Source organism: Streptomyces lusitanus, from assembly GCF_042647945.1.
Taxonomy (GTDB): Bacteria; Actinomycetota; Actinomycetes; order Streptomycetales; family Streptomycetaceae; genus Streptomyces; species Streptomyces pseudogriseolus.
Map to the genome: position 1 here is coordinate 1 of NZ_JBHRWL010000008.1, position 54,315 is coordinate 54,315.

At 70.5% G+C, this 54,315-nt stretch carries 64 protein-coding genes; 23 read left to right on the forward strand and 41 right to left on the reverse strand.

Features of this window, described 5'->3' with window-relative positions; translation table 11 throughout:
• Window positions 1-446 precede the first annotated feature (446 nt).
• The gene (locus tag ACFOSY_RS15295; RefSeq protein WP_394307370.1) at window positions 447-1,004 is read left to right on the forward strand and encodes a hypothetical protein; all 558 of its coding nucleotides are present in this window, start codon (window positions 447-449) and stop codon (window positions 1,002-1,004) included.
• A 43-nt stretch (window positions 1,005-1,047) separates the two neighbouring features.
• A complete protein-coding gene (locus ACFOSY_RS15300; protein WP_394307371.1) occupies window positions 1,048-3,705 on the forward strand; it encodes a DEAD/DEAH box helicase in 2,658 nt (885 codons plus the stop codon).
• A 102-nt stretch (window positions 3,706-3,807) separates the two neighbouring features.
• Here the strand turns inward: ACFOSY_RS15300 and ACFOSY_RS15305 are convergent, their stop codons facing one another.
• The 5 genes from ACFOSY_RS15305 to ACFOSY_RS15325 all read right to left on the reverse strand — a co-directional run bounded on the left by ACFOSY_RS15305 (window position 3,808) and on the right by ACFOSY_RS15325 (window position 8,494).
• Window positions 3,808-4,305 (reverse strand): Pycsar system effector family protein, encoded by a 498-nt coding sequence (locus ACFOSY_RS15305; RefSeq protein ID WP_394307372.1) that lies wholly within the window; start codon window positions 4,303-4,305, stop codon window positions 3,808-3,810.
• A gap of 22 nt (window positions 4,306-4,327) precedes the next feature.
• Window positions 4,328-4,966 (reverse strand): adenylate/guanylate cyclase domain-containing protein, encoded by a 639-nt coding sequence (locus ACFOSY_RS15310; protein WP_394307373.1) that lies wholly within the window; start codon window positions 4,964-4,966, stop codon window positions 4,328-4,330.
• A 388-nt stretch (window positions 4,967-5,354) separates the two neighbouring features.
• Entirely contained in the window at window positions 5,355-5,900 is a 546-nt protein-coding gene (locus ACFOSY_RS15315) for a hypothetical protein (RefSeq protein ID WP_394307374.1), read from the reverse strand.
• 31 nt (window positions 5,901-5,931) lie between these two features.
• Window positions 5,932-6,816 (reverse strand): PIN domain-containing protein, encoded by an 885-nt coding sequence (locus ACFOSY_RS15320; RefSeq protein WP_394307375.1) that lies wholly within the window; start codon window positions 6,814-6,816, stop codon window positions 5,932-5,934.
• A gap of 412 nt (window positions 6,817-7,228) precedes the next feature.
• Window positions 7,229-8,494 carry an AlbA family DNA-binding domain-containing protein gene (locus tag ACFOSY_RS15325; RefSeq protein WP_394307376.1) on the reverse strand — a complete coding sequence of 422 codons (1,266 nt, stop codon included), beginning with the start codon at window positions 8,492-8,494 and terminating at the stop codon, window positions 7,229-7,231.
• A gap of 213 nt (window positions 8,495-8,707) precedes the next feature.
• Between ACFOSY_RS15325 and ACFOSY_RS15330 the strand changes: the two genes are divergently transcribed.
• Both ACFOSY_RS15330 and ACFOSY_RS15335 read left to right on the forward strand, forming a co-directional pair.
• Window positions 8,708-9,415 (forward strand): hypothetical protein, encoded by a 708-nt coding sequence (locus ACFOSY_RS15330; RefSeq protein ID WP_254585041.1) that lies wholly within the window; start codon window positions 8,708-8,710, stop codon window positions 9,413-9,415.
• Window positions 9,416-9,452: 37 nt separating this feature from the next.
• A complete protein-coding gene (locus ACFOSY_RS15335) occupies window positions 9,453-9,740 on the forward strand; it encodes a DUF6207 family protein (protein WP_394307377.1) in 288 nt (95 codons plus the stop codon).
• Between the two features lie 59 nt (window positions 9,741-9,799).
• On the opposite strand, the gene ACFOSY_RS15340 is transcribed toward ACFOSY_RS15335, so the two are convergent.
• On the reverse strand, window positions 9,800-10,105 hold the full coding sequence (locus ACFOSY_RS15340; RefSeq protein ID WP_394307378.1) for a hypothetical protein: 306 nt from the start codon (window positions 10,103-10,105) through the stop codon (window positions 9,800-9,802).
• Window positions 10,106-10,341: 236 nt separating this feature from the next.
• Here ACFOSY_RS15340 and ACFOSY_RS15345 point away from each other — a divergent pair, with 236 nt between their 5' ends.
• The 4 genes from ACFOSY_RS15345 to ACFOSY_RS15360 all read left to right on the forward strand — a co-directional run bounded on the left by ACFOSY_RS15345 (window position 10,342) and on the right by ACFOSY_RS15360 (window position 14,228).
• Window positions 10,342-10,566, forward strand: coding sequence for a hypothetical protein (locus ACFOSY_RS15345; protein ID WP_394307379.1), 225 nt, complete (start codon window positions 10,342-10,344; stop codon window positions 10,564-10,566).
• 35 nt (window positions 10,567-10,601) lie between these two features.
• Complete coding sequence (locus ACFOSY_RS15350; RefSeq protein WP_394307380.1) at window positions 10,602-11,624, forward strand: ATP-dependent DNA ligase; 1,023 nt, start codon at window positions 10,602-10,604, stop codon at window positions 11,622-11,624.
• Window positions 11,625-11,889: 265 nt separating this feature from the next.
• Window positions 11,890-13,047: a ParA family protein gene (locus tag ACFOSY_RS15355; RefSeq protein ID WP_254585045.1), complete on the forward strand. Its 1,158-nt coding sequence runs from the start codon at window positions 11,890-11,892 to the stop codon at window positions 13,045-13,047.
• Window positions 13,044-14,228, forward strand: a complete 1,185-nt coding sequence (locus ACFOSY_RS15360) for a ParB/RepB/Spo0J family partition protein (protein WP_394307381.1) — start codon at window positions 13,044-13,046, stop codon at window positions 14,226-14,228. The genes ACFOSY_RS15355 and ACFOSY_RS15360 overlap by 4 nt, the downstream gene beginning before the upstream one ends.
• Here the strand turns inward: ACFOSY_RS15360 and ACFOSY_RS15365 are convergent.
• The 18 genes from ACFOSY_RS15365 to ACFOSY_RS15450 form a co-directional block, all read right to left on the reverse strand.
• The gene (locus ACFOSY_RS15365) at window positions 14,118-14,897 is read right to left on the reverse strand and encodes a hypothetical protein (RefSeq protein ID WP_394307382.1); all 780 of its coding nucleotides are present in this window, start codon (window positions 14,895-14,897) and stop codon (window positions 14,118-14,120) included. The two genes, ACFOSY_RS15360 and ACFOSY_RS15365, sit on opposite strands and share 111 nt — an antisense overlap.
• Entirely contained in the window at window positions 14,894-15,583 is a 690-nt protein-coding gene (locus ACFOSY_RS15370; protein ID WP_394307383.1) for a hypothetical protein, read from the reverse strand. The genes ACFOSY_RS15365 and ACFOSY_RS15370 overlap by 4 nt, the downstream gene beginning before the upstream one ends.
• Window positions 15,580-16,017: a RapZ C-terminal domain-containing protein gene (locus tag ACFOSY_RS15375; RefSeq protein WP_394307384.1), complete on the reverse strand. Its 438-nt coding sequence runs from the start codon at window positions 16,015-16,017 to the stop codon at window positions 15,580-15,582. Before ACFOSY_RS15375 ends, ACFOSY_RS15370 begins: the two co-directional genes overlap by 4 nt.
• A gap of 92 nt (window positions 16,018-16,109) precedes the next feature.
• Window positions 16,110-16,292, reverse strand: a complete 183-nt coding sequence (locus tag ACFOSY_RS15380; protein WP_266478547.1) for a hypothetical protein — start codon at window positions 16,290-16,292, stop codon at window positions 16,110-16,112.
• Between the two features lie 29 nt (window positions 16,293-16,321).
• A complete protein-coding gene (locus ACFOSY_RS15385) occupies window positions 16,322-17,071 on the reverse strand; it encodes a hypothetical protein (protein WP_266478401.1) in 750 nt (249 codons plus the stop codon).
• Entirely contained in the window at window positions 17,071-17,937 is an 867-nt protein-coding gene (locus ACFOSY_RS15390) for an Lsr2 family DNA-binding protein (RefSeq protein ID WP_394307385.1), read from the reverse strand. The genes ACFOSY_RS15385 and ACFOSY_RS15390 overlap by 1 nt, the downstream gene beginning before the upstream one ends.
• A gap of 11 nt (window positions 17,938-17,948) precedes the next feature.
• The gene (locus ACFOSY_RS15395) at window positions 17,949-18,122 is read right to left on the reverse strand and encodes a hypothetical protein (protein WP_266478406.1); all 174 of its coding nucleotides are present in this window, start codon (window positions 18,120-18,122) and stop codon (window positions 17,949-17,951) included.
• A 21-nt stretch (window positions 18,123-18,143) separates the two neighbouring features.
• Window positions 18,144-18,422 (reverse strand): hypothetical protein, encoded by a 279-nt coding sequence (locus tag ACFOSY_RS15400; RefSeq protein ID WP_031066268.1) that lies wholly within the window; start codon window positions 18,420-18,422, stop codon window positions 18,144-18,146.
• On the reverse strand, window positions 18,419-18,862 hold the full coding sequence (locus tag ACFOSY_RS15405; RefSeq protein WP_331741010.1) for a hypothetical protein: 444 nt from the start codon (window positions 18,860-18,862) through the stop codon (window positions 18,419-18,421). Before ACFOSY_RS15405 ends, ACFOSY_RS15400 begins: the two co-directional genes overlap by 4 nt.
• On the reverse strand, window positions 18,859-19,536 hold the full coding sequence (locus ACFOSY_RS15410) for a GGDEF domain-containing protein (RefSeq protein WP_394307386.1): 678 nt from the start codon (window positions 19,534-19,536) through the stop codon (window positions 18,859-18,861). The genes ACFOSY_RS15405 and ACFOSY_RS15410 overlap by 4 nt, the downstream gene beginning before the upstream one ends.
• Window positions 19,537-19,625: 89 nt before the next feature.
• A complete protein-coding gene (locus ACFOSY_RS15415; protein ID WP_394307387.1) occupies window positions 19,626-19,928 on the reverse strand; it encodes a hypothetical protein in 303 nt (100 codons plus the stop codon).
• A gap of 115 nt (window positions 19,929-20,043) precedes the next feature.
• Window positions 20,044-20,244 (reverse strand): hypothetical protein, encoded by a 201-nt coding sequence (locus tag ACFOSY_RS15420; protein ID WP_254585053.1) that lies wholly within the window; start codon window positions 20,242-20,244, stop codon window positions 20,044-20,046.
• Complete coding sequence (locus ACFOSY_RS15425; RefSeq protein ID WP_394307388.1) at window positions 20,241-21,206, reverse strand: AAA family ATPase; 966 nt, start codon at window positions 21,204-21,206, stop codon at window positions 20,241-20,243. The genes ACFOSY_RS15420 and ACFOSY_RS15425 overlap by 4 nt, the downstream gene beginning before the upstream one ends.
• Window positions 21,203-21,544 carry a hypothetical protein gene (locus ACFOSY_RS15430; protein ID WP_394307389.1) on the reverse strand — a complete coding sequence of 114 codons (342 nt, stop codon included), beginning with the start codon at window positions 21,542-21,544 and terminating at the stop codon, window positions 21,203-21,205. The genes ACFOSY_RS15425 and ACFOSY_RS15430 overlap by 4 nt, the downstream gene beginning before the upstream one ends.
• 11 nt (window positions 21,545-21,555) lie before the next feature.
• Window positions 21,556-22,020, reverse strand: a complete 465-nt coding sequence (locus ACFOSY_RS15435; protein ID WP_254585056.1) for a Pycsar system effector family protein — start codon at window positions 22,018-22,020, stop codon at window positions 21,556-21,558.
• A gap of 27 nt (window positions 22,021-22,047) precedes the next feature.
• A complete protein-coding gene (locus ACFOSY_RS15440) occupies window positions 22,048-22,518 on the reverse strand; it encodes an RRQRL motif-containing zinc-binding protein (protein WP_394307390.1) in 471 nt (156 codons plus the stop codon).
• A 299-nt stretch (window positions 22,519-22,817) separates the two neighbouring features.
• Complete coding sequence (locus ACFOSY_RS15445; RefSeq protein WP_394307391.1) at window positions 22,818-23,582, reverse strand: hypothetical protein; 765 nt, start codon at window positions 23,580-23,582, stop codon at window positions 22,818-22,820.
• 128 nt (window positions 23,583-23,710) lie between these two features.
• Window positions 23,711-24,265 carry a DUF6197 family protein gene (locus ACFOSY_RS15450; protein ID WP_394307392.1) on the reverse strand — a complete coding sequence of 185 codons (555 nt, stop codon included), beginning with the start codon at window positions 24,263-24,265 and terminating at the stop codon, window positions 23,711-23,713.
• Window positions 24,266-24,416: 151 nt separating this feature from the next.
• Here ACFOSY_RS15450 and ACFOSY_RS15455 point away from each other — a divergent pair, with 151 nt between their 5' ends.
• Window positions 24,417-24,578 (forward strand): hypothetical protein, encoded by a 162-nt coding sequence (locus tag ACFOSY_RS15455; RefSeq protein ID WP_254585060.1) that lies wholly within the window; start codon window positions 24,417-24,419, stop codon window positions 24,576-24,578.
• On the opposite strand, the gene ACFOSY_RS15460 is transcribed toward ACFOSY_RS15455, so the two are convergent.
• The 11 genes from ACFOSY_RS15460 to ACFOSY_RS15510 form a co-directional block, all read right to left on the reverse strand.
• Entirely contained in the window at window positions 24,579-24,767 is a 189-nt protein-coding gene (locus ACFOSY_RS15460; RefSeq protein ID WP_254585061.1) for a hypothetical protein, read from the reverse strand.
• Window positions 24,768-24,846: 79 nt separating this feature from the next.
• Window positions 24,847-26,979: a chromosome segregation protein ParM gene (locus tag ACFOSY_RS15465; protein ID WP_394307393.1), complete on the reverse strand. Its 2,133-nt coding sequence runs from the start codon at window positions 26,977-26,979 to the stop codon at window positions 24,847-24,849.
• 88 nt (window positions 26,980-27,067) lie between these two features.
• Window positions 27,068-27,487, reverse strand: coding sequence for a conjugal transfer protein TraB (locus ACFOSY_RS15470; protein ID WP_394307394.1), 420 nt, complete (start codon window positions 27,485-27,487; stop codon window positions 27,068-27,070).
• A 19-nt stretch (window positions 27,488-27,506) separates the two neighbouring features.
• On the reverse strand, window positions 27,507-29,696 hold the full coding sequence (locus ACFOSY_RS15475; protein WP_394307395.1) for an ATP/GTP-binding protein: 2,190 nt from the start codon (window positions 29,694-29,696) through the stop codon (window positions 27,507-27,509).
• Window positions 29,697-29,823: 127 nt separating this feature from the next.
• A complete protein-coding gene (locus tag ACFOSY_RS15480) occupies window positions 29,824-30,132 on the reverse strand; it encodes a hypothetical protein (protein ID WP_254585065.1) in 309 nt (102 codons plus the stop codon).
• On the reverse strand, window positions 30,129-30,605 hold the full coding sequence (locus ACFOSY_RS15485) for a hypothetical protein (protein WP_394307396.1): 477 nt from the start codon (window positions 30,603-30,605) through the stop codon (window positions 30,129-30,131). The genes ACFOSY_RS15480 and ACFOSY_RS15485 overlap by 4 nt, the downstream gene beginning before the upstream one ends.
• 115 nt (window positions 30,606-30,720) lie before the next feature.
• Entirely contained in the window at window positions 30,721-32,445 is a 1,725-nt protein-coding gene (locus ACFOSY_RS15490) for a DUF2637 domain-containing protein (RefSeq protein WP_394307397.1), read from the reverse strand.
• Between the two features lie 240 nt (window positions 32,446-32,685).
• Entirely contained in the window at window positions 32,686-33,045 is a 360-nt protein-coding gene (locus ACFOSY_RS15495; protein ID WP_258039707.1) for a hypothetical protein, read from the reverse strand.
• Window positions 33,046-33,156: 111 nt separating this feature from the next.
• Window positions 33,157-33,468: a WhiB family transcriptional regulator gene (locus tag ACFOSY_RS15500; RefSeq protein WP_103543095.1), complete on the reverse strand. Its 312-nt coding sequence runs from the start codon at window positions 33,466-33,468 to the stop codon at window positions 33,157-33,159.
• A gap of 273 nt (window positions 33,469-33,741) precedes the next feature.
• Window positions 33,742-33,909, reverse strand: a complete 168-nt coding sequence (locus tag ACFOSY_RS15505; RefSeq protein ID WP_258039706.1) for a hypothetical protein — start codon at window positions 33,907-33,909, stop codon at window positions 33,742-33,744.
• Window positions 33,910-34,080: 171 nt separating this feature from the next.
• On the reverse strand, window positions 34,081-34,689 hold the full coding sequence (locus tag ACFOSY_RS15510; protein WP_394307398.1) for a hypothetical protein: 609 nt from the start codon (window positions 34,687-34,689) through the stop codon (window positions 34,081-34,083).
• 401 nt (window positions 34,690-35,090) lie between these two features.
• Here ACFOSY_RS15510 and ACFOSY_RS15515 point away from each other — a divergent pair, with 401 nt between their 5' ends.
• The 3 genes from ACFOSY_RS15515 to ACFOSY_RS15525 all read left to right on the forward strand — a co-directional run bounded on the left by ACFOSY_RS15515 (window position 35,091) and on the right by ACFOSY_RS15525 (window position 37,651).
• Entirely contained in the window at window positions 35,091-35,882 is a 792-nt protein-coding gene (locus ACFOSY_RS15515; RefSeq protein ID WP_103543089.1) for a GntR family transcriptional regulator, read from the forward strand.
• A 165-nt stretch (window positions 35,883-36,047) separates the two neighbouring features.
• On the forward strand, window positions 36,048-37,085 hold the full coding sequence (locus ACFOSY_RS15520; protein ID WP_181007407.1) for an AAA family ATPase: 1,038 nt from the start codon (window positions 36,048-36,050) through the stop codon (window positions 37,083-37,085).
• Window positions 37,082-37,651: a phosphotransferase-like protein gene (locus tag ACFOSY_RS15525; protein ID WP_394307399.1), complete on the forward strand. Its 570-nt coding sequence runs from the start codon at window positions 37,082-37,084 to the stop codon at window positions 37,649-37,651. The genes ACFOSY_RS15520 and ACFOSY_RS15525 overlap by 4 nt, the downstream gene beginning before the upstream one ends.
• Window positions 37,652-37,658: 7 nt before the next feature.
• Here the strand turns inward: ACFOSY_RS15525 and ACFOSY_RS15530 are convergent, their stop codons facing one another.
• On the reverse strand, window positions 37,659-38,495 hold the full coding sequence (locus tag ACFOSY_RS15530; protein WP_394307400.1) for a DUF1932 domain-containing protein: 837 nt from the start codon (window positions 38,493-38,495) through the stop codon (window positions 37,659-37,661).
• 4 nt (window positions 38,496-38,499) lie between these two features.
• Complete coding sequence (locus tag ACFOSY_RS15535; RefSeq protein WP_333744038.1) at window positions 38,500-39,147, reverse strand: HAD family hydrolase; 648 nt, start codon at window positions 39,145-39,147, stop codon at window positions 38,500-38,502.
• Between the two features lie 114 nt (window positions 39,148-39,261).
• Here ACFOSY_RS15535 and ACFOSY_RS15540 point away from each other — a divergent pair, with 114 nt between their 5' ends.
• From ACFOSY_RS15540 to ACFOSY_RS15555, 4 genes are all read left to right on the forward strand, one after another.
• Entirely contained in the window at window positions 39,262-39,561 is a 300-nt protein-coding gene (locus ACFOSY_RS15540) for a helix-turn-helix domain-containing protein (RefSeq protein WP_103543085.1), read from the forward strand.
• A gap of 870 nt (window positions 39,562-40,431) precedes the next feature.
• Window positions 40,432-41,925 (forward strand): transcriptional regulator, encoded by a 1,494-nt coding sequence (locus ACFOSY_RS15545; protein ID WP_394307401.1) that lies wholly within the window; start codon window positions 40,432-40,434, stop codon window positions 41,923-41,925.
• Between the two features lie 9 nt (window positions 41,926-41,934).
• Window positions 41,935-42,813, forward strand: coding sequence for a DciA family protein (locus tag ACFOSY_RS15550; protein ID WP_394307402.1), 879 nt, complete (start codon window positions 41,935-41,937; stop codon window positions 42,811-42,813).
• 142 nt (window positions 42,814-42,955) lie between these two features.
• Window positions 42,956-43,390 (forward strand): hypothetical protein, encoded by a 435-nt coding sequence (locus ACFOSY_RS15555; protein WP_394307403.1) that lies wholly within the window; start codon window positions 42,956-42,958, stop codon window positions 43,388-43,390.
• 217 nt (window positions 43,391-43,607) lie between these two features.
• Here ACFOSY_RS15555 and ACFOSY_RS15560 read toward each other — a convergent pair whose 3' ends face one another.
• Window positions 43,608-44,570 carry a hypothetical protein gene (locus tag ACFOSY_RS15560; RefSeq protein ID WP_394307404.1) on the reverse strand — a complete coding sequence of 321 codons (963 nt, stop codon included), beginning with the start codon at window positions 44,568-44,570 and terminating at the stop codon, window positions 43,608-43,610.
• 194 nt (window positions 44,571-44,764) lie between these two features.
• Between ACFOSY_RS15560 and tap the strand changes: the two genes are divergently transcribed.
• Both tap and tpg (ACFOSY_RS15570) read left to right on the forward strand, forming a co-directional pair.
• A complete protein-coding gene (gene tap / locus ACFOSY_RS15565) occupies window positions 44,765-47,113 on the forward strand; it encodes a telomere-associated protein Tap (protein ID WP_394307405.1) in 2,349 nt (782 codons plus the stop codon).
• A gap of 9 nt (window positions 47,114-47,122) precedes the next feature.
• A complete protein-coding gene (gene tpg / locus ACFOSY_RS15570; protein WP_394307406.1) occupies window positions 47,123-47,680 on the forward strand; it encodes a telomere-protecting terminal protein Tpg in 558 nt (185 codons plus the stop codon).
• A 119-nt stretch (window positions 47,681-47,799) separates the two neighbouring features.
• Here tpg (ACFOSY_RS15570) and ACFOSY_RS15575 read toward each other — a convergent pair whose 3' ends face one another.
• Entirely contained in the window at window positions 47,800-48,327 is a 528-nt protein-coding gene (locus tag ACFOSY_RS15575; RefSeq protein ID WP_394307407.1) for a DUF6233 domain-containing protein, read from the reverse strand.
• Window positions 48,328-48,426: 99 nt separating this feature from the next.
• On the opposite strand from ACFOSY_RS15575, the gene tpg (ACFOSY_RS15580) reads away from it, so the two are divergent.
• The 5 genes from tpg (ACFOSY_RS15580) to ACFOSY_RS15600 all read left to right on the forward strand — a co-directional run bounded on the left by tpg (ACFOSY_RS15580) (window position 48,427) and on the right by ACFOSY_RS15600 (window position 51,328).
• The gene (tpg, locus tag ACFOSY_RS15580) at window positions 48,427-49,017 is read left to right on the forward strand and encodes a telomere-protecting terminal protein Tpg (RefSeq protein ID WP_394307408.1); all 591 of its coding nucleotides are present in this window, start codon (window positions 48,427-48,429) and stop codon (window positions 49,015-49,017) included.
• Window positions 49,018-49,121: 104 nt separating this feature from the next.
• Window positions 49,122-49,892, forward strand: coding sequence for a hypothetical protein (locus tag ACFOSY_RS15585; protein WP_394307413.1), 771 nt, complete (start codon window positions 49,122-49,124; stop codon window positions 49,890-49,892).
• On the forward strand, window positions 49,889-50,539 hold the full coding sequence (locus ACFOSY_RS15590) for a hypothetical protein (RefSeq protein ID WP_394307409.1): 651 nt from the start codon (window positions 49,889-49,891) through the stop codon (window positions 50,537-50,539). The genes ACFOSY_RS15585 and ACFOSY_RS15590 overlap by 4 nt, the downstream gene beginning before the upstream one ends.
• 280 nt (window positions 50,540-50,819) lie before the next feature.
• Window positions 50,820-51,056, forward strand: a complete 237-nt coding sequence (locus tag ACFOSY_RS15595) for a hypothetical protein (RefSeq protein WP_394307410.1) — start codon at window positions 50,820-50,822, stop codon at window positions 51,054-51,056.
• Window positions 51,056-51,328, forward strand: coding sequence for a hypothetical protein (locus tag ACFOSY_RS15600; protein WP_266478536.1), 273 nt, complete (start codon window positions 51,056-51,058; stop codon window positions 51,326-51,328). Before ACFOSY_RS15595 ends, ACFOSY_RS15600 begins: the two co-directional genes overlap by 1 nt.
• A gap of 883 nt (window positions 51,329-52,211) precedes the next feature.
• Here ACFOSY_RS15600 and ACFOSY_RS15605 read toward each other — a convergent pair.
• Together ACFOSY_RS15605 and ACFOSY_RS15610 are read right to left on the reverse strand one after the other, a co-directional pair.
• Window positions 52,212-52,697, reverse strand: a complete 486-nt coding sequence (locus tag ACFOSY_RS15605) for a hypothetical protein (RefSeq protein WP_394307411.1) — start codon at window positions 52,695-52,697, stop codon at window positions 52,212-52,214.
• Window positions 52,694-53,341 (reverse strand): helix-turn-helix domain-containing protein, encoded by a 648-nt coding sequence (locus ACFOSY_RS15610; RefSeq protein ID WP_394307412.1) that lies wholly within the window; start codon window positions 53,339-53,341, stop codon window positions 52,694-52,696. The genes ACFOSY_RS15605 and ACFOSY_RS15610 overlap by 4 nt, the downstream gene beginning before the upstream one ends.
• Window positions 53,342-54,315: the final 974 nt, after the last annotated feature.

Sequence of the window (54,315 nt, forward strand, 5' to 3'; positions counted from 1 at the left end):
GGGCCGCGCATCGCGCGGCCGGGCCGCTCGGGGCCTGACGGTGCGGCTAGTTTAGCCTCCAGTACGGGAGTTGAGGGGAGCGCAGGCGCTCCCGGCGGGTCCGCTGCGCTCCCCCGCCTGACGGTCCTTCCGGCTGCGCCTCCAGAACCGTTGGGGCCCGCTGGCGCGGGCCGGGCTGGCTACGAGGGTGGGGGGCGCTCGTTCGTCTCCGGGTTCCAGTGTAGCGCGTGCATCCGTGAGATGCAGCATGTACCGTTGGCGGAAACACAGGACACCCCCCGACCGTCTGGGAACCTCCCCGGAATTCCGAGAGGAACGACCGCAGATGACCGGTCACCAGGAATCTACCGGACCCGATCCCGCTCTGAGCAGCGATTCTGTGCGCCGGGTGACGCAGTACCAGACAGCAGGCCTCAACGCCCGGCTCCGGCTGTTCGCGCCAGGGCGTGCCCGCGAGCGAGGCGGACGACCTGGTGGCCGCACTGGAGGCCGGGGCAGTCGCCGGGGCACAGTGCCAGGTGGTGGAGCTGGACGGGATGGCGCCGGCCTCTCGAGGCGAGCTGTTCGAGGACGGCTGGGACGAGGGCGTCAGGACCGTGAGCGAGGCCCTGGTAGGCATCGCGGACCGGGAGTGGTCCCGGCGCGGCGGCCGGTCGGCGGGGGCCGCTGAACTGGCCGTACATATCGCGTACGTGAGGCAGCGTGAGCGGGCCGACCTGGTGCGGCTGGAGAGGTTCATCCGGGAGGCCGTGCTGCCGGGCACTCACCCGCACACCACGGCGCGGCGCCGGGTGCTGGAGGCGCTGGGCGAGGCCGGCGGTCTGTGCACCGCGCGGACGCGGAGCGCGGACGGGGACGTCATCGTCTGCACGCTCGATGCCGGGCACTACGACCCGGACGACAAGCCGCCCTTCAAGGACGGGAAGCCGGGCGGCTGGCACAAGGCGGATGCGTCGATCTGGAACGACATCGGTGCGGCCTGCATTCCGCACGCGGCCATCTGAAAGACCACGGGAATTCAGGCTCAGGCTCAGGGGAGGCATGGAAATGTCAGCGATTCAGCTCAAGGAACACCAGGTCGATCAGCGGTCCGCGTTTCGCAGGTGGGTGGGATTCCCTGCAAGGTCATCTGTGCCCCCGCAGGGTGCCCGTGCCACGATCGTGTCAGCGACCGGCTCGGGCAAGACGATCATGGCCGCCGCGTGCGCGCTGGAGTCGTTCGCGGACGGCCGGATCCTCGTGACCGTGCCGACCCTGGACCTGCTCGTGCAGACCGCCCAGGCGTGGCGCGCGGTGGGCCACCGGGCCCCGATGGTCGCGGTGTGCTCGCTGGAGAACGACCCCGTGCTCAACTCGCTGGGGGTGCGGACCACCACCAACCCCATCCAGCTCGCCCTGTGGGCCGGGCACGGGCCGGTGGTCGTGTTCGCCACGTACGCCTCTCTCGTGGACCGTGAGGACGTCGACGCTCCCGACGGCCAGCGGAAGGTTCGCGGGCCGCTGGAGGCCGCTCTGGCGGGCGGGGAGCGGCTCTACGGCCAGCGCATGGACGGCTTCGACCTCGCCATCGTGGACGAGGCCCACGGAACCGCCGGTGATCTCGGTCGGCCGTGGGCGGCGATCCACGACAACCAACGGATCCCCGCCGCCTTCCGGCTCTACCTGACCGCGACACCGCGCATCCTCGCCGCTCCCCGGCCGCAGAAGGGCACCGGCGGCCAGGAAGCGGAGATCGCGACCATGGCCGACGACCCCAACGGCACCTACGGCGCGTGGATCGCGGAGCTCGGGCTCTCGGAGGCGATCGAACGCGAGATCCTTGCCGGGTTCGAGATCGACGTGCTGGAGATCCGCGACCCCTCCCCCGTTCTGGGGGAGTCGGAGGAGGCGCGGCGCGGCCGGCGCCTGGCGCTGCTGCAGACCGCGCTCCTGGAGCACGCCGCCGCGTACAACCTGCGTACGGTCATGACGTTCCACCAGAAGGTGGAGGAGGCCGCGGCGTTCGCGGAGAAGATGCCGGAGACGGCCGCGCACCTGTACGTCAACGACGCCTCGGACGAGGACCTGGCGCAGGCGGAGAAGCTCCCGGCGTCGTCGATCGACGCGGAGTTCTACGAGCTGGAGGCCGGCCGCCATGTCCCGCCGGACCGGGTGTGGTCGGCGTGGCTGTGCGGCGACCACCTCGTCAGCGAGCGGCGCGAGGTCCTGCGCCAGTTCGCCAACGGCATCGACGCGGCCGGGCGGCGGGTGCACCGTGCGTTCCTCGCCAGCGTTCGCGTTCTCGGTGAAGGCGTGGACATCACCGGCGAGCGGGGGGTCGACTCGATCTGTTTCGCCGACACCCGCGGCTCCCAGGTCGAGATCGTCCAGAACATCGGCCGGGCCCTCCGACTCAACCGCGACGGCTCCACGAAGGTCGCCAGGATCATCGTGCCGGTGTTCCTGGAGCCCGGCGAGGACCCGCAGGACATGGTCGCCTCCGCCTCGTTCCGTCCCCTTGTAGCGGTCCTCCAGGGCCTGCGCTCGCATGACGAACGTCTGGTCGAGCAGCTCGCTTCCCGCGCGCTCACGAGCGGGAAGCGCAAGGTCCATGTCCGGCGTGACGAAGAGGGGCGGATCGTCGGGGCCGGCGGCGAGGGCGACGGCGAGGACCAGGAGGACGACGACACCCAGGCCGCCGCCGAAGCGGCCCTGCTCCACTTCTCCAGCCCGCGCGACGCCGCGACCATCGCCGCGTTCCTGCGCACCCGGGTCTACCGGCCGGAGTCGCTGGTGTGGCTGGAGGGCTACCAGGCCCTGCTCCGGTGGCGGAAAGAGAACGAGATCACCGGCCTCTACGCCGTCCCCTACGACGTCGAGGTCGAAGTCGGAGCGACGAAGGCGTTTCCGCTTGGCCGATGGGTCCACCAGCAGCGGAAGGCCCTGCGGGCCGGGGAACTGGAGGAACGGCGCAAGACGCTGCTCGACTTGCCGGAGGCCGGGATGGTGTGGGAGCCGGGCGAGGAAGCCTGGGAGAACAAGCTCGCCGCGCTGCGGTCCTACCGGCGGGCCATGGGGCACCTCGCGCCGCGTCAGGACGCGGTGTGGGGCGAGGGCGAGGCGATGGTCCCGGTCGGGCAGCACATGGCGAACCTGCGCCGGAAGGGCGGCCTGGGCAAGGACGCGGAGCGGGCCGCCGTACGCGCGCAGCAGCTGGCCGCGGTCGATGAGGACTGGAACTGCCCGTGGCCGCTGGACTGGCAGCGGCACTACCGGGTCCTGGCGGACCTGGTCGACGCCGACGGCAGCCTGCCCGAGATCCAGCCCGGGGTGCTGTTCGAGGGCGATGACATCGGGCGGTGGCTTCAGCGGCAGAAGAACCCGGGCACCTGGTCGCAGCTCCTCCCCGAGCAGCAGGAGCGGCTGTCGAAGCTGGGCGTGCAGCCCGCTGAGACGCCGTCTCCCGCCCCGGTGGCCGCGCGCACGACGAAGGGCCCGAGCAAGGCGCAGGCGGCGTTCCAGCGGGGCCTGGCGGCGCTCGCGCAATGGGTGGAACGCGAGGGTGACCGTCCTGTGCCGAGGGGGCACAGCGAACAGATCACGGTCAACGGCGAGCCGGTGACCGTGAAGCTGGGCGTATGGGTCTCGAACACGAAATCGAGGAGCAACCGGCTTACGGCGGAACAGTTGGAGGCGTTGCGCGAGCTGGGAGTGCAGTGGGCGTGACTCTGGCGCTGCGCGGCTGTTGAGCCGGGCAGTATGAGACCCCGGGCGGATTGTCCGGGGTCTCATGTTGTGCTGCTTGTCGGGCTTGTTCGCGCTTGGACGTCAGGCGATAACGCCGGCGAGGAACACCAAGGTGGCTCCTGTCGCGAAAAGCGCGAAAGACCATTGGACGTGACGGTGCTTCGCCCAGATGATTTTGCTGGTGTTGACCAGCTGTCTGCTGAGAATGGGAAGCGGATCGGTTTCCTTGAGGGCAGTCGCCAGTTCGTCGGGGTCTCGGTGCATGAGGTGACCGAAGTAGACGAAGTTTGTCGGGGCCTCGGTGCGGGCCTTGCGGGCCCGCAGTCGCGGTGTGACGACCAGCATCGCGTTCAGACCGCCGAGAAGGATCCCGATGGTGCCCGTCCAGAGGAAGAACCGTGCCCAGCCGTCAAGGTGGGCGAGGGCGTGATCTTTGGCGGACAGGGCGATGATGCCCGCGATCGCCGCCGATGCCAGCGTGAGCGCGAAGGACGCCTTCGCGTCAACGCGCGAAGTCCAGCTGCCGAGTTCCGCGTGAATCTTCCAGGCCGTTTCTCTCGCCTGACTGTCATCGTTCACTGCTGTAGGCCCCCTCTCCTGGCTAGAAGGACCACCAGTACGTGGATCGGTAGATGACCATGCTTTCGCCGCCCACCTCACGGGTGACCTGTTGCCACATGTCGGTGCCCTTTGAGTACTTCGACTTCTCGTTGAGCATCTTGTAGACGTCGGCGGTGATGTAGGAGCGGTAGTTGCCGGCCTCCCGGATGTCGCTGAGCTTGGCAGCGACGTTGGGCGCGCGGCCGATGGAAACAAGGTCGCTGCTGTCCCGGACGCCGGCTCGGGCGATGAACGCCGAGCCGGACGCGATTCCGACGCACATGCGCGGCTCGTACCCGTCTCGCTTCAGGTTCGGCAGCTGGGCGTACAGGGAGGGCTGGACGAGGTGGGTCATCGCCCAGTTGATCTGAAGGGCCGCTTTGGCTGCGGAGGAGTTCTTGGAGTCACCGATGAAGATGCCCATGGCACGGTCGCCGTCGTAGCTTCGGATTTCCCCACCCTGCGCCTTGATGATCTTCGAAGCGGCGCGGAGTGAGGCCCGGATCACCTTGCCGGTCGTCTCGGGGCGGAAGTTGCGGGCGAGCTTCGTCGATCCGAGCAGATCGGCGTAGAGATAGACAGCGTCGAGCTTCACCGCGTCGTTGGAGAACAGCTTGACGTCGTCCGTTCCAGGAACCACCCGACCCTCCCGGATGCTCCAGGGCGTTCCCACGAGTTTGTCCAGGTCAGATCGAATCTCGTCGCCGAGGGACATCGGCTCTCCTCACTCCAGTCGCTGAACTGGCGGGACCTTAGCAGCGCCCTCTGACAACGCTGGAGGGACAGTCGGCCGGATCGGATGCGACGTGGCTGCTCCACGCTGAACGGCGAGCTTGGACACGCCAGTGTGCAGAGACCCCGGGCGGTAGTTGCTCGGGGTCTCGTGCTGTCCCCACGTGGCGAGGGGCCGCCTTCTCGCGGTAGATCAGCGGCGTTCGATGGTCTGTCCCCTAGTGGCCATCTTGTGGCGCGGAGGCTTGCCTTCGTTCCTCTTCTCCGTGCCCACGAGAGCTGGATTGGCGAGGGAGTCAGTAAGGCTGGGCGGAGGGGGTGGCGGAGGAGGAGGTGGGGGTGGGTTCCCCTGGTTCTGTGTGTCTGTCATGGCCGCCAATGTGCAGCACGAGACTGACAGTGGAGAGGACGATCCCGGCAGCGACAGCGGCGAGGGCGACCGTCCATCGCTTGGTCTTCCGCTGGTGCAGGCGAGCATTCTTCTCGAACATCCCCACACGCGTTCCGGCCAGGGCCCCCAGCGTCGCGCCCTTCTCCGAACGTGCGTAGGTGTCCAGGACGTCCCGCGGCTTGATGTCCTCGTACTCGGCGAGGTTGAAGACCGAGATGCCGAAGCCGACGGCCACCGCGTACGCCGCGAAGGCCGCGGTACCGGTGAACAGCTCGAAGCTCCGGGAGGCCAGGAACTGGGCGCCTGTGGCCGCGAAGCCGACCAGGAAGATCGCCTTCGTGTCCACCTTCGCGCCCGACTCCGACTGGCGTGCCAGACGCGCCGCGAGTTCGCTGTTGATCAGCTCCAGGGTCTCTTTCTGATCCTCAAGCTCTTGCGGCGTCATCGTCATGTCCTGAGCGTATGTAGTGCGGAGCGTCCGTTCAGGGTGCCTCGATGAACGGCAGTCCGACTGCGGCGAGCTTCGTCTGAAGGTTGATGTCGTCGCTGGCCACGTAGACGGAAGAGCCGGGATGCCGGGACTGCAGCAGCAAGGTGGAGGCCACCAGGCGGTCATCAGGCACGTCTAGGTCCAGCCAGCCCGGCAGCCCGTCGCCCTTGGGTTCGATGTGCTCGAAGACGGCGTGCACGTCGCCGGCGACTCGGACGCCGCGCCGCACGTCGCCGTTGGTCCGCAGTCCCTTCAGGCGGCGGTCGGCCTTCTTCGCCGCCTCCCGGATATCGGGGTTGCGTCCGGCCCGCTTGTGGTCGTCCAGTTCCCGCAGGACAGCGGGCATCACGTGAACCATGTACCGCTTTCCCAGCACCGGCGTGTAGATCGCCACGTCGGGGTCGTCCAACAGCACGTTCGTGTCGACCACCAAGCGCACCGCCCATGGGTCAGAGGGCAGCAGCTCACCCAGTTCCCGGAGTGTGGTCACTGCGTCGCGCACGTGGTCGGTGGCCTTGTCGATGGTGGCCGGCACCGTTTTGTCACGCGGGCGCTCAAGCCAGCGCCGCAGTAGGTCAAGATTCTCCTCAAGGCGCTTGGTGACCTCGGGAGTCGGATGCGGGAAAAGCAGGCGGAACAGCGGCTCCCAGTCCCGCACGCGCCCCAGCAGTTGCATTCGTCGCGCCTCGAGTTCGGGGCTGCTGGGCACCCATCCCCATTTGGGAGCGCCAAGGTGCATCACGTAGTCGCGTCCGCGGTTGGGGTCGGTGTTTCGGATCTGTGAGTCCGCGAGGATCTGCACGAAATCCGCTTCGATCAGGTCCAGGTCCGTCCGGAGGCGATCCAGGTAGGTCGGTGGAGCTGCTTGCGTGGCCATCTGCCGATGATGTCGCACGCCACTGACAGCCCTCACCGGTCAGATGTCCCAGAGCACCTCCGTCGCCGGGCTGACAGCGGCGCGGCGGGGCGCGGCGGCCGTGGCCGACGCGCAACCGGGCTGGGCGCGCCCCGATCCCCGGCCGCGACCGCGCCGCCCATCCCGCCCGTCCCTTCCTCCTTCACTCCAGCCAAGGGACATGGGCAGAGCAGCCGCAACGGGGATGTCAGCGATCCGACCACGGCAAAACAGCGTGGTGACCTGCGCGGACGCGGGGACGGTCCTGCGGGCCGCGCAACACCTGGCGCAACCCTTGGCGCAACATCCAGCGCAACAGATAGGCGCAACCCTTGGCGCAACCTCGTGCTCCTGGTCGACCGGGGCGACCGCTCACGCGGAGCGTCCTCTTCGGCTACAGCCCGAACTGGCTCATCAGGTCCGCGCACAGTTCGTCAGCACTGCTGCGTCCTTCGTCATCCGCCGCCGCAGGGGAGAGCACGGTGTGAGCGGGCTGGAGATGGTGGGGCCTGCGGGTGTACGGCGGCTCCGTCTCCGCCCCATCTCCCCAGGTTGAGGTGAGCGGTGTCATGGCCCTGGGTCCGTCTGGAGAGATGATCAGCGAAGTCAGTTGCAGGGTGCTGTCCAGGCGCAACTTTCGCTGGTGCTCCTGCGCGGTGGCGATGAAGTCGTAGCAGCATGCCGTCACCAAGCGCTCGGATACTTGGAGGACGTCGTCCTGTCCTGGGAGCTCCTCGCCCCCCGCGCGGATGAAGGACAGATTGGCGGCCATCACCACGGTGCCGTCGTAGTGCAGCTCAGTGATGATCTCTCGGTTCATGGGTGACTGGAGGTTGTTGCACACCCAGCGGCGCAGGCCGGGGCGCGGGTTGAGTCGGGTGTCCGGCCCCATCCCGACCAGGGGGCCTGGCACCAGCTCTCTCGCGTGCAGAACGCGAGCTCGCGTCATGCCGGCCTCCAAGACCTCCCGTGCCTGATCCCGGCTCATCGTGTAGGCCCCGCGTGGCAGGGGCCTCTGGGGTCGGGAGACCGCGATGAACCAAGCTGAGGGCACGTGGGCGTGCGCGGTGACGGTCTGGGTGATGAAGTCGATGTGCCGCTGGATCTCTTCTTCTGCCCGGCCGACCCGGGCGAAGCGGTCGCGGTAGGCCCGCTCGATCTGGTGCTCTGCCATCCAGGCGGTGTGGTCGTTGTCCCGGTAGGGGACGACCGCAGCCTGCTGTTCCTTGTCGCGTGCTGCGCCGCCGTACACGAAGTGCGGTGCCATCTCGCTGGCCGGCACATCGACGACCAGGACCGTCTTCGTCCCGTCGGTCAGCTCGAATATGTCCAGGTCCGGCAGGTAGGGCTGGACGTGGTTGCGGATCCACTGGGCGTACTGCTGCCGGTTGACCCCGTCGGGGTCGATGCCCGTCAGGACGGTCGTCTTGTCCTGGACCCCGAAGATGATCAGTCCGCCACGAGTGTTGGCCATGGCGGCGACGTCCTTGGCGAACTCGTTCCACCGACCGTCCCGGGGCGGCTGAGGAAGCATCTCCTTCCAGTCCAGGTCGTCGGACTCCTCCAAGTTGTCCGCTGCGGCCTGGCGGACCATGTCGAAGGTGAGGGGACCGGGCGGGCATCCGAGGTGTTCGTGGAGTCTTGTCCATGTGCGTGCCATGCGCGGCAGCGTAGAGGGCGTATCGAACCCTGTCAGAGACGCTTTCCCCCCTGCGATATCGGTGGTGATTAACAGTCCAGGAAACTGATGGCTCACTCTGAACAAGAGAGCCCCCGTACTCACTCGGAATACATCGGGCGCCGCTGCTGTCTGGCGGCCTCCCGGACTCGGCCAGGGGCGAGAACCGTTTCCGCCGGCGTCCCGGAGGCCGTTGTGCTGTTTCATCTGCTCCACTACCTGACCGACCTGGCGGCTCACACTGCGCCCGACAGCGACGCCCTGACGCTGCGGCGCAACCTGACCGGCACCGTCTACGGGACGGCTCACCTGGTCCGGCTGCTGCGGCGTCCGGGCCAGCGCCGGGACGTCCGGGTGGTAGAACCGGGCATGACCTTCATAACGCCCGGCGTGGCTGCTGCCGGCATCAAGGCCACGGGCAGTGTGGCCAGCGCTCTGATCGGACGGTACCGGCCCACGGGTGTGCCTCGGCTGGGCAGTAACGAGGACCGTGCGGAGGCGTACCGGCGGCTGCTGGACGCCTCCGCCCGCTCGTTCGGCTACGCCTACCAGTTCGCCCATCTCCGGCGTGAGGCCGGGCGGGCGGCCGACAAGGTGTTGCTGGGCCAGGTGCCCCAGGCTTGGGAACTCAGCAGCGAACTCATCGGTGCGCTGCAGGGCGTGCGGCTGTGCGGCAGCGTGCACGTCATCGCCACCGCGGAGACCCTCGTTGCCGCGACCGGTGACCTGGACCTGAACGAGAGGAACGCCGACCGCTTCCAGCAGCAGGCCGAGGCCGTGGTGGCCGCCCGTGATGCGTTCCTGGACGTCTGCCGGGAAGACCTCGCCTACACCGCCCGTTGGTGGCAGGTACGTCGACGGATCAAGGAGCACCGCTTCCTGCGCAAGCAGGCCGAGCGTTGAAGTGCCGGCGGTGGCGCCGTGTCACCTCTGCACTGGCGTGGAGAAGCACCACGTCTGGGCGAAACGCCACGTGACGGCGAACCCTGACAGCCGTCAGCGCGTCGTGCCGGGCATGGAGCCGATCAACGAACTGCATCTGACGGAACCTGGACTGGTCGTCGTCGACGTCGCGGCCGCCGACGACCACACCGCCTTCGCCTTTCAGCAGGCGCTCGCCTCCCGGTGGGCCACCGCCACCGCCGACCGCACCACGCATGACCCAGGTCAGCCCGGTGTACGGCTGCGCTGTTACTTGGACCTGCGCCAGGACTTCGCCGTCGAATGACACTGCCGCCCGCCGTACCCGGCTGCCCTGGCGGAGAGGCCTCGGCAGCGTGGTCGGGGCTAGGAGGTGGTGTGGTTGGGGTCCGGAAGCTGGGGCGGGAAGTGCCGCTCCAGAATCTGCGCCCAGCGGTGCAGAACGACGAAGCCGGTGGTGTCGGCCTGCGCTTGGACCAGCTCGGTCAAGGCGTCGATGAACGGCTGCGCGGGCGTGCCCGGCTCGATCGCGGCGGCGGCCTGCTTCAGACGTTCGTGCGCGGCGGGGAAGATGTCCTTGGCCCACGCGTCCTGTTCCCTGATGCGCCGGGAGCCTGCTTCGAAGTCGATCTGCATGATGGTCCACTGCGGGCAGTCCGGTGTGTGCCACATCTGGATGGGCAGCCCTACCCCGACGCAGGCGTTTTCCGGACTGGGGCCCGCCTTACAGTCCGGGCACAGTTCACCTTCCGTCCGCGCGAAGCCTTCCATCGGCATACTCCCCTCGCCTGGAAAGCCACGAGACTGTCACGGGCGATCGCCGGCTGACCAGAGCTTCACTATGCGGCGTCTAACTCGATGGCCTCGCGGTATGGCCATCCTCGGCGGTGATCGTCCAAGGTGGGGCGATGAGCGTACTCCGACCCGGTGACATCACTGACAAGATGATCCAGGTCATGGACACCGCCCGGCGTCAGGGACTGCAGAAGGACCTGCGCACCCTCGCGGCTAGCATCCGAGCCGACGCGGAAGGCCGGTACGACAGCGCAGACCCCGGATGGCGTGCTGGAGTCGAGTGGGCGTTGCTGTGGATCGAGAACACCGCCAGCCAGCTGACCGAGGGCCGGTCGTAGGGAGGCAGGCCGGCGCCTGGTGGAAGGGATCCGGTGTGACATGGACGCTGCCGGAGCCGATGCTGAGCACTCTCGTGCCCGAACCTGATCTGCGGCCGGGTTGGGCGGGCGAGCCCAAGTGGGACGGGTTCCGGGCGGCTGTGTCCGTCGACGCGGGCCGGGTGGTGCTGCGCTCCAGGCGCGGCACGGAGATGGGTCCGGCGTTTCCGGAGGTCGTGTCCGGGGCCGTGCAGTTGCCGGATGCGACGGCGATGGACGGCGAGCTGGTCGTATGGGACGCCGCGGGTCGCCTTGCTTTCGAGCGGTTGCAGAACCGGCTTGCCCGGCGCGGGGCGGGCGCGGTCCGAGCTGCTGAGGAGTGGCCGGCCCACTTCGTGGCGTTCGATCTGCTCAGGCTGTCCGGGACCGTGACGACCGGGTGGCCGTACTGGCGGCGTCGGGCTGCGCTGGAGTCGGTGTTCGCCACCTGCCGGCTCTTTGCCCCGTGGGCACTGTGCCCGTCGGCCACCGACCCGGAGACCGTGCGCGAGTGGCTGTCCTGGGCGTCGGTCGGGATGGAAGGCGTGGTCTTCAAACGGCTCACCGATGCCTATAAGCCGTCGGTGAGGGGCTGGCAAAAGTACAAGGTCCGCGAGACGAGTGAGGCGATCGTCGGCGCCGTCACCGGCTCCCTGACCCAACCGCGGACGCTGCTGCTCGGCAGGTACGACGCCGAAGGCCGCCTCCAGTACGTCGGCCGCACCACGACCCTCGCCCGAGCGGCAGGCACGGCGGTCGCCGGCCTACTCAAGGCGGGACGGCGCGGGCACCCGTGGACAGGATGGTCGTTCTCCGCCGGGTGGGGCAGCCGAGAGCAACTGGACGTCACCTTGGTGGAACCCGGGCTGGTGGTGGAAGTCGGCGTCGATGTCGCCCGTGACGCCTCCGGCCGGTGGCGCCACCCCGCGCGCTGGCACCGTGCCCGCCCCGACCTCTCCCCCACCGACGCTCCCCTCCTGACGACACCGCCGCACGATAGCGGCACGCGCGGAGGCCCCGGCCGACGCGCAACCAGCTGATCGCGCCCCGATCCCCGGCCGCGTACCGCCCATCCCGCCCGTCCCTACCCTTGTCGCAACGCCGTGCTCCTGGGCGACCGAGGCACCCGGGTCACGCCGCCCGGAAGGCTCCATGGGTGCGGACCATCTGGTGCAGCTCGGTGCGCGCGGCCGGCACTCTCTACGGCTCTGCCCGGACGCCCCAGAGCCACGGCATCAGCCCTGGGAGCAGCGCGACATGCCCCTATTCCCCCACATCTGGTCGCGAGGTTAGTAAGGTACCGCCATGACTGCGCCCTACAGCTCCGATGAGCGGGAAAAGGTAGTATCCAAGCTGCCTCCCGCGCTCCGTCAGGAACTCAAGGTGCGCGCCGCTCAGTTGTCGGTGGATATCAAGGATGCTGTAACCGAGGGCATCCAGGCTTGGCGCTCCACAGCGGAGCCACTCGCCACCGTCGACACCTCCGGCGGCACGCCCTTCTCGACCTACATTCCCACCGCCGTGAACGCCGGCTTCAAGGCGGACTGCACGAGCCGTGGCCTGTCCTACACGCAGGGCATAGCTCAAGCGATCCGCCTGTGGCTCGACACCCATCCGTATTCCACGAACCTCCGGCAGAAGCGACCCACCGGCGCCCGCCGCATCATCATGGGCAACCAGAAGGGCGGCGTCGGCAAGTCCACGACGGCGGCGGGCGCCGCAGAGGCTCTGGCGGAGATGGGTTATCGGGTCTGTGTCGTTGACTTCGATGCGCAGTGCCACCTGACCCAGCAGCTCGGCTTGGAAATGATCGGCATTGACGAGCCGAGCATCGCCAAGCACATGTTGGGAGAAGCTAAGGGTGAGCTGGTCGACCTACTGGTCCCGATCGAAGCCGAAGCGTTCGGTGGTCGGCTCTTCGTCCTCCCCGGCTGCAAGGACGCCTTCTTGCTCGATGCCAAGCTCGCGACCACCCGTCACGTCCGGGTGAAGGAGACGGCGCTTGAGAAGGCGCTGGAGCCGATCGAGCAGGACTTCGACTACATCATCATCGACTGTCCTCCGAGCCTGGGCTACACGATGGACACCGCCATCTACTACGCCCGCACCCGCGACGGCGAAGAAGCAGGCACCTCCGGCATCCTGATCCCCGTGCAGGCCGAGGACTCCTCCGCGGATGCCTTCGACATGCTCTACGACCAGATCCAGGACCTGGTCAACGACCTCGACATCGACATCGCGCTGCTCGGGTTCATCGTCAACCTGTACGACGCTCGACGCGGCTACGTCGCTACCTCGTCTCTTCAGAACTGGAAGGAGATCGGCGACCCGCCTGTCGTCGCGGTCATTCCCCAGATGAAGGACCAGCTCGAGGCTGTGCGGCTCAAGCAGCCCCTGCTCGCCTATGCGCCGACCTGCGAGCAGGCTTCGGCCATGCGCACGATCGCGAGGAGCATCGCATGAGCGTCGCCGACAAGCTCGGAGCCGGTTCCTCTTTCGGTCGGATTCCCCGCAGCGGCCACCGCAGCGAACGCGGGCGCGCCAAGGCCGTTGCGCAGGGCGACATCCCGGAGTACGAGCTCGTACGCCTGTCTCTTGCCGAGGTCTCCCCCACGCCGCTGAACCCGCGGCGGAATTTCGGCAGCGAGGCTGAACTGGCGGAATTCGGAGAGAAGCTTCGAAAAGTGCAGCTCGCTGCCTGCACAGCCGTAACCCGCGCCGTGTACCTCGAGCTGTGGCCCGACCACGAGGCCCGGATCGGCTCGGCTCAGTTCGTGCTGGTCAACGGGGAGCGCCGCTACCGCGCTGCCCTGCAGGTGGGTTTGGAAGCCCTCGACTTCGTCGTCCGCGATGAGCTTGCCGTCTCGCGCGAGGAGTTCGTCGACAACCTGCTGAAGGAGAACCTGGATCGCGAGGACTTCGACGTCATCGAGCGTGCCCGCGGTGTCCAGGAGCTCGTTGCGGTCTGTCAGGGCAACCAGAGTGCGGCTGCCACCCGCCTTGGCAAGGACCGCTCGTGGGTGACCAATCAGCTCGCCCTTCTCACTCTCCCCGAGGAGATTCAGGCCCTGCTCAGCGCGGGAGAGATGGCTGAGCGCGATGGGCGGCAGCTCGCCCGGCGGCTCAAGGAGAACCCGGCTCTTGGTGCCGCCGACCTGGTCTCTCTCTGGAAAGACATCAAGGCGCAAGAGGCAGCCGAGCGAGAGGAGAAGAAGGAGCTGCTCCGCGCCGCCAGAGAAGGCCGAGTGTTGTCCGCGGACAACACGAAGACCCCGCAGGAGCCGAAGCTCGCCCGCGCCTCCGCCGACACCGTGTTGTCCGCGGACAACACTCAGCACCTCGCGCCGGCGACGCCCGAGGGCACCCCTTCGGTGTTGTCCGTGGACAACACCGACCAGTCGACGAAGGACGGGACCGACGTGTTGTCCACGGACAACACGAAGACCGGTGTGCCCTCCGCCAGCGGCACAATCCCGCATCAAAGCAGCGAGGCAGCCAGCGGCACCGGTCCGGAACACTCCAACGTGCCGCTTCTACGGCAGCTCCTGGGCGAGACCCCAGCCGATCAGGCTGCTGCTCTGGCTGATGCGTTCTCCGCTGATGAACTGGCCGCGCTCGTGAAAGCCCTCAGCGTCCACGTATAGCCGAAGCCCCGAGTGTTGTCCGCGGACAACACGGCAGGGACGGAGAACCGCTGTTCCCGCAAAACAAAAAGGCCCGTACACCCCGGCGACGCGAACAGTCGCAGGGGTGTACGGGCCTTTGCCGTGCTCGGTGGGTCGTGTCAGGCCGCCCAGGTGAGCAGGCGCGCCTTCGTCAGGGTTGGGGACGCTGGCGGCGGCCGCCGGGGCGGCGGGGTGCCGCATGGCGGTGATCGGGATGGCGCCGGGTTCGGTGGACGGCGCCCACACGACGCGCCAGGTGCCCTCCCACTCGCAGTCGCAGGGGTGGTCGGGATGCGGGTGGCGTAAGAAGACTCCGTGCGTGAGGACTGCGCGCGGGATGCGGGGGATCAGTACCGAGGGGTCGTCGCCGGGGTACAGGTGGAGGTTGCGCCAGCCGTGGACGCGGTCCATGAATGCGGCGGCGGCCTCGATGATGTCGGCCCACCTGTGGTGTCCGAGCAGGATGAACGCTCCAGGGTAGACGTCGTCGCCGTTCGGAGCGCCGATGCCGGCGACGTACAGGCCGCGGTAGTCGACGAACCCGTTGTCGGCCGCGTCCTCGCTGCTGGGGGCCCAGAGACATTCGGCGGGGACAGTGGTGCCATCGTCGGCTTCGCTGCTCTCGATGTCGTACAGGGTGGTGGTCACTTGGCGGTCACTCCTTCGACGGCTGCGGCCAGGAGCGCGACGGCGTCGGCCTCATACGGGTCGGTGAACAGGTGGTGGTCGCTGACGTCAAACGGTGCGTACCGGGCGGAGACGCGGCATCCGGGTACGAGGGTGAGCTCCCGCCCGTCCAGCGCGGCGGTGAGCCGGTCGTAGTCCTGCTGGGCGTGCCGGGTCTGGGTGTAGGGGCCGAGGCACAGCATGGTGAAGCCGTCGCGGCTGTCATCGCGTCGGCGGGCCTCGATGTAGAGGGCGTAGTGGGCGGGGTCCATGCCGACGTCGTCGGGCAGGGAAAGGTTCGCGGCGGCGTGGGTGAGCATCGCGTAGCCGGGCTGCCAGGTGCCGAGGATCGCGGTCGTCTCGCAGCGCAGCCAGCCCCGGTTGGTGTAGCCGAGCTGGCGGCCCTGGAGGTAGGCCGCGGCGAGCGGGGTGTCGGGGTGGACCAGGGCCACGGCGATCATTTCGGGGCCGTGGTCGTCGCCAGGCCGAGGGTGGGCGCGTTCCACGAAGGGGCCGATGCGCACAGCGATGTCCTGGGCGCAGCCGGGAGCCCAGGGTTGCGGGTTGCGCAGGGCGGTGAGCATCGCGCGGAACGAGTCGACGGCGGCCTGGTCTTCGGGGGTGAGGGCGCCGGGCGCGTGGCCGCAGCGTCGGAAGCGTCGGATCATCGGGGGGCCTCCTGCTCGGGGTTGGCGGTGCGGGTGCTGCCGGACGTCTTGAGGACGCGCGGTAAATGGATGTGCAGGTGCTCGACTTCGACCTCGCGGCCGCGGTCGCGGAGTTCGCGGGCCAGGAGCTCCGTGAGTCCGCTCGCGCGGTGCCGGCCTCCTGCACAGCCGATGGCGATGCGGCGGGGGCCGGCGGGAAGGTCGGCGTAGTCGGTGAGGTTGGCGAGCAACTCGCGGGCGCCGGGGGTGTTCAGGACGACGTCCTGGACGCGGGGGTGGAGGCCGTCGAAGTCGACGATGTCGCGGGCGGCGGCCGGGTCGCGGAGCCGGTCGCGGACATCTTCGATCCGGTCGGCGGCGGGCGGAATCGCTGAGCCGTCCGGGCCGGTGGGCAGGTGTAGGTAGCCGAACGAGATCAGGCGGATCGGGGGCAAGGGTGCCTCCTGTTCGGTGGTGAAAAGGGTGGGAACGCGCGGAGCGCCGCGCCCGGCCGCGAAGGCTGGACGCGGCGCTCCAGGGGGCGCTGCTACTGGGTGGTGGTGTCGGTGACCACCAGGAACTGGTCGCTGTGCAGGTCCATCACGACCCGGGCGTCCGGCCGACCTTGGGTGCGCTGGTCGGCGGCGTACTCTTCCGCCGGCCAGGAGCCGCGAGGGCCTCCGGCGGGGAACCGTTCCAGGAAGGTGCGCTGGGGCTGGGTGGGCTTCAGGGTCGCCCCCGTTCGGATGTGGCTGGCGGTCACGGGTCGGTGTCCTCGGGTGCGGGGACGTCGCCGAACATGTCGTCCATCGCGCGGGTGACGGCGGGCCGGTTTTCGGGCCGGGTGGCGTTGAGGACGGTGTTGGTGAGGTCGATCAGGTCGATGTCCTCGAACAGCTCGGTCAGGTCCGCGATGGTCTGCGGGTCCAGGGCGGCGCCGTCGGGGCGTTCGCTGTCCAGGTAGCAGCTCATGGCGTCGATGTAGTCGGCGAGCCGGTGGGCCATGGCCGGGGTGACGTCGAAGCTGTGGCAGTGCTCCAGGCCCGCACCGAGGGTGCCTGTCGGGCTGATGTGGATACGGATGCTCTGCCCGGGGCCAGGGGCGGCCTCGCCCAAGCCAGTGAGGGCTTCGGCGAGAGCCGCGATCGCACTGTTGCGGTCGGCGTCCGCGTCCGTCGCGGTCGCCGTGTCCCCTGCTTCGTCGCCCGCGTCCAGCACCGGTGCTTCCCAGAGCACCTCGAGGCTTTCGGCGTGCAGCCGGATGACCCCGTCGGCGGTGTCCGGGAGCGTGAGGTGGCCGATGACGCGCAGCAGGTCACCGGGCTGCCGCTCGGTGAGCATGGCGTGCGCGATTTCCGGCTCCATGGTGGTGCAGGGCATGACCGCTTCTTCGACCAGGTGGTCGGTCCCGGCGGAGCAGGTCAGCCGCCAGGAGACGGTGCCCTCACGGTCGCCGGGCTCAGGGTCGGCGGCCAGGTAGCCGTCCAGAGCGAGCGGGATGGCGTCCATCAGCTCACCTCCGCCAGGTTGGTGGCGGAGTGGGCGGCGTCATAGGCGTCCAGGATGGCCTTGGCCGGGTTGCCCCGGTCGGCTACCTGGTGGCCGTTGGCGCGCGCCCACGTACGGATCGCGGCCAGCTCTTCCTTGCTGCGCTTGCCGCTCTGAGCTGCCGGGGCCGGGGCGGGGGCCAAGGGCGTGGCGTCCTGGATCGCCGTGGCGGCGCGGCCGCCGGCCTTCACCGCGCGCAGCTGCGCCTGCGCGGCTTCCAGTTCGGCCTTGGCCTTGGCGACCCGCTCCTCTGCCTCCCGCTGGGCGGCGTCGGCGGCGCGGCGCTCGGTCAGCTCGGTGAGGTCGGCGCGGACGCGGGCGGCCCGGTTGCGGATGCTTGCGGCCGGGTGGTTCTCCGCCCACGCGAGCAGGGCCTCGATCCCGTCGGTGCCCGCCGTGCCGTCAGGCGCCTGGGCAGCCGCCTCCGGGGTGCTGGGGCTGTCGTCCGGGGCCGGGGCCGGGACGGTGATGGCGGGCAGGTCGGCGTGCTTCACGGCTTCGGCGAGCTCGCCATCGGACAGTCCGAGCGTGCTGCGGACATGCTCGGGGCTGTCGCCGTTCTTGAGCATGGAGGCGGCAGTGGCGGTGAAGGCGTTGACAGTCATGGAATCTCCGGTGGGGGTGTCAGGGCTGGCCAGGTGCACAAGCAGCCGCACCAGGTCGTCTTCGGCGCAGGGCAGTCCGAGCGCGCCCAGCAGGTCGGCCAGGTCGTCCTTGTCACGGGCGTGATGGGCGACCACCAGGGAGGCGGCGGCGCTCTGGTCGCTGCCGACCGGGGTGAGTTCGAGGTCCTCGGCTGCGAGGGCCTCTTTCATGTCGGTGAACACAGCCCGGCCTCCTACGCGGCCCTAGTGCGGGGCTTGCGCTGCGCGAGGTCCAGGAGCTCGCGGTTGCGCTTTTGTTGGGCGGAGGTCAGCGGCCGGGCCTTCGCGCCGTGGCGGTGCCACAGCGGGGAGGCGGGCGGCTCGGGGTAGGCGAGGGCGTGGTCGACGTCGCGTTGGGTGTTGCTCACGAGGGCCTCCAAGTGGAGGGTTCAGGCGTGGTCGTCGTCGCGTCGGCGTTTGGACTGGACGTCGGAGGCGAACCGGCCGAGACGGGCCTCAACCGGATTCGCAGCGATCCAGTCCTCAGCGCACGCCTTGTGCACGGGCTCCCCGGAGTGGGAGCACATGGGCGTGGGCTTGTCGCACAGCACGCAGGGGCGGTCCTGCCAGCGGTCGAAGTGCCGGCTGTCGCGCCAGTCGAGGAGAGCGCCGGGAGCCGGGACCAAGCCCGGCTCGAACAGCGGCTTCTTGCCTCGCGTGCGGGTCACGGCCGGAAGTCGGGCAGCTGCTGGAACACCTGCGCCACCAGGTCCGGCTTCGGCTTCCAGGCCGGGAGCGCGCCCGTGGCAGGCACGGGCAGGGCGAGCTCCTGGACGTCGTCGAGGACCAGGTGGTGCGCGCCGCGCTCCGCCCAAGGGCTGGCGCACTTCTCGGGCCCCTGATCGGGGTGGCAGCCGGTCAGGCGGGCGACGCCGATGACCGCACCCAGGTGCAGTTCGCGGCCGCGGATCGCGGTGGCGACCAGCGGGTCGCGCAGCACAACGGGCTCCGGCTTCGTCTTCCCGGCGTGGATGAGCACCCAGCCCTCCCACGGCCAGTGCACCGGCCTGTTCTCCGGATTCTTACCCGCGAGGATGCACGTGGCCCACGGCTGGCGAATCGTGATGCCGCGGATCCAGTCGCCTTCGGGGAGAGTGATCACGCTCATGCGGCTCGCCCCCACACCGCGGTGCCGGGGCGCCCGGCGCGGCGGCCGTTGATGGACGGCACCGTGGTGTGCGCGGGCGAGGCGACGGCGGCGCGGCCCGAGTGCTTGCCGTCGTACAGGGCCGCGTCGGCGGCCCGCTGCAGGACGGTCAGGTCGCGGGAGCCGACCGTGCGCGGGGTCGCGGCGCCGACCGAGGCGGCAACGTCGACGGTGCGGCCGTCCTCGAGGACGACCGGGGTGCGCAGCATCCGGACCAGCTGCGCGAGGCGCTGCTCCAGGCCCGCGGCGGGCACGTGGACGACGACGGCGAACTCATCGCCTCCGAGGCGGCCGACGGATGCGCGGGCGCCCGCCCACGCGGTGATCCGCGCGGCGGTCGCCGTGAGGACGGCGTCCCCGGCCGGGTGCCCGAAGTCGTCGTTCACGGCCTTGAAGTGGTCCTGGTCGACGATGACCACGGCCGTGTCGTCGCCGTGGCGGGCCAGGAGCCGGCGGGCGCGGGCGGTGTAGGAGTCGCGGCGCAGCAGGCCGGTCAGCGGGTCGCGGCGGGTGGCGGCGAGCTGCCGGTGCAGCATGACCGCGTGGACTGCCCAGCCGGTCAACGGCACGGCGGCGGTCGTCAGTAAGAGGGTGCGCTGGCCGATCCGGCCCTGAACGCGCAGGAGGGGCGACATACTTGGGTTCTCCGTCTCGTCTCGTGCGGGATGGATGGGCCCGGGGCAGCCGTCCAGCCGCCAAGCAGAGCGGCTGTCCCGGGGCGGAGCTACAGCGCGAAGTCGCTGCGGGTCGTCCAGCTGACGGGGTTGTGCCAGAGGCCGGCCTTCGCGGCGGGCCACTCCATCTGCCAGCCGGGCCGAAGCCCGCGCGCTCCCCAGATGTCCGGCTGTTTGCCGGGGATCTCGAGTCCGGCCGTGTGCGCGGCGAGCGCGGCGTCGTACACCTCGTGGGCGCGGCGCAGGGCAGCGGCGGGGGAGTCGGCGACGCCGGTGAAGACGTGCACGCCGTGCCGGTCGGGGTGGTTGGGGTCGTGTATCGGGACGTCGACCTCGTAAATCCGCAGGTGCATGACGTCCAGCTCCTCTCTGTGCTCGGTGGTGAGGGACCACCGCAACCGCCCCGGCCTCCGTCGAGCAGGGAGAGCCGGGGCGGCACGGAACGTCCGTCACGCCGGTGAGGGCGGGTCAGAACTCCAGGTGGACCGTGATCGGGCGCCGGGAATCACCGGCGCTGGTGTGGACGGTGCGGCGGTGCGCGGCGAGGCCGGCGGCCCCGCCCTGGATCGGCAGGTGGCAGTCGCGGCAGCCCTGCCACCACTCATCACCGGCCGGGAGTTCGGCCGGGGTGAGCGGGTGCGGGTGCGGGCCGTCGGCGGCGCGGCTCACGCGACCGCGTCCGCGTGCTGCGCTTCCAGGTCGGCGCGGCCCTCGGGGTCGTCGTCCTGGTCGTCGTCGACGCCGTCGCCGTGGACGGTGCAGACGATGTCCGGGTCGCTGTCCATGGCTCCGGTCAGCGCCTTGTGCAGGTCGGTGACCGAGTAGACCGGGGCCCACGCCTGGCCCGTGCACTCCGGGTCGAAGGGGCAGGGCAGCAGGACGTCGAAGCCGAAGTCGCCCTCGCCGTCGACGTCGTCGCGGTAGGCCAGGGTGAGGTACTGCTGTCCGAGGCGGATCTCCGCGACGCGGTCCCGGCCGGTCACCAGGTCCGAGCCCGGCCGCCACCGCCACAGCGGCAGGATCTCCGGGCCGAAGAAGCGGCGGACCAGCAGCAGATCGCCCAAGCCGGTGCTGCCGTCGCGCCCGAGTTCGGCCTCCCGGGCCTGCGAGAGCCGCTTCAAGAACGGCTCCAGGCGGTACAGGGCGTCGGCGAACAGGACCTCGTTGAAGCCCTCCGCCCGCAGCGACTGGTGGGAGTGAACCATCGCCTTGTACTGCGCGCGGACGGTGTCCTCCGGGACGGTGCGGTTGGCCGGGCGCGGTCCCTGCCGTGCGACACAGACGTCGGCCGGGGTGGCCACGATGACCGCGATAGCGGGCATGTTGTGCCGTTTGGCGGCGGCGACCAGCGGCTGCCTGGATTCGCGGGAGACGTTCGTGGCGTCGACGACCGTGAACACCCGCCGGGCCATCCGGCGCTCCAGGACCAGGTGCAGGACGTCCACCGCGTCACCCGTTGCCTCTTGGCAACCGGCGTCGTCGCTGACTGCACACCTCATGGCATCGAGTGAGAGGACCTGGCTGGCGGGCCAGGTGCCGGCCAGCGTCGACTTGCCCGCCCCGGCGGCGCCGATCAGCACCACCAGGCAGTTCTTGGGCAGGTCCGGGTACAGCGGCATCGGCGCGGTCATACGGGTTCTCCTTGCGGGTCGAGGGCACGGGCGGCCCAGATCAGGAGCTGCCCGGCGTTGTCGGTGATGAGGGCTGCGGCCTCGTGCAGCGGGCAGGAGGCGTCGCCGTCGCGGTCGGGCTCGATCCGTTCGGCTCGCTGCGCGGCGGTGGTGAGCAACTGCGCGACGGACGCCAGGAACCCGCCGGGCGGGTCGGTGTCCTCGATCAGTTCGCGCAGGATCGCGGCGATTTCGAGGCCGTCGATGTCGGCGGCGGTGAGGTCGTCCTGGATCTGCTGGAGGGCCAGGGCGGCGATGCCGACCGAGGCGCGGACGCGCTCCAGGCGGGTGCGGGCCATCGCGGCCGCCGTCACAGCGCCAGGCCGGCGGCGGCCAGGGCCAGCAGGGCCAGAGCGGCCAGGGACAGGTCGACCGCGCGCCGCAACTGGGTGAACTTGGCGACGGCCAGGACGGACAGGACCCGGATGCGGGCGGCTCGGGTGTCGCCGTCCATGCAGGCCCTGATCTCGTCTTCGTCCAGGCGTGCCCAGTACGGGAAGGACGCCTTGTCGTCGCCGCGCAGGCGGGGCCTGACGACCAGGAGCAGCAGCACGGCGGCCGCGCCCAGGGCGAGCACGGCGAGCGAGCCGAACACCTTGGTGGCGGGCGGCAGGTCCTTGTCAGCAACGGACGCGAGGCCGGCGAGCACGGCGCCGTTGAAGGCGAGCAGTAAGGACGCTTTGCCGTCCGTGCGTCCGATCTCACTGGCGACCGAGGCACAGGCGGTGTTCAGGTTCTTGTCCATGGCGGAGGGCGGGGCTGTGGAGGTCGTCATGTGCGGGGTTCTCCTTGTCAGGGTTGATCAGGCGGCCAGCTGGTGCGCGGCCGGGGGCACGATGTAGCTGCTGGGGTCCGCTGGCGTTCCGTCGTGGCATTCGAGGCAGCTGCCGAGGGTTTTGAGAGGCAGGCACGCGAAGTACCGGCGCTTGCACAGCGGACACGTCTGGCGAGCTGCCATGGCCTTGTCGAGCGCGACCTCCTGGGCCAGAGTCGGTTTCCGCTTCGGCTTGGCGAGGTCGACGCGGTACAGCCACGCCCAGCGCCCGCCCTTGCGCCAGATGAGCCGGGCAACGGGCTCCTGGCCACCAGGGCTCAGGCCCATCGCCCGTAACTGGCGGCGGGTGGCGAGACCGGTCATCGGTGTGGGGCCAGCTCCCCGCAGCGCGTCGAGCACTGCCACGGCGCCGGGGGCCTGCCTGAAGCCGAAGTCCGGGAAGCTGCCGTCGTCGTACAGGTCGACATCGACCAGGTCGGCCTCGTCGACGCACACCATCACGCCCTCCAGGCGCCGGGCAGCTGCTCGGGGCGGTGCGGGTAGCGGGGGCCGGGACGCTGCGGGCGGGGCCGGCCGATCCGGCGGCGCGGGCGGGGAATGAGCACGAGCGGTTCCTCCAACGGGTCGGTGGACAGCGCTGCGCCCCGCCGACGTCGTGCTGGTGTCGGCGGGGCGCCACGTACGGCCGGGCGGCCTGTCCGGTCCTCGCCCGGCCCCAGAGCGGGGCGGGCGAGGGCCAGGCAGGACGTCAGGTCAGCGGGCGGTGCGGAAGATGCGGCGGCCCACGACCGCGCCGGTCAGCGCTGGAGCGGGTGGATGTTGTCGCCGTGGTCGTCACCCGCCGGAGTGGGGGCGGGGATGGTGGCATGCAGGTGGAGCGCGGGGTTGAACTGGTACTGCGGCGGGTGGTTGTGGACGATGGGCCGCAGGGTCAGGCCGCGCAGGGCGAAGATGCTGGCCAGTGCCCACATGAGGGCGGCGAGCCCGGTGGCGGCGGCGCGGCCTCCGGCCGGGGCGGTGGACCAGATCATGGCGAGGCTGCCGATCCCGAACAGCAGCCAGGCGATGCGGGCGCCTGCGTTACCGAAGAACCCGCCGACCAGCCCGAGCAGCCCGGTCAGCTGCCAGAACGCATACAGGGCGGCGGGGGCGACGGACAGGTGCGCGGCCTGGTCGGCGAGGAACACGCGGACGGGGTGGTCGACCGTGCCCCACAGGCCGCTGCCGTCGCTGGCGCTGGTGGCCGGGACGTCGGACAGGCCCTTGAGGGTGGCGGAGGCGATGTCGCCGGCGGCGTTCAGCATCAGCACGATGAGGCTGAGTCCGCCGAACAGCGCGGCCGTTTTGATCCAGATGGCGACCTCGTGCCAGCTGGCATGCCGGGCCTGGCCGATCTCCTCCCACCGCTGGTGGAGGAAGCCGCCCTCCTTCCAGGACTCCCGCCACGCGGTGCGCAGCCACGCCAGGCGCTGCTTGCTCTTCTTGGCCGGCGGCAGTTCGAACTGGTCGAGGATGCTGTTCGGGCGGTGCTGGCCGTTCATCTGCCTGTCGTTGTGGGACATGGTGCCCTCGCTCCTTCGGCTGGGATGTCGGTGGTGCGCTTGGTGGGTGTCCGGCCGGGTGGCCTGCCCCCCGCGTCCGGGCCCCCGGGCAGGCGGGGTTCGGGCGCGAGGCAGGGGACCCGGAGCGGTTACAGGCCGCGGGCGTCGGCGAGGATGGCGGCCTGGTCGACCATGCGGAGTGGAACGCGGGCCGATCCGTGGGCGTCGTTGAAGGACGGCACGGAGTCCACGTCGTCGCCGAACTCGCGGCGGATCGCGTCCAGGAGCAGGGAGGCAGCGCTGGCTTCCAGGCCTCTGTCGCCGCGGGCCTCGGCTCGGATGGCTCCGAGCATGCAGCGGGCGCCGTCCTCGTCGACCAGGGCGCCGGAGCACCAGCCGCCGGTGAGCAGCCGGTGGTGGGCTCGCTGCAGAAGGGCGGCGACCGGGGTCGGGTAGGAGGCCGGTGGCGGCTGGAGCGTCGGGGTCAACGGGACGGTGACGACGTCGGCCAGGTCCACGGGCTCGGTGGGGATGTGCGCGGTGTTGACCTCGTAGGCGACGGCCGCTTCGTCCAGACGCGCGGTCATCGCCGCGTTCACCAGAGCGAGGCGTTCCTCGAGGGACAGTTCTGCTGGCGGCGCAGCGGCCTGGGTAGTGGTCGGGGTGGGGTGGTCTACGGCGGGGGAGAGCGAGGCATGGGACATCGGGGCTCCAGGCAGGGGGCGTCGAAGGGCGCCGCCGGTTGGTGTCCGGCGGCGCCCTTCGACGTTGTGTAGCGGGGGTTTGGGCGTACAGGTGTCACCGCACCCGCGCCCCGGGCATCCTCGGACCATCAGGTGCGGGGAAGGGGCTGGGGTGGAGTTCGTCTTCGAGTGCGGGTGGTGCGGCGAGGACAACTACTTGGTGGGCAAGCAGGTCGGCTTCTGGGTCGACAAGTGGGAACTCCCCTCTGAGTGGGACTGCTGGAACTGCGAGGGGCTCAACTACACCCCGGACCCGCCGTGGACGGAGGCGTAGTCAGAGGCTGGAGAGCAGTCCGGCGAGCGAGGTGAGGCCGCTGTTGATGGTCGGGGCCAGGCCGGTCGCGGCGAGGGTGAACCCGAACAGGGTGCAGGCCAGCGCGGAGCCGACGCGGACGTAGCCGCCCTTGACCAGGACGACGACGATGATGCCCAGCAGCACGGCGGCAGAGATGGACAGGGCCACGGTGGTGGTGCTCCTTCACAAGGGGTCGGGTGGGCCGGCGCGGCGCTCGGGCAGGCCGGCCCCGGGGATGAGGGTGTGATCAGGCGTCGGTGAGGCTCTTGATGGCCTCCAGCGCCTGGCGGGGAGAGGCGACCTGCTCGGAGCGGCGGCTGCCGCCCTTGGAGCCGCGCCCGCTGCCGCCCTTGCCGCCGCGCCGACGGGAGCGGCCCTCGCCCTCGTCGTCCTCGTCGGGCTCGGGCCAGAACTCGCCGGGCCGCACAGGCTCGTTCCAGTCGAACCACAGGCCGCGCTTCTCCAGCTCGCTGATCTCGTAGTCGGTGAGCCGGTTGACCTCGTCGGGGAACAAGTTGGACAGGTCGGTGTCGAAGTCGGCGTACAGCGTCCGCATGAGCACGGCGCGGCCGTTGTCGAGGACGATGACCGCGACGCCGCCGGTGGAGACGCCGTTCTCCGGGTCGGCCTCGCCGCGCATGGCCCGCTCGATCGCGGAGCCTTCGCTGCGGGAGTAGCGGGCCGGGATGGTTGGCACGTCGTAGGCGTTCTCCATGGTGCCCTCCGCCGCCTTGCGGGTGGCGCCGGGCGAACCCATGTTGAAGATGACCGGGCGGCTGTTCTGCCGCAGGTTGTCCTTCATCTCCGTGGAGAACCCGTTGTGCGCGAACGGCGACTGGCCCGCCGGGTAGAAGCCCACGCCGTACTTCAGCCCGGTGACGGTGAGGTCCTCGCCGTCCTTCTGGATGAACTCGCCGAAGTCCGCGTCCTGGGCGGCGGTCATGAACTCGTCCCCGTACACGTTCAGCTGCCGGTAGGGGCAGCGCGGGTCGCCCGGCTTGTAGTCGTGCGGCTGACCGTCGTGCGGCCAGGGCATCTCCGCCCTGATCTCGCACAGCGCCTTCGCCGCCCGCAGTGAGCGGGCCATCCACAGGGCGTTTGAGCCCTGCCGGTCGATGTACTTCCCGAGCACGGTGGTCTTCTCGTCCTTGCGGACGGTGGACAGCCACACCACCTGACCGTCCAGGGACTGGGCGGCCATGTTGATCGCGAAGAACTGCGTCTTCCCAGAGCGGGACACCCCGAGGATGAGGCCGTGGGCCGCGGCGTTCTTGTCGTGCTGGTACACCATGGTCTTGACCGGCTGGCCGGTGATGGTGAACCCGCACACGTACATGCCCTTGGCATCGGGGGTGAGCAGCTCGCGGGTGGCGGGGAAGCTCGCGGACAGTGGCGGGGTGTCGAACGCGCTGATCAGGAACTCCGAGCCGTCGATGAGGACGAACACGCAGGAGTCGTCCTCGGGCAGCCCGAGCGCGCGGCAGACCTTGGGCAGGTCGACGCGTGGCGACTCGGTGGAGTCGGTCATCTTCGCCCGGTAGAAGGTCACCCCCCGCTCGTCGTCGCGGGTGGTGTGGACCAGCTCGGAGCCGGGGGCACCGCCTTTGGGGCCGGCGACCCGGTCGATCCAGCGCTCCTGGTCGGTCGGCTTGGTGCGCCGCCGGGCGTTGGCCTCCGGGGTGATGAGGGCTTCCATCCAGCCGGGTCCGCCCTGGCGGCCGGGCTGGATGGCGACGTCCTTGAGGGTGACGTCGGCCGCGGACACGCCGAATGCGGCTCCGACGATCTCGGGGGAGAGGCCGGTGATCGGCCGCCCGGTCTCCGAGGCACGCAGCAGCAGGGTGAGGTCGTGCCGCATGGCGGTGTGCCGGGTGGCCTTGACGACGTGGGTGCGGGCGGGCATCCCGGCGCGCTCCCACAGCATCCGCGCCTCGCGGGTGAGCTGGTCGGCTCCGTCCTCCGGCTGCGCCACGGTCGGCTCCACGGCCTGAGCGGGCGCCGGCTGCGGGGCCGGGGCGGCGAGCGCGGGGCGGTGACGGCGGCGGGTGTGCCGGGAGAACGGCAGCACGAAGGAGCCGGCCGCCGCCCATCCGGCGGCGAGCAGCCCGTCCAGCCCGTACGGGCCGAAGCCGCCTGTGTTCCCGGCGGCGACATCGACGGCGGCGGCCAGGACCAGCGGGGTCCAGCGCAGGATCTTGCGTCCGGCACCGGTCTCATCGCTCTTGGCGGCCAGGAAGATCCCGCCGATCCCGGCGGCACCGGCCACTTGCACGACGGAGCTGACGGGACTGTCGGGGTAGAGGTTCGGGGCCACGGCCAGCACGGGCGCGGCAAGGGTGTAGGCGAGGCGCTCAAGCGCGACACTGCGCGGCGTGGTCACCGGCTTCTCCTTCGGGAAACGGCCACGGGCGGCCCCGCGATAGCTGCGGGACCGCCCGTGGCGGGGGGAGGTGGGTAGGGGAGCGGGGTCAGCGGTCGAAGAAGCCCGGCCTGGGCGTCTTCTCGCGCCGGCCCGAGCGGATGTCGTCCAGCGCGCCGTACAACGTGGCGTGGGTGCGCCGGGTCTCGTGGGTGAGGTCGACGGTCTCCTGGGCGGTGTCGGAGAGCTTCCTCACCTCCCGGGCGGCGCCGTCCAGGGCGGTGGCCACGTTGGCGGTGAGGCCGACGAACTTCGGGTCCAGGTCGGCGTTCTCGATGTCGGTGGCGACGCCGTCGGTGTGTTTGGCGTTTTCGTGCATGCTGCGCCACAGCGCGAGGAGATCGAGGGTGGCGTCGTCCAGGGCCTTGCCGAGCTTGTCCAGCTTGGCCTGGACTGCTTTGTACCGGTTGTCGTCGTCGGCCACGGCGGGCGCTGTGCTGGTGGTGCGGGGTGCGAGGTCGCTGCTCAAAGCGGGGTTCCTTTCGTGCTCAGTCGTGGTGGGCGGCGGCCGACGCGTGCTTGAGGCCGGCGTCTTCCTTGGCGGCCATGTCCTCGCCGTAGATCCGGGCGACCATCCGGGCGGCGAGTTTGGCGGCCTCCTTGGCGATGCCGCACTGCTCCGCGCACCGTTCGGCCTGCGCCTTCATGGTGGTCGCGGCATCGGCCAGGTCCGTGATCAGGTCGGTCACCGCAGTGTCGATGTTGTGGTCGCCGACCAGGTCGGCGGACATCTCCCGCAGGGCGTCGGCGACCTTGGCGAGGGCCTCCATCAGGGCTTCGGCGCGCTCCTGGTCGGAGGCGGCCTTGATGGCGATCTTTGCCATCTCCATCAGGTACTGGTCGAACGTGATGTCCGTCCGGTGCTGGGCGCCCAAGGCGCCCCCGCCGGACGGCCTGCTGACCTCCGAGCTGCTCACGCTGCTCCCTTCCGTGCTGGTGGGTCGGCTGGTGCCGGGCCGTGCGGTGTGCTTCTCCGGCGCGGGCGGCAAGCCCTTGACGCCTGTCGACACGGCAACGGGCTGATCGGGGACGATGTCCGCGTCGACGATGTCGTCCTCGCCCTTCGCGGCAGGCTTGGGCGGGCGGGTGTCGTGCTCGGGCCACTCCACCGTCGGGGTGGAGTCCTCCTCGCCGAACGGGCTGTCCGCCGGACGGCCGCGCCGACCGGTCCGGCCCGTACGACCGGTGCGGCCGGTGCGGCGGGCGCGTCCACGCCATCCGGCCGGTCCCGTCGCACCGGTGCGGCGACGCCGGAATCGGCGCCGCTTCTTCGAGCCGTCAGACGGTTCGTCACCGGCCTCTGATACCTTGCCCGGCTCATCGGACGACCTGGCGTCTTTTGTCGCGCTGAAGGCCCCGTCAGGGCCGTCCTTGGCGGCCTTCTCGCCCTTACCGTCGGTGCCCTTGCCCTTGCCTTTGGCGTCCTTGTCCTTGGTCAGGCTGACCTTCTCCGTGCCCGCCTCCGCGTCCTTGGCGTCTTTCGCGTCGGCGCGGCGCTTGTCGAAACGCCGCTGGGCTTCCTCCGCGACGGCCTGGCCCAACGTGGTGCGGCCCGGCGAGGCCGACGCCGCGGCTTCTCGCTTCGCCTTCCGCGCCGCCTCCCGCTCCGCCTTCTTGGCCCGGCGGTCCTCCCACGCCTGCTGCCGGTTGGCGCGGGCCTGGTCGCGGTCCTTGCTCCGGTCGGCGATGCCGGCGGCGTGCCCGGCGCTGCGCCGCTCCTGCCGTCCGGTCTGCCGGAGCCCGGCGCGCTCCTGGCGGCCGCGGGCCCGCTCGGCACGGGTGTTGGACGCCGGACCGTTCTGGCCCCGGCCGCCGCCGTCGCCCTTGGAGCCGCCGCCACGGCCGGAGCCGCCAGAGCCCGTCTGAGAGCCTTTCGAGCTCCCGGATGACCCGTTGCGCCCCGAACTGGGTGTACGGCTGCCAGAGGGCCGGTCAGGGCCCTTCGTGCCGCTCTTGCCGCCTCCGCCGCCCCCGGTCGATCCAGAGGCGGAACGACCGCTGAGGCTCCCGGAGTTGGAGCCGCGCGACGCCCCGGGCCGGCTCGCCCCCGGGCTCGAGTTGGTGCGGGACGGCCCGCTGCCGCCACCGCCGCGCGAGGACCCGCCCCCGCCGCCGGGCTTCGAACGGCCCTTGTCCGACCCCAGGCCGGAAGCGGACGACTTCGCGCGGTCGGCATCCGCTTTCCCACGCGCCGCCGCCTTGTCGCCCTTCGCTTTCATCATCGCGGCGTGGAGCCTTCCGTTCTGCTCCATCATCGCGACTTCCTGCGCGGTGCGGCCCTCCAGCAGCGCAGCCTTCCGCGCTATTTCGGCCTCACGGAAAGGCGCTTCGCTCTCATGGAGCGCCCGCGCCCTTTCCAGCCGGAATTCCAGCCAGTCACCGAGACGGTCAGCGAGAGAACGAGGCTGTTCGTATTCCCCTTCCTCGTATTCGCCGCCTTCTTCGTCGTTTTCCGGTGCCGTAATTCCTTCGGCGCGCAGGGCCGTCGACGGGTCCGGGGCAGCCGGAATGGTCGGCAGTTCCATTGTCGTCTCTTCCGGCGATTCCGGGGGTGCCGGGGGAATGTCTTCCGGCGGCGGAATGGTATCGCCGTAATCCGGGATCGGCGGTGGCACGTACGTGGAATCACCGCTCCAGGGACCTTGGACCAAGGTCCCGGTGCCGTCCTCATCGGACACGGTGCGCCTCCCTCCTTGGACTTGACAGAGCGTGGGGTCTTGTGTGCACGCGCGTGCACGTGCACGTGTGCACGCTTTACGCGCGCGAGGCCCCGCCGGAGCCCGGCGGGGCCTTCGCTGGTGACGTTCAGTCACGCGGGGGGTGCTTCGCCACGACCTGCTCGGCGTACTGCAGCAGGTCGTTCCAGATCCGTCCGTTGCCCTCCACGCGCTGGTCCAGCGCCGTGATGAACAGGCGGCAGATCAGCGCGAATCCGGAGTAGACGTCGCCTCGACCAGATTTGACGTCCTTGGCCATTCGGGATCGTGCCAGGCGGAGCCAGAATTCCATCTGCCCTGCCTCGCCGCGAGATTCGCGGGCTTTCTTCGCCTCTTCCTTCAGCCAGTTCTGGCGCCGCTGTGCGGAGCGTTCGGCGCTGCTGAGGGGGCGATTCACGCCGACTCCCGACCCATGTCGTAGATCGACGTGGGACCACCATAGCCGAGACTTTGACTCTGTGCACCCTGCTGCGGCGGATTCGGTGCGGCCTGGAGCTGCTGCGGGTTCTTCTTCCGCTGCCTTTCCAGCTCCTTTTCCTTCCTGGTCTTGGCCGTATTCACTACGGCCTCGTCGTGGGCGCGGCGCTTGTAGGCGCTCTTTTCCAGGCCCTCGGTTAGGTTGTTCAGGTTCTTGAGCACGTTCCCGAGGGCCTTTTCGACGGGCATCGCGCGCAGCCTGGCGTGGTACCAGCGGTCGCCCTCCACGTGCGTGTCGCGCAGGTGCACGCGGGTCTCGTGCGCGAGGGTCTCCAGGTTCTTGCCGATGTCCAGCAGGACCCGCTGAACGTCGGCCAGGTACCGGGCAGTTGCCTCCGGGCTCTGCGCGACGTCACGCAGAGGGGAGTAGTTCGGGTCGTTGTTGCTGTTCACGGCGGGGATTCCCTCCTGGTGTACTGGTGGGGCTGTCGACTGCTTCCGGCAGTCGCAGCGGGGGCCAGCCCAATGGCCGTGGGCTGGCCCTCACTGGTGTGTGCCGGACGGTGGATCAGGGGCGGTAGCCGCCGGCGAGCAGCTCGGCTGCCTCCTGGCGGTACTCCGAGGCGGTGCCGGGAGAGGTGACCGCCAGCTCGTGCTGGATGTCGGCCAGCGGCAGCCGGTCGGCGTCGCCGCCGGCCGCGAGGATCATCCGGGCGACCCGGCGGACCGCCCGCTCGCGCGGCTTGAGCTTCGCAACGTCCTCGGCTTCGACCGCGCGCCGCTCGATTTCGGCAGCGACCCGCCGCGTTTCGGCAGCAGCCCGCTCGGCTTCGGCAGCTTCCTTTTCGGCACGCGCGGCATCAGCGAGAGCGACCTTTGCGAGGCGTTCCTCCTCCGCCTTCTTGCGGTCGGCTTCGGCAGCGACCCGCCGCGTTTCGGCGGCGGCCCTCTCCGTTTCGGCAGCACGCCGGTTCGCTTCGGCAGCGGCCTGGCGGGCTTCGGCGATGGCCTGGGTCTCGATGGCCTGTGCCTCCGCCGCGGCGACCCGGTCGGCCTCCGCCGCTTCCTTCCGCTTCTCGGCTGCCTGGCGCTCCAGCTCGGCTGCGCGGAGGTCCGCTTCGGCCTTGGCCTCGCGCTCCTGGGCCTCCTTGCGCTCCGCCTCCGCCTCGCGGGCGCGGGCTTCGGCGATGAGGGCTTGGTCCAGCGCCTCCTGCTCCAGGGCGGCGGCCCGCTCTGCGGCGCTGACCTGGGCTCGGGCGTGCGCGCGGGCCTGGCCGGTCTGGCCGTCGACCTCCGCCTGGACCATCGCCACCTTGCCCTTGGCGCGCAACCGCTCCGCCTCGGACTCCGCCTTGGCGACCTCGCTGCGCGTCTCCGCGTCCAGGCGGCGGCGCTCGGCTTCCTCCGCGCGCTCCTGGGCTGCCTGTTCCTGCTCGTCGGGCATGGCCAGGGCCTGGTCGACGGTGTAGCCGTAGGGGGCCATCTTCATCGGCAGCAGCTCGTCCTCGGATGCCTTGGAGATGTCGCCCTTGTACTTGCGCTTGAGCCACTGCTCGTAGGCGATGAGCTGCTGGTCGCGGCGGATCATCTCCGGATAGGAGGTGACGCCCCACAGCCGCATCCGGCGGAAGATCCGGGCGGTTGCGACCGGGGCGAGGACCCACCGCAGCCACGGGATGGAGTCCCGTTCTCCCTGGTCAGGGCGGACAACGCGATCGATGGAGGTGCGGCCCAGCTCCACCACCATGATGAAGAGGACCGGTACGACGCCGTGGGCGCCGGCGGCGACGTAGTCCAGCAGTTCCCACGCCCGGTCCTTCGGGGCGCCGGACGCGGCGTTGAGGACGACCGTCGCGGCGGTCAGCAGCCACACCGGGTAGCGGATCCAGCTGATGGGGCGCTTGAGCCAGGCCATCAGCAGGTCAACGGCGATCATCACCATGATGCCGACGTCGACGCCAACGGCGAAGAGTTTGCCCTTGTCCAGCGAGCCGAAGCGCAGCTCCTCGAAAGCGAAGGCCGCGACGTGTTCGAAGGACAGATACAGGCCGATGCCCGCGAGGGCGAGCGCGGCAGCGACGATCGCTCCGGCCGTCCACTTCTGGGTGCCGGTCAGCTTCGCCGGGGAGGGCTTCGTTCCGGTTCCGCTTTCCGTCTCCGAAACGAACGCCGTCGTCTCCGAAACGGTGCCGGGCGTCTGCGAAACCGGCGTGGGCGTTCCCGAAACGGCGGCCGGTGAAGCCGAGTCGGGGTCGGGTTCAGCCGCGGTGCGCGGCCAGTCGGTGATCGTCATGGGGGCCTCCGGAGGGGGTCGTTCAGGGTGTGCGCGAAACGGCGGGGGCTGCTCCCGAAACGCGGTGAGGCGTTCCCGAAGCAGTCGGTTGTGCGGATGGTTGCTTGCGAACCGGACACCGGCTCTACCCGCTCCGCGCGCACGAAAAGGCCGGCGGCCCGGGGGGCGGGCGGCCGTACTCGCGAAGCGGCGCAGGGCGGGCGCGAAACTGGGATCGGCTCCCGCCGGGCGGGCGCGAAGTCAGCTCGTGTGGAGCTGCGCGCCGTGGCGGCGGAGGTCGTCGGTGGTGATGCCGTAGATCCGGCACTTGTCGATCAGCGGCTTGAGCGCGGTACCGGCGGCGCGCGCCTCGGGCGATCCCTCGCCGAACAGCCGCTGGGTGTTCAGCAGGTCGTTGATGGCGGTCGCGGTGCGGGCGGCGTGCCGCTCGACACGGCCCTCGCCCACCCACTCCTCCGCGATGACGTGGAGGGTGGTGCGCCAGCTGCCGTCGTAGTCGTCGGGGTCGATCGGCGGGATGTCGCTGCCGAAGATCGCGAAGGCGCACGCCTGGGCGGCGGCTTCCGTGCCGGGCTGGAGCGGGGTCATCGTCGTGGCCATGAGGGCCTCCCTCGGCTGTCGGTCCGGGCTATCCGGCTCCCCGTCACCGCCCGTCCCGGCCGCCGTGGTGCAGCGGCCGGGACGGGCGGATCAGGCAGCCGCCAGACCGGATCAGGCAGCCTTGGTGCGGTTGCGGGCGGCCCGGCGCTTGATGCGGCGGCGGTCGTCCTCGCTCATGCCGCCCCACACGCCGTGGGCCTCGCCCATCTCCAGCGCCCAGGAGGCGCAGCGCTCCAGCACAGGGCACCTGCGGCACACCGACTTGGCCTCCTCAATCTGCAGGAGCGCCGGGCCGGTGTTGCCGATGGGGAAGAACAGCTCGGGGTCCTCCCGCGTGCAGGCGCCGTCCTCGCGCCAGTTGGTGTTGACGGGCAGGTCGGCGTCGGGGGCGTAGCTGGTGCGTACGATGGAGTCGCGATTCATCAGGGCCTCCCAGAAGGTCCAGAGCAAGAAGTCAGCCCCGGGGTGGCCGCCCCGGGGCTGTTGCGTGTTGTGGCGGCCTGACGGCCGGAGCGGGCGGGAGCTCCCGGCGCTCTCCGCCGGCCCCGGCCGGGAAGGCGCGGGGACGACGGGCAGGGCCGGGGGCGGCGCTGCTTGGGTGTGCGGGCGGTCAGCGGCGGTTGTTCTCCGACCGGCGGTTCTGCTCCGCGTTCTTCCGCGACAGTTCCTCGCGTTCGGCGTCGGTGAGGCTGGTGATCACGCCGCCACCTCCCAGCCGGTCGACGCCGGGGCGGTGTTGAGAACGAGGACCAGGGCGACGTCGACGCGGGCGGCGTCCTCGTGGGGCTCGTAGCCCTTGGAGTCGTCTTCGCGCTCGATGTCGTCGATGATCCCGGCCTGCGGCTGCGCCGCGGTGCGTGTCATGCTGTGCTGCATCAGGTCCTCCGAGTCAGGTCCTGGACAGCTCCCGGGCCGCAATCCCAAGGGCTGTCGCGATCACTCCCCACTTGGGGAGCTGACTGCTTGTACGAGCAGCCACGGCCCCGGCCGCCCCTCTGCGGGTGGCCGGGGCCGTGGTCGTTCGTCCGGAGCGGGTCAGCTCGCGCGGCGCTCGGGGTGCAGCGTCGTGAGCGGAACCGGCGGCGCTCCCAGCGGCGCGGCACCGGCGGGCAGCTGCGCGCGGCGGGTGTCGGCGTCGCGAACCGCGGACTCGGTAGCCGCCCACTGCTCCTTACGCAGCCGCCACAGAGGCCGGCCGTCGCCGGGCTCGTCGCCCGCCGGCGTCTGCTTCTGCGCGGCGATCTGGCTGACGGCCGGGGCGACCGCGACCTTGGGCTTGCGCCGCACGGTGGTCCGGCGGCGGTGCACGGTCTCCGAGTTGCCGTCCGTCAGGTGCTCCTCCCACTTCCGGACCGTGACGTCGACGAGGAGGAGGCGGTTGCTGCCCAGACGGCACCGGACGGCCGCGTCCTTGCCCGCGCGGCCGGTGTCGTGCGGCACGACCTTGGGCTTCTTGGTCTGAAGGCCGGTGATCGGCACCCACGTCCCGCAGTCGGGGCAGACCAGCGACGCGCAGGCGGGACGCAGGTCGTACTGGTGGGGCCGGAGGGTGGAGAGAGCCAGCGCCGGGCGGGCGTTGACGGTGCGGGAGCGGGTCCGGCTGCGGCGGGGACGAGCGGTGCGCTCAAGGGTTGAAGCAGACATCTGAACTCCTCACGGACAGAACAGAGTGGCGGGGACGCGGGTCGCGATGCTCTCTCCGCCCTCCGGGCCGCACGGCACGAGGCCGGCGTCCCGCAGGACAGACAGCGCACAGCGCTGCGACGTGCACACAGTTCGTCGCGGCCGTCAGGCTCCGGGGGAGTTCGGTGGTGCTCTCAACCCCGGCCGCCCCGGAGGGCGGACGACTACTGCGGTAGTGCTTGGGGCGTAGCCCCTGCTCAACGAAGCGTTAGGGCTATCGCTATCGCCTAGTAGAGACCATGGCGCGCCCCCGAGTCAATAGCGATAGCTCTATTCGTGTCGATCGCTTGTGCTCGCACATCGCAGACTGATAGAGCTAGCCCTAGAATCAGATCCGCGCAGCACTCTGAAAGGTGGCTCCGATGCCCGTCTCGTATCGCGACATCGCAGCTGACCTGCGACAGCAGATCAGCGAGGGGCGATACCTGCCGGGCGACAAGCTGCCCATGCTCACCGAACTCCAAGCCCAGTACGGCGCCGGCTACCAGACCGTGCGAAGCGCCATCTCGCTCCTGGAGCAAGAGGGACTCGTCGTCGCGGTGCGCCGCAGAGGGACCATCGTGCGAGAGCGCCCCGAGAAGCGGCGCATCACCCGATCCCGTCAAGTGTTCCGCGACGAGATCGGCTACTACTTCGACCCGACTGCCCAACCGTGGGTGGCTCTGGAGCCCCCCACCGTGCGATGGGGTGTCGTGCCGGTCGATCTCGCTGCCCTTATGGGACTGGCCACCGGATCCGAAGTCCTCGTTCGCGACCGCGTGATGGGTGACCCCGAAACCAGGAAGCCGAAGCAGTTGGCCACCAGCTACCTCCCGGCCGACCTCGCTCGAGGAACTCGACTGGCGGAAGCCGACACCGGGCCGGGGGGCATCTACGACCGCTTGGAGGAGATGGGCCACCGCCCGCTCCGCTGGAGTGAAGGCGTCTCCGCCCGCATGCCCTCGCCCGAAGAGGCGGAGGCCCTGGATCTCCCGGCCGACGTTGGCGTCCCACTCCTGCGCGTCGTGCGGGTCACGACCTCCCCCAACGGCGGCGTCGTCGAGCTGAACGACACCAGGATGAGCGCCGAAGAGTTCGAGATCGGCTACTCCATCCGACGCCACGCAAGCGCTCGACTCGCTGATGAGGACGGGGACGGCGACGACGACCACTGACTGCACCTCACGTCCTGCTTGCTGATCTGGTGAGGGCCATCACACCCGGGTCGGACAGGGCGAACCATCACAAGGACTTGTCGAAGCTCGTACGCACCGCCATTCACGCGTTTTCAACATCCGCGTATACATGCGATTTGCAGCCCGAGCCCTAGGCTCGCGGCCATGACGATGACGGAGGGGCACAGGGTGGGGAAGCAGCGTGCGGGGTGGAGGCCGGACCGGTTGCGCGAGCAGCGTGAGGCCCACGGCCTGACCCTGGAGAAGGCCGGCGAACGCCTGCGGGAAGTAGCCGAGCAAGCCAAGCTCAAGGGCATCCCAGCTGCGAATCCCCAGACCTTGTGGCAGCACGAGCAGGGCGAGGTATATCCGGGCCCGCATTACCGGCGCGCATACTGCCTGCTCTACCGCGCGACCGAGCCAGATCTCGGCTTCCGCACTGCCCTGCCGGGCGAGGAGACGTCGTTCAAGCTGACGCCGATGGACGACCGTCTCAACGGCGCGCACGTCCTGGCTGTCGAACGAGCCATTCACCGCATCTCGCCGGGCACCGAGGACGCCGGCCACTTCGCTCTCCAGCAGCGGATCATCGACGCATGGAAGCGCCGACACACCGGCGGCGACCCGCATCGTCCAGTCCTGATCCTGGTGGGCGGATTCGCAGGCAGTGGGAAGACCGAGCTCGCGCGCTTCTTCGTCCAGCTCACCGGCTGGCCGTTGCTCGACAAGGACCCGCTCACCCGACCGCTCGTGGAACGGCTCCTGGTGGCGCTGGGCGGCGATCCGAACGACCGGCACACAGAGCTCTACAGGGAGCGTGTCCGGTCTGTGGAGTACGACTGCCTCATGCAGTCAGCCATGGCCAACATCAAGTGCGGGATCAGCACTGTGCTTTCGGCGCCGTTCATCTCGGAGATGACCGACCCGGACTGGATGCAGCGCCTGTGCAACCGGGCCGCGTCCATGGGCGTCGACGTCTTCCCGGTGTGGGTGCAATGCGACGAGGAATCGATGCGGGAGTACATCACTTTCCGCTCTGCGGCCCGGGACGCGTGGAAGCTCGCCCGGTGGGACGAGTACATGGCGACCATCGACTTGGAGCTGCGCCCGGCGGTGCCGCACCTGGTCGTTGACAACAGGTTGGGCACCGCGGTGACGCTCGCGGACCAGGCCCGGCAGGCGATGGGGGCGATGTACGCGTGATCGAACGTCAGGGCGTGATCCTTTACGGTCCGCCGGCGGCGGGCAAGGACACCGTCACCATGGCGCTCACCGAGCTGCGCCCGCAGTACCGCCAGTTTGCGCGGCTCAAGGTCGGGTCCGGTAAGTCGGCTGGCTACCGGATGGGCACTGCAGAGCAGTTGCGCGAGCTGGAGGCTGCGGGAGACGTCGTCTACGCGAACACCCGGTACGGCAACACGTACGCGATCGACCGGCCCGGCGTCGATGCCGCGTTCGCGTCCGGGGTGCCCGTGGTGCACCTCGGGCAGGTCGACGGCATCCGAGCGTTGATGGACGGCTACCCTGCCGACTGGTCGGTGGTGTTGCTGTGGTGCCCGCGCGAAGTGACCGAGCAGCGGTCGGCGAGGCGTGGCGACAGCGACACCGCGGCGCGCCTGGCGGCGTGGGACGCGACCCGCGAGGATCTGGACGCGCACCCAGGCATGGTGTGGGACCTGACAGTGGACACCACGGTGTCGGCACCGCAGGACGCGGCCCGGCTCATCGACCAGCTGCTGGCGCAGCGGGCGGGAGCGGCGACGGCATGAGCGCGGGCTACGGGTGGGCGAGTCGGTCCAAGGCGTCGGTGAGCGTGAGCTCGCTGTCCTTGGCGTCGTTCCACCGTGCCAGCGTGGCCGCGGTCGCCCGCAGCATCTCCGGTGGAAGGCCGGCGGCCGCGAGCGCGTCGGCGGCTTCCTCCAGCTCGGGGCCCCAGCGCCAAGCGCGGGCCGCAGTCTTGGCCACGTACTGCGGCTCGGACAGGTATGAGTCGGTGCGCCTCGAGGCGACCTCAATGAGCTCCTGGTCGACCCCGTGCTCCCGTGCCATGCCGACCGCGAGTGCCACCAGCACTCGGCTGGTCTTCTGGAAAGAGGCGTACGACAGCTTCAACGCGGACGCCTTCCCGACTTCCGTGCCCAATACCGCCGTGCGAACGGCGGTGCCCACGAACAGGGCCTCGATGCGCTCGGTCGCGTCGGCCGGGCCGGAGAGGTACAGGGTCGGGGTCTTGCCGCCGACCGGCGGGGAGCCGACGACGCCTCCGTCCACGACCGTCGCATGCGGTGCGAGCAGCGCGGCGATCCGCTGCGCCCGCCCGGGGTTAATGGCGTTCGCCTCCACATACACCCCTCCGAAGCGGTGCCCGGCGACGTCGCGCGCCAGGTCCTCGGCAGCGGCCGGCGGGCAGAGGCTGATGACGATGTCACTGCGGTCCAGCAGCTCATACAGCGTGGCTACGGGCGTCAGGCCGAACTGGTCGGCGCGCGCAGCGGACGCGGTACTGCGCTCGGCCTCGCACCACAGAACCGCGGCCGCGTTGGTCGCGGCGCAGGCGGCGACGGCGGCGCCCATGCTGCCAGGGTGGAGGATGCCGACGGTCGGCTGGTCCACGGTGCTACTCCGTCTCTGCGAGCAGGATGGCGATGGCGTCGGTGACGTCGTCGACGACGTGGTGCGCGGAGGGAAGGCCGTCCGGCCAGGGTCGGCCGCGCAGCCAGATGGTGCGCAGGCCGGCCTGGTGGCCACCGACCACGTCTCCCGCCGGGTTGTCGCCGACCATCCAGCCGCCGTCCGCGAGGCTCACGCCGCACCGGGAGGCCGCGAGTTCGAAGAGGCGCAGGTCCGGCTTGCGGATCTCCAGGTCGCCCGAGGCGGCGACGCCGTCGACCAGGGAGGCGAGGCCGGTCCCGGCGAGCTTGGCGCGCTGGATGTCGCCAGCCCCGTTGGTGACGACGCCGATCGTCCACGCGGCTGCGCGCAGACGGGCCAGGCCCTCGAGGACCTCGGGGCGACAGGTGACGGCGGCCGCCATGAGGTCGACGTACTCCTGCCACAGGGCCGCAGCCGACGCTTCCAGCCCGAAGGCTTCCCGCAGCCGAGCGAAGTCACCGATGGTCGCGCGGTCGGCCAGCGCGGTGCGCAGCCACTGTTCGGCATCTGGGGAGAGCTTCCGGGAGCGGCACAGGCACGTCAACGCGTCGCTGAGTGCCGACTGCCGGTCGGCCAGCGTGCCGTCCAGATCGAAAAACACGAGGCGGGCCACGTGCACGGACCCTACCGGGCTCCGGTCGGCACGCAGCTCACGGTGATGTCCACTCCCGGACGTAGATCGCATCGTGTATCTTTCAGGGGACCATCGATCTTGAAAGGCTGCGCCGTGACCGACCCGGACCGCTTGAAGCGGGTCGACGCCCTCGTGGACGACGTCCTGCCACCGCCAGCTGTGCGCGCGAAGTTGCGCCTCGCGGCTGGCCTCACGCAGCAGGAAGTCGCGGAGGCCGTGGGCGTGAAGCGTCTGGCCGTGGCTCGTTGGGAGCTGGGGCAGACCCACCCCCGACGTCCGCACCGCGCTGTCTACATGCACCTGCTCAAGCGGCTTGCGGAGCGGTATCCCGAAGCCGCGAAGCCGGATGAGGGCATGCCGACGCCAGCCTCGGAATCAAGGGGGTCGGGGTGACGTAGCCGCCACCGGCCGCGCCGGCCAGAAGAGCGGACGGACATCCACTCGGCCTCGCGCGACCCTTCGCTCCGACCGGGTTTGACACCCCGGATCGGTTGCTCGGTCCCGGCTGGACACCGGGTTCCGAGCTTCGGCTCATCGAGCCAGTTCACCTAGCAAAACCCCGCCTTCGACAAGCGGGTCGGCCCCTTCGACAAGGGCCTCAGCACCAGCAACACCCGGTCGCGGACAACGACCGGCGCTTCACCCCACCGAGGGCCCTGGACAGGGGCCCCGCAGCAAGACCCAGACGAGAGGAGAAATCTCCCCCCACCACAGGCCGTGGTGGTGACGCTCACCCGCTCCTCCCGGAGGGGGCTTGGTGTCTCCCAGTCAGTTCGTCGGCCGTCCCGCTTTCGCGGGGTGGTCCGGCTCGCATATGAGAGTTGGTGTCCCCGTCATAGTGCCCGACCTGATGTCCCCTTGTCAGCTCGACCGTGCCCGATTCGCACCGGTTCGAGCCATCAGTGCTTCCCGCGTGACGGGATTCGCATACCGCATTTGCGCAGTTCACGGCATTAATCACGAAGATTCCTCGGGGTGGAGTGTCACACCGACCCCGGTCCGCGACACCTATCCCGAGAGGGGGGCCTATGCCCTCCTGGCGGCCACCAGGGGTGCGCGGCTGGTCAGCGGCGTTCGGTTCTCCGTTGTCCACAGATCCGGCGCCGGTCGCTGGACTCTGTCCACAGGTCGGTCGGTGCAGGTTCGCCGGATGGATGAGGAAGCGAGCGCTCTGCCCCGAAAGGGGGGTGTCCGCTTTGGCGTGTACACCAGCCCGATGTCGACTCAGGCGGTATCTGCGGCTCCGGCCGGGACGGTGGGCCGATGAGCGGCGTGGCGGCACCGGCCGCCGTGCTGCTCCCTGCCCCGCGTCCGTCGGACGACGACGTCTCGGTGCTGTCCGGCCTGTACGTGCCGGAGGCGAGCCAGTGGCTGTCGACGTCGGCGGGCCGGATCGCGTCGGACGGCTACTCGTGGATGCAGGCGGTCCACTGGGTCGCCGGGTCCGGGCTCTACAAGCCGCGGCTGCACCGGTCCCACGGGCCGCGCAGCTTCGGGCCGACGACCGTGCGCGTCGCCCAGGAGCTCGCGCAGCTCTTCCCGTGCCGTCCGGGGATCGAGTACCTGATGCGCCGGACCGGGCTGGCGGAGCGGTCGGTACAGAACCACCTGCAGATCCTGCGGGAGACAGGGTTGCTTGCCTACATCGTCAAGGGCACCCGGGTGTCCAGCGGCCCGGCGCAGGCCAGCGAGTTCGCGCGGATGATCCCTCCGGAGTTCGACGCTGCGCTGGGCATCCGCACGGTGCAGCGCAATGAGGACGCTCCGGCGTACACGCGGGCGGTGTCCGGGATCGCGGAGGCCGGCCGGGAGCTGATGGCGAAGCTGGCGGCGAAGGCGGCCCGGAAGGTGCGCAAGCCGCGCTCGAAGACGTCGTCGAAGGCCCCGGCGAGGGGTGCCCGGAAGGGTGCTGAGCAGGGGGTTGTGACGGCTGTTTCGGATGAGGCCCGTTGCACCCCAATGCAGGTCGGTACCTCAACTGTTTCTTCTGCGGGTGGTACTTCCTTCCCCCCTGAGAGCAAGCTCGCAAGCGGGGTCAGCAAGTCCCCCACCCCGAAGATGTCCAAGGCGAAGGCTGGCGGTCGCCGGAAGCTGAACGTCATCGGGCGTCGCTTCCAGCTGGCGAGGGAGCTCACCCAGGAGCTGGACTGGCTGCGCGGCTGCTCGGTGCCCCGGATCGCCTGGGTGGCCCGGAACGTGGCCGATGCCGGATGGACCGTGACCGACGTCAAGGGCTGGCTGCACCTGCGCGGCGAGGCGGCGAGGGTCCGCCGGGGCTCGGGTCTGCTCGCCGTGCTGCTGGCCGGTGCCGAAACGGTGCTGGACACCCCGCAGAAGCGGGCCGACGCCGTTGAGCAGTGGCGCGGCGCCCAGGAAGCGGCCCGTCGTCACCGCATTCAGCAGGTCCGCGCCCGCACCGAGCGGTACGAGGGCAACTGGGCCGCACCCACCAGCCGCGCGGTCCGCCGCGAGGTGGAGGCCGCCTTTGCCCAGGTCACGGAAGCGGCGAGCGGCGGCCGCCGCCAGGACCTCGGCGATGGCGCCGACGACCAAGCCCTCGCCCCGGAGCCGAGCGAGCAGGAGCTGGCCGAGCTGCGCGCCGCCGCCGCGGGCGAGCTGATGCGGGGCGAGACGACGCTGATCCGCTCCCTGGAGCCGGAGATGGCGCTGCGCATCTTCGGTGAGCGCCTGGTGCGCCGCGCCGACCAGCTCGAGGACGGCTCCCGCAGCTCGCTGATGACCTACGGACACCGGTAGGAGGCCGACGTGACCGAGCAGACCACCACCATCGACCAGACCGGCAGCAGCGACGTCCCGGAGCTGTCCGGCATCGACCTCGCCCGGGTCGCTCTGCAGCAGGCCCGCCTCGCCGCGCGGAACAACGGCGGCGAGGCCCGCGCCCCGCGCCGACGCCGGGCGACGACCGTGAAACGGGACGGGCGGGAGCCCTCCGGGTTCGCCGCCGTGCTCCAGGGCCTGATGGCCGACCGGGCCTGGGAGCTCCCGGCCGCCGGCGGCAGCGTCCTGGACCAGTGGCCCGACATCGCCGGAGCCGTCGCCCCACAGCTGCCCCACCATGTCGCGGCCGTCGCGTTCCACCCGGAGACCGGACAGCTCGACCTGCGCCCGGACTCCCCGGCCTACGCCACCCAGCTCCGTCTCATCACCGCACGGATCGTCGCCACGGCCAACAGCACGGTCGGCACCGACGCGGTCCGCACCGTGCGGGTCCTGCCCCCGGGGACCGCGCCCGCGCCCCGGACCGCTTCGGAGGCCCCGGCCGCCGCGCCGGACGCTTCGCAGGCGCCAGTGAAGACGCGTGAGATGGGATCGGCCGGCTTCCACCAGGCGCTCGCCGCGCACCAGGCCGTGGTGCCTCCGAGTCGTGTCGACCCTTCGATCGCGGAGGCGGTGGAGCGGCAGACCCGTGCGATGCGGGCGCTCAGCCGCCGGGCGTTCGCCGAGCCGGAGCAGGCGGCCGACGATGCGCCGGCCCCGATCGAGCAGGCCCACACCGAGCGCCGCCGCCAGGCCGACGCCTCCCACGCTGCGGCCCTGCGCCGGGCCCATGCGGAGCGCGCTGCGAGAGAGGCCGGGATGACGGCCGCGGTCCCGCAGCCGACACCGCTGGGCAAGACCGCGTGAGGAGAGGCGGCCTCGAGGCGTCACCGAGGCAACCCCCCGGCGTGATCGGGGCCGCTGTCGTGAAGTCGCCGTCGAACCGCCGTACACACGGGAGACTGTGCGGGCAGGGCAGGCCGCCCGTATGAGGATGGGAGATCCACGCGTGGCGAGGAAGAAGACCACGGAGTCCAGCAAGCGGCGTCAGCAGGTTCTCGCCCGGCGCGAGCATGTTCTCTACCCCGGCTACGTCTTCTGCCCGCCCAGCGAAGCCGAGCAGGCCCTGGGCGCGGAGCGGGCTGGCGAGCTCCTTGCTCAATACGGGGGAGAGCTGCGGAAGGCTGACGTGCAGCTCGAACTGCTGCTGAGTGAAGAACGGTTCCGGGTGGTCGACTCAGGCCACCCGGAAGGGCACGCATGGACGTTGCGCGAGTACATGGACGACTACAACAAGGACATGGCAGCGGATGCGCAACTCACCGGGGAGGAATACGACCTCCTGCCCGATGAGCAGGCTGTGATCGAGATGCTGCATGACTGGCATCGCGACAACAGCATCAGCGTCACCCGTGACGGTGTCATTGAGTGGCGACCCGCGTGATGGGCATGGCGGGGCACGCGTAGGTACGCTGGGCGGCGAAGACCCTGGAATCGTCCCTGGTAGCCCTCGAAAGAAGGCAGGCCATACCCCCAGGGTTCAGACGTCAGTCGAGGGCCGCACGGTTTGACCGTGCGGCCCTCGCGCTTTCCAGCCCGTGCAGGACGGCCGGCCCGGATCGACTCGGGCGGCCGTCGTCTGCTTCTTGGTGAGGTGCGGGTCAGTCGCTGGAGTCCTGGGGGAGACCGTCGTCCAGGACGATGCGGATGGTCTGGCCTTGTCCGGTGACGCCGGTGAGTTCGGCCGCGATGCGGTTGTAGGTGGTCGTGGCGAGTGCCCAGTCGCCCTGCAGCGGGGTGGCGGTGGAGCGGGTGTTCCACAGCTCGATGAGCAGGGCGATGAGGGAGCGTCCGGACAGGACGGTCTGGACGCGGCCCTCCTTGATGTCCTCGACCGAGGGCGGGGTGCGGAAGTGGCTGTGGTCGACGGCCAGGGCGGCGAGCCACTCCCAGGTGTCGCGGTGCGCGATCAGTTCGGCGGAGGCCACACCGGCGGCCTTCAGCAGCAGGACGCCGTGGGCGACCTGCGGATCCTCCGCGCTGGCGGAGGCCTGCGGCGCGGTGGCAGAAGGCTGGCCGGCGGAGGTGCCGGTGCCCTGGTAGGCGGCCTCGATGGCGCGCTTCAGCGCGAGGTCCGGGTCCTCGCCGGACTCGGGCTGCGGCCGGTGACCGGTGTTCTCCATGGTTCCCCCCTGGGAGTCGGTGTGGCTTGAGACGGACGGATGACCTTCGGCGTCGGCGGACGAGCCGTGGCCGGCCTCGGGTTCGGGCGGCTGCGCGGTCCCCTCGGGATGGGTCTGCGTGCCCTCGCCGGACGTGTCATCTGTCCCTTCGGGCGGCGCGAAGGGACGCAGAACGTCGACGAGGTCCAGGAGCTGCCGGAGCTCGCCTCGCGTCTCGTTCAGGTCGCTGATCATCCGGTCCTGTCGGCGGCGGACCTCCCGGTTCTCCTCACGCAGTCCGGTGACGCCCGCCTGGAGCTGTTCCAGGATCTTCAGGCGGCTCTGCGTGACGTCACCGTGCAGTGCGGTCAGCCCGACTGTCGGGTCATCGAGACGTGCGAGTTGCTGTCGTATCGCTTCCAGTTCCTTCATGGCGTCGCCGAACGCGTCTTTCCACCCCACGTGACCCCCTGATTACTCCGAGCATGCGACCGCCCATATCTCCCCACCGGGACTCGGGGCGACGCGACGGTTTCCAGCCCTTCCCTGGCCAGGACCATCCTTACCCCCTTCGCGCGCGTTCGTACGCGATTCGTACGGATAATGCACGCCGTCCGTACGGTTCGTGGGGTAGAATGTCGGTCAGGAGGTGTTCCATGTCCGAGTTGTTCGACGCGGTCGACGCGCTGGTCGCGTCCCGCTCGCCGCTGCCGCCGGCGGAGGAGCGCAAGCGGCTGCGGGTCGCGCACGGCCTGACGCTGGACGAAGTCGCCGCTGCGCTGAAGGTGCGCCGGGCCACGGTGTCCGGCTGGGAGTCGGTGAAGAAGCCGACCGAGCCGCGCGGCCCGGAGCGCGAGGCGTACGCCCGGCTGCTGCGGCAGCTCGCGGAGCTCTACCCGGCACCCGCAACGCCGCAAGAGCCGGCTGCCCCGATGCCCGCCACGTTCACGGGCGCGCCCGACCCGGCAGGCAAAATGCCAGAGGTTCCGGACGCTGCGATCGAAGAGATCGTCAACCCCCTCTACCCCACTCCTGGCGCGCCCCGCCCGGCGGGCTTCGCCGACCCGGCGGAAGCGCGGACTCTGTCCACAGGGGAGGCGTCCGAGGCTGCGGCCATGACTGCAACCGAGAACATCCAGACCCCTTCCCCTGTCGCCGCTGCTCCGGCGGCCGCGCCGCGTCCGGCGCGCACCACCAGGACGTCGTCGACGTCGCGCCGCCCGGGTGCGAAGAAGGCGGCCCCGGCCGGCACCCCGGCGGGCGGCGCCGACCCGCGGTTTGAGAACGGTCCGCTGGCGGTCGTCGACGTTGAGGACGGGCAGGTGCTGGCGTACTGTACCGGCGGCCTGGTCCTGGACGTGCCCGCCAAGTCCCTGCCGTCCCTGGTGGAGTGGACGCTCAAGGAGGCGAAGCTCGGTCAGCCGAAGCTGTCCGGGCCGGGCAAGGACGCCGACCCGCTGCTCGTGCTCACCGAGGCCGCCCTCGAGCGCTACGGCCTGCCCGTCACCCTCACTGACGAGGAGAAGCACGCTGGGCGGATCCCGGAGGGCCACAAGGTCGTCAAGCAGTTGGCCCGCGCGGAGTGGAAGCTGACGAAGAGGGGCTTCGGGCCGTGGGCGAGGATCTACCGCCCCGCCACCGGTTCGGAGCGGGCCTGCGTCCAGCTCTGTATCCCCTCCTGGAACGCGCTCGACTCCCGGCACTGGGGTGAGGCCGGGCAGCTGCCGCCGGCGGAGCTCGCCCGCGTCCTGGGCGTGTACGCCTCGCGGGTGATGACGCCGCGCGGCTCCACGGCCGTGACCGGCCTGGAGCTGATGACCGCGCTGCACCCGCCGACGCGCGCCTCCGAGCCGGACGCCGACGGCAAGCGGCACTCCGAGCACAACCCCGGCTCGCTGGGCAAGGACGCCATCGACCCGATGAACTGGCCGCCGTGCGAGGTCCCCGACGGACACCCGGTCCTCAAGGACCTGCCCCGGTTCCATGTGCGCGGCCCCGGCGAGAAGCTGTTTGAGGAGGCGTACGACTGGGCGCGGCCGATGACCGATGCCGAGTGCACCCTGCGGCACCTGGTCGGCATCGACGTGAACATGGCCTTCGCCGCCGGCGCGAACGGGCTGAACGTCGGTCTCGGTGAGGCGACGCACGTCAAGGCCCCCGCGTTCGACCCGAAGCTGCCCGGCTCGTGGCTGGTGGACCTGTCCCACGTCGACCTGTCCCGCGTGAAGGTCGGCAAGGAGTGGGTGGAGCTGGACGGCTCGCTGCTGCCCTCTCCGTTCACGCCGAAGGGTGAGCGCCCGGACGGGCCGGCCTGGTACGCGACGCCCACCGTGGCGTACGCGGTGGAGCTCGGCTACGAGGTGCGGCCGATCGAGGCGTGGGTCCGGTACGAGAACGGCCGCTACCTGGACGGCTGGTACAACCGGCTGCGTGACGCGTACCTCGCCACGATGGCCGACCTCGGCGTCCACGCGGACATGGAGCCGGCCGACTTCCTCGCCGCGATGGACGGGTACAAGGACCGCGACCCGGACCTGGCGATCGTCGTCTCGGCGATCAAGGCGACGGTCAAGGGCGGCCTGGGCAAGCTCCGCGAGCGCCCGCGCGGCGAGGGCTGGCGGCCGGGCGAACCGTGGCGCGCCCTGTCCCGCCCGACGTGGCGGCCGGACATCCGCGCGGCGGTCATCTCCCGCACCCGGATCAACCTGCACCGCAAGATCGTCAAGCACGCCGCCTTCACCGGCCAGTACCCCGTCGCGATCCTGTCGGACTGCGTCGTCTACGCCGCAGGCGGGCCCTCGCCGCTGGACTTCCTGCCCTACCGGGAGGGCAAGCCGCTGCCCGGCGGCTTCAAGCTCGGCATCAACCCGGGCCTGGTCAAGCACGAGGGCACCCAGACCGTCCTGTGGGGCGAGGAGGTCCGCGAGCGGTTCAACGCGCCGGAGCTCAACCTCGCCCGGTACATCAAGGACGGCACCGTCACCGACGTCGACAACGGAGAGTAGGAGTAGGCGATGAGCCTGTTCGGGGACGGCCTGGAGGCTGCGGTGCAGAAGGCGTTCACCCGCCCGGCGCCCAAGAGCGCGGGTGCGCAGATGCGGTACCTGGTCAAGCAGCTCAAGGGCACGAAGGCGGTCGCCCAGATGCTGCGGGTCTCCCAGCGCACCGTCGAGCGGTACGTGAAGGACCAGATCAAGAAGCCCCGCCCCGACCTCGCCGCGCGCCTGGAGCGCGAGGTGAAGAAGCGGTGGCAGCCGCAGATCCGGGCCAAGGCCAAGGCGAAGGCAGCGTCCACGGGCGGCATCGTCATCGACACCCGCGCCCGCATGGGCTACACCGCGCCGATCGGGTCGACGGACCAGGACCGCATCCGGCACCTGACCGTCGCCCTGCCGCCCGTCTACGCCGCCCGCCTCTTCGAGGCCCAGGAGCAGGGTGCCAGCGACGCCCGACTGCAGGAGATCGCGGCCGAAGCGCTCAAGGAGGTCTACTTCCAGGACGGCGGCCGTCGCGCCGGAAGCCTGGAGGAGGTGCGCTTCACGGACATCGAGCACCTCGAGTTCGAGCTGTAGCAGCCGCACCCCGAACAGCCCGCGAGCCCGGACCGCATCGGTCCGGGCTCGCTCGCGTATCCGCGGGGTCGGATGTTCATGCACGCGTGCCGTGTTCAACGCCGCCCTCGCGTCGGCGGTTACGGTTCGTCGAAGCCGTGCTCGAAGCCCTTGAGGACGGGGTCCAGTTCCGCGGCCGCGCCACACAGCGAGCACAACCGGACCCCCGGCTGCTCGGCTGCGTCCAGCGCCCGGTCCAGCGGCAGCACCGGCGCTCCGGCCGGCGCCTCTTCACAGTCCACGGCGTGCACGACACCGCCCCGGCCGGGCCCGCGGCCGCTGGCCTTCGCCAGCACCCAGCCTGATGGCCGCCGCGGCCCCAGCGCTTCCTGGACTGGCGAGGGCGGCTTCAAGTACTCGGTGGGCACGGCGTCGTACGAGACGCCGTCCACGGGCCGCACGTGGTCCGGAGCGCGGACCCAGACGCGGTACTCGGCAGGCTCCACCGAGTCCCCAGGGCCGTTGCGGTACGCAGGGAGCCCGACCTCGTACCGCCAGCCGTCGGGCGTCTGGCGCCGGGACCACAGGCGGGCGACGACCTCCTGGTCCCCGGGCAGCAGCACCCGGATGGGCACCGGCAGTGGCTCGGGGGCGGAGGACGTCGGCATGTCCCCCACCGTACGGACGAGCGCCGGGACGCCGACGATCGGCGCGGCCTGCACGGGCACCGGCCTCTGTCCACACGCGCCCCATGGCCGACTGGTCGCATGAACGATCACGAGCAGCAGCTGCCTGCCCCGCGCCGCGGCAAGGTCCTGGAGGCCCTCGCGCGGGCGGAGCGGAAGGTGTTCACCCGGCCCGCGCCGAAATCCGCAAAGGCTCAGGTGAAATTCCTCCTCACGCGGGTGAAGGGGTCGACGCAGGCCCTGGCGGAGCGCCTGGGCGTCTCGCGCCGCACGGTGGAGCGCTACCGCGCCGGGAAGCTGACGACCCCGCAGAAGCGCCTCCAAGCCGCCTTGGTGGAGGAGACGGAATCCGAGTGGCAACCGCAGGTCAGAGCGCAAGCACGCGAGCAGGCAGCTACCTCCAGCGGCATGATGGTGGACGTGACGGCCTACTTCGGGTTCACCGGCAAAGGCAGTTCGGACGACGGCCGCGAGCGCCAGATCACCACGGCGATCTCACCCACCTACGCGAAGCAGATCCTCGAACTCCAGGAGGCCGGAGCGACAGAGGAGGAGCTGCATCCGATCGTCGCGGAGGCCATCACCGAGTCGTATTTCACAGAATGGGGCACCCGCGCCGCTGGCCTGCGCGCGGATTTCACGCACGTCCAGTCCATAGAATTCCGGTTCTGACCCGGCCGAATTCAAGACCTGCTAGAAACATGTCCGGCGGGCCGCCATACAGCGCTCTGGCGGCGGCCCGCTTTCGAATCCGCACCATGAATACGAGGCCGAAGATGACCACGCCCTGGCCGCCCCGGCGCACCGCCCGCCGTCCGCTCGCCCCGCGCGTCGCCGCGCCCCGCGAGCCGGTCGACCCCGCCCGGATCGGCCGCCGCGTCGTACGGCGCCGGGCGAAGGGGATGGACGCCGGCGCCGTCGCGACGGCCCTCGAGGACGCCCGCTTCGACGCGCGGCAGGACTCCCGCCACGAGGACCTGGCCGACGACGTACGCGGCCGGGCGGAGCTCGCGGAGTGGGAGCGCCTCGCGCAGCTGCTCGCTGCCGCACCAGCGGGCACCGTCTACGACCCGGACAACGACGACGTCGTCCAGGCCGAGCTCGCCGCCGAAGCCGCGGCCGCCGCCCGCGAGGCCGAGCTGCGCGAAGCCGCCCGGGTCGCGGCCCGCGCCGACGAGCTCCAGGCGCTGCGCGAGCTCGGCACCCTGGAGCAGACCGAGCCACGCGACCGCGACGAAGCCGCCCGGGACGAACTCACCCGGCGAGCCGGCGGCTACGTCCAGGCCGACGTCGACGCCTGGCTCGCGCACGCCCTCGCCGCGCACCGCGGGCACTACCGCGACCCCGCCGCCCGCGAAGCCGCCGCCGGCCTTCTCACCCCACCGGTCCTCGCGCACGCCGCGCTGCTCGCCGAACTCGCCCGCCTGGTCCCCGGCGCCGCAGCCGTCGACGAGCTGGCGTTCGCGGCCCGGCTCGCCACCACCGAGCCCGAAGCCGCCGGAGCCCTCGCCGCGTTCCTCACCCGCGTCGAAGGAACCCAGATGTGAGCGACGGCCAGGAGGCGGGAGTCGCGGGCCGGGAGGAGCGGGACGACCGCCCGTCACCCTCCTCCGGCGCTGGCGTTGTGCCGGGCATGGACTGGACGCAGCTGCTCAAGGAACTCGCCGTCGCGGTGGAGGTGCGCAACCGCAGGGTGGCGAGCCTGCGCACCGCCGGTTCCACCGTGGCCGAACTGGCGGCGCAGGCCCTCGCGGCCGGCGCCCCGGGCCCGCCCCTGCGCCGGATCCTGGCCGGGATGGAGCCGCTGATCGAGCAGGAGCGCCCGCACGTGTGCGGGCAGAGTCCCATTGTTCCGCCTGGCCGCCCGGCCGCGCCGCAGCAGGCTGCGGACGCGGTGCCTGTGATCCGCCAGCCGCTGTCGGCGAACGATGCCTTCGGCGACCCCGTGCCGGTCCGGTACTCGCTGGAGGAGGCGTGGGAGAAGGGGATCCTGCCGTGGAAGGCGCCGACGGCACGCACCTACCTGCGCAGGCGTTCCCCGGAGCGTGGCATCCCGGTGCCCGAGGGCAAGCTGGACGGGCAGACCGTCCGGTACACCGAGGACGAACTGACGACCTGGCGCGCGGCCTGGGAGAAGCAGGCCGGCCCCACTACCGGTCGGCCGCCCGCAAGCCCGGAATCGGTGTCACGGTGACAAAGAGTGAGCGTGACGCTCGTGTCACGCTCCCCGAAAATGCGTCACGCCGGGTGTCACGCCACCACGAATCTGACCCTGTTTGTCCGTTTCTCGGAGTCGTAGGGCGCTCCAGGGGCTGTTTTCGGGGGAGGAACGTGACACTCAAGATCGGGCCTCCCGCGCCCATGCGAGTAACACGGAACGTAGTTGCGGGCCGGGTTCCTCCGGAGTGCTCCCGGGCCCGCTTGCCCGGCGATACCGTGGTGAGCAACGCCAGTTCTGCCCTCTGGAGCCCTCGATGAGCGAACAGCCGGCCCCCGCCGCCGACACCGCCCGGCAGCAGCTGGAGCCCGCGGCCGCCGACGCGGTCCGCGCGTACGCGGCCAAGACCCGCGCCGACGCCGACCGGTTCGCCGCCGTCCTGGAGGACATCGCCACCAACGGCCTGCCCGACCCCGAGCAGTGCACCCCGTGGGAGGAGCTGCGCGAGGCCCACCTCGCCCGCCTCGCTCGGCAGCGCCCGGCCGTCGCCTGATGGCCCCGCAGCACGGCCCGCGCCGCGCCCGGATCGCGTTCTCCGACTCCGCCGCCAAGCAGCTGGAGAACATCACCAGCGAGGCGGAGATCCACGCCCTGGACCGCGCCCTGGTCGTCGTCTCCGTCGACCCCGAGGTCGGCGAGCCGATCCCCGGCGACACCGCCGGCCCCCAGCTGCGCGAGTACGCCGACGAAGTCGAGCGCGTACGCCTCCTGTACTGGGTCACGGCCTTGAAGACCGTGGTCGTCGTCGCCTACCTCGAGGTCTGACCCGCGACGTCCTGGACCAGGCCGACCGCGTGCTGCTGGCGCGGCCGGCCTCCGCGCGTGTCCGTCGTTTGGTGAGGGATCGGGTCTGTCGGTTGGTGAGGGATCGCTCGCGTATAAGGAAGACGTAGGACTGACTGACCTGATGACGGGCGCGCTCTTCCTCACCCGCCGAAGGCGAAGTACCGGAAGTACGGCCGGGCAGATGACACCCGCCTTGCACCCTTCCCGACCTCCGGACGCTGCGCCGGCGGCTCGGTGCGGGCCTGTCCGGAGACGGCCTTGCACCCCATTGGTAGGTACTACCTGTAGTACCTACCAATGGGGTGCAAGACGCGCGCTCCCACCAGCACCCGGCTGGCGACAGCCCGTCGCCAGCCGGGTGCAGCGCCTCGTGCTGCTCGGCCGCCGATGTCTTGCTGCTCCTGGTGGTGAAAGGTGCAAGGCGTCTGCTGCGCCCGGCGAGGAGCGCAGCGCAGCATTCGCACGGTCCAGACGGCACACGGGTGCTGCACGGGTAGCAAGGTCGGCCTTACCCGTGCAGCAGACGGGCTTGCTGCCTCCGGGGCGGCTACAGGGTCGCGGCTGCTGCAGCCGGCGAGCGGGCACGCTCGTGCGGGCCGTTCCGGCTGCGGCTTTCCCCTGGAGGGGAACGATGTACGTGCTTCTCGGCGGACCGCCGGCTCTTGTTCTGGTGAACCAGAACAAGACGGTTCCCCTGGTGCTACCGACGCTTGGGCCGCGCTGCGCTGACCTGGGCTTTCCCCTGGGCGGGAACGATGTATCACCTCGCGCCTTCACCGCCTTCCCCCCGGGCATGCGAACGGCGCCGCACCTGGGGTGCAGCGCCGTGTTGCCCGGCCGGGCGGGCGGCCGGGCGGCCGGGTCAGTGGACGCGCTTGAGGCGGGTCGTCTTGGTGATGGGCGTGACGTTGCCCTTGGCCTTGGCTTCGGCCTTGCGGGCTTTCTCGTCCAGGTGGAGCTGGAAGCGGCGTTCGTACTCGTCTTCGAAGTCGCCGACGTCCAGCCGCATATCCTTGGGCAGGGCCTTGATAGCGCGCTGCTGCTCGCGGGGGTCGTTGAACGCGGCGATCATCGGGTGGAGCTGGAATCGCCCGCGGCGGACCACGGTGACGAGCCGGGCGGCGACCAGGTGCGGCATGGCGCGGCTGATCATGCCGCGCTCCATTGCGAGGCCGGCCGCGAGTTCGTCGTGCGTGGCGACGACCAGGCCGCCGGGCTCCTGCTCGGTCATCATGTGCAGCAGCAGGGTGTAGGCGGTGGGAGGAAGCCGCGGTACGTACGCGAGGCCGTTGAAGCTGCCCCACAGCACATTGCGGCGCGGAACCCATTCCTCGGCAGCGGACGTCATGACGTGGTCTTCCCTTCCCCATCCGACTCCTTGCGCACTTCCAGTTTCGCGCCGGGAGCGGCCATCGCCCGGAACGCTTCGGGCGCGTCCGGGTCCTCCATGATCTCGCGCAGCAGGTCCAGCTGCTCCACCCTGTCGCCCATACCCGCCTTGGAGCGCTTCTTCTCGCCCTTCCGGGGCTCCCTGAGACCGCCCCTGAGCGATGCGGCCGGGTTGAGCTGGTACAGGCCCCGCTGGAGCCTGCGCAGCGCGCCGTCGGCCTCCAGGACGGTGAAGACGCGGCTGATGTGAGGCCGGCTGTACCCGAGGGCCTCGGCAACGTCTTCGTGCTTGGCCTCGATCAGGCCGCCGGGCTTCTGCGAGCCCATCAGGTGGAACAGCACCACGAGCACGAACCGGTCGCTGTCGTAGCGGACGGCGGCCCAGCGCATGAACTCCAGGCTGTCCATGGAGAACGCCTCGCCGATGAACCCCGTGCTGGAGCCGACCGGGAAGACCTGAGCGGCATGGCCGGCGGGCAGCTCGATGGTGGAGCCGGAGGCCCGGTTGTAGGCGGTGGGCGGCGGCTTCGGGCGCCGCCGACGACGGGACGGGGCGCCGGGCAGCTTCGGCGCTGCGCTGCCGTCCAGGGGCCCTGAGCTCATGGGGTCGATGTCTCCTTGATCGTTGTGGGTGCCAGAACCATAGCGGAGAACCGTGGCAGTAGTGCCACCAAAACGCGGCAGCGCCGACACGAAAGTCACCCGTACGTCAGCCCTGGACTGACCTCCGCTTCCGGATCGGGTCCGAACCTGCCGCTGACGCACCGCGCGCCGTTTCGTGGCAGTACTGCCACGAAACGATGTTGATCGGTCAGGACCGGCTGACCTCGCGACCGAGATATGTCAGTCCAGGGCTGACATATCTTTCTGAACTCGACCCTCTGACCTGCGGAAACGCGCGGCTCTTGCCTCTAGAGCGTGCGCGCGCGTGATACCGGTTCTCCCCGCTGTGATCAAGCACCGCCACGCCGTGGGATCGCCCCCTCAGCAGCAGTGCCAGAGCCCGCCGGCCGGACCCCGTCGTGGCGCGCGCGGCTTCGCGTGCGGCCTCGTCGGTCCTCTGCGGGTCGTGGACAGCAGCAGCGGCTCTGAGTCTCGGGTGGTACCAGCCGTGACGATCAAAAGCCCGGAAGCGTGGCTGCTGCCGGTGGGCGGTTCCGCCGCCCGGCCCTGGGGGGCCGTTCGGCTTCGGTACCTCCGCACGCCGGAATTTCGACTTTCTGATTTCCGGGGTACCGTTCTGTGGCTGAGGCCCGAGCCTTCCCAATTCGTGATTCCTCGCCTAAGTGGTAGGTCTACGGCCGGTGCTGATGCGTCCTCAAAAGCCGCGCCCGGAAAGGGTGGTTGGGGGGTGTCCTGTGTTTCCGCCAACGGTACATGCTGCATCTCACGGATGCACGCGCTACACTGGAACCCGACACGAACGAGCGATCCCCACCCCCCACAGCCCGGCCCGCGCCAGCGGGCCCTAAGGTTCTGGAGGCGCAGCCGGAAGGACCGTCAGGCGGGGGAGCGCAGCGGACCCGCCGGGAGCGCCTGCGCTCCCCTCAACTCCCGTACTGGAGGCTAAACTAGCC

Coding starts and splice junctions, on each gene's coding strand:
- ACFOSY_RS15515 (WP_103543089.1), top strand. CDS start 35,091: ATGCCCGTCTCGTATCGCGACATCGCAGCTGACCTGCGACAGCAGATC.
- ACFOSY_RS15425 (WP_394307388.1), bottom strand. CDS start 21,206: ATGACCGCGCCGATGCCGCTGTACCCGGACCTGCCCAAGAACTGCCTG.
- ACFOSY_RS15320 (WP_394307375.1), bottom strand. CDS start 6,816: ATGGCCACGCAAGCAGCTCCACCGACCTACCTGGATCGCCTCCGGACG.
- ACFOSY_RS15405 (WP_331741010.1), bottom strand. CDS start 18,862: ATGAGCGTGATCACTCTCCCCGAAGGCGACTGGATCCGCGGCATCACG.
- ACFOSY_RS15315 (WP_394307374.1), bottom strand. CDS start 5,900: ATGACGATGACGCCGCAAGAGCTTGAGGATCAGAAAGAGACCCTGGAG.
- ACFOSY_RS15325 (WP_394307376.1), bottom strand. CDS start 8,494: ATGGCACGCACATGGACAAGACTCCACGAACACCTCGGATGCCCGCCC.
- ACFOSY_RS15495 (WP_258039707.1), bottom strand. CDS start 33,045: ATGGCCACGACGATGACCCCGCTCCAGCCCGGCACGGAAGCCGCCGCC.
- ACFOSY_RS15545 (WP_394307401.1), top strand. CDS start 40,432: ATGAGCGGCGTGGCGGCACCGGCCGCCGTGCTGCTCCCTGCCCCGCGT.
- ACFOSY_RS15360 (WP_394307381.1), top strand. CDS start 13,044: ATGAGCGTCGCCGACAAGCTCGGAGCCGGTTCCTCTTTCGGTCGGATT.
- ACFOSY_RS15370 (WP_394307383.1), bottom strand. CDS start 15,583: ATGATCCGACGCTTCCGACGCTGCGGCCACGCGCCCGGCGCCCTCACC.
- ACFOSY_RS15445 (WP_394307391.1), bottom strand. CDS start 23,582: ATGTCCCACAACGACAGGCAGATGAACGGCCAGCACCGCCCGAACAGC.
- ACFOSY_RS15505 (WP_258039706.1), bottom strand. CDS start 33,909: ATGACACGCACCGCGGCGCAGCCGCAGGCCGGGATCATCGACGACATC.
- tpg (WP_394307406.1), top strand. CDS start 47,123: ATGAGCCTGTTCGGGGACGGCCTGGAGGCTGCGGTGCAGAAGGCGTTC.
- ACFOSY_RS15520 (WP_181007407.1), top strand. CDS start 36,048: ATGACGATGACGGAGGGGCACAGGGTGGGGAAGCAGCGTGCGGGGTGG.
- ACFOSY_RS15500 (WP_103543095.1), bottom strand. CDS start 33,468: ATGAATCGCGACTCCATCGTACGCACCAGCTACGCCCCCGACGCCGAC.
- ACFOSY_RS15340 (WP_394307378.1), bottom strand. CDS start 10,105: ATGTGGCACACACCGGACTGCCCGCAGTGGACCATCATGCAGATCGAC.
- ACFOSY_RS15355 (WP_254585045.1), top strand. CDS start 11,890: ATGACTGCGCCCTACAGCTCCGATGAGCGGGAAAAGGTAGTATCCAAG.
- ACFOSY_RS15610 (WP_394307412.1), bottom strand. CDS start 53,341: ATGAGCTCAGGGCCCCTGGACGGCAGCGCAGCGCCGAAGCTGCCCGGC.
- tap (WP_394307405.1), top strand. CDS start 44,765: ATGTCCGAGTTGTTCGACGCGGTCGACGCGCTGGTCGCGTCCCGCTCG.
- ACFOSY_RS15385 (WP_266478401.1), bottom strand. CDS start 17,071: ATGGACGCCATCCCGCTCGCTCTGGACGGCTACCTGGCCGCCGACCCT.
- ACFOSY_RS15510 (WP_394307398.1), bottom strand. CDS start 34,689: ATGTCTGCTTCAACCCTTGAGCGCACCGCTCGTCCCCGCCGCAGCCGG.
- tpg (WP_394307408.1), top strand. CDS start 48,427: ATGAACGATCACGAGCAGCAGCTGCCTGCCCCGCGCCGCGGCAAGGTC.
- ACFOSY_RS15450 (WP_394307392.1), bottom strand. CDS start 24,265: ATGTCCCATGCCTCGCTCTCCCCCGCCGTAGACCACCCCACCCCGACC.
- ACFOSY_RS15605 (WP_394307411.1), bottom strand. CDS start 52,697: ATGACGTCCGCTGCCGAGGAATGGGTTCCGCGCCGCAATGTGCTGTGG.
- ACFOSY_RS15300 (WP_394307371.1), top strand. CDS start 1,048: ATGTCAGCGATTCAGCTCAAGGAACACCAGGTCGATCAGCGGTCCGCG.
- ACFOSY_RS15415 (WP_394307387.1), bottom strand. CDS start 19,928: ATGCACCTGCGGATTTACGAGGTCGACGTCCCGATACACGACCCCAAC.
- ACFOSY_RS15595 (WP_394307410.1), top strand. CDS start 50,820: ATGAGCGAACAGCCGGCCCCCGCCGCCGACACCGCCCGGCAGCAGCTG.
- ACFOSY_RS15430 (WP_394307389.1), bottom strand. CDS start 21,544: ATGGCCCGCACCCGCCTGGAGCGCGTCCGCGCCTCGGTCGGCATCGCC.
- ACFOSY_RS15410 (WP_394307386.1), bottom strand. CDS start 19,536: ATGTCGCCCCTCCTGCGCGTTCAGGGCCGGATCGGCCAGCGCACCCTC.
- ACFOSY_RS15435 (WP_254585056.1), bottom strand. CDS start 22,020: ATGACGACCTCCACAGCCCCGCCCTCCGCCATGGACAAGAACCTGAAC.
- ACFOSY_RS15600 (WP_266478536.1), top strand. CDS start 51,056: ATGGCCCCGCAGCACGGCCCGCGCCGCGCCCGGATCGCGTTCTCCGAC.
- ACFOSY_RS15585 (WP_394307413.1), top strand. CDS start 49,122: ATGACCACGCCCTGGCCGCCCCGGCGCACCGCCCGCCGTCCGCTCGCC.
- ACFOSY_RS15345 (WP_394307379.1), top strand. CDS start 10,342: ATGAGCGTACTCCGACCCGGTGACATCACTGACAAGATGATCCAGGTC.
- ACFOSY_RS15490 (WP_394307397.1), bottom strand. CDS start 32,445: ATGACGATCACCGACTGGCCGCGCACCGCGGCTGAACCCGACCCCGAC.
- ACFOSY_RS15440 (WP_394307390.1), bottom strand. CDS start 22,518: ATGGTGTGCGTCGACGAGGCCGACCTGGTCGATGTCGACCTGTACGAC.
- ACFOSY_RS15575 (WP_394307407.1), bottom strand. CDS start 48,327: ATGCCGACGTCCTCCGCCCCCGAGCCACTGCCGGTGCCCATCCGGGTG.